55 protein-coding genes (1 of these 55 running past the window's edge) are annotated in these 57,671 nt (G+C 28.8%); 22 read left to right on the top strand and 33 right to left on the bottom strand.

Annotated elements, in window-relative coordinates; all coding sequences use genetic code 11:
• From R3X25_RS00275 to R3X25_RS00265, 3 genes are all read right to left on the bottom strand, one after another.
• A protein-coding gene (locus tag R3X25_RS00275) for a LamG-like jellyroll fold domain-containing protein (protein WP_317670666.1) crosses the window boundary here: on the bottom strand, positions 1–1,070 show its 5' portion. Its footprint begins 1,375 nt before the window's first position; the window shows 1,070 of its 2,445 coding nt (coding positions 1–1,070); the start codon lies at positions 1,068–1,070; its stop codon lies beyond the left edge, outside the window.
• A 144-nt stretch (positions 1,071–1,214) separates the two neighbouring features.
• The gene (gene htpG / locus R3X25_RS00270) at positions 1,215–3,104 is read right to left on the bottom strand and encodes a molecular chaperone HtpG (protein WP_317670664.1); all 1,890 of its coding nucleotides are present in this window, start codon (positions 3,102–3,104) and stop codon (positions 1,215–1,217) included.
• Between the two features lie 266 nt (positions 3,105–3,370).
• Positions 3,371–4,999, bottom strand: a complete 1,629-nt coding sequence (locus R3X25_RS00265; protein ID WP_317670662.1) for an acyl-CoA carboxylase subunit beta — start codon at positions 4,997–4,999, stop codon at positions 3,371–3,373.
• Between the two features lie 277 nt (positions 5,000–5,276).
• Between R3X25_RS00265 and R3X25_RS00260 the strand changes: the two genes are divergently transcribed.
• On the top strand, positions 5,277–5,453 hold the full coding sequence (locus R3X25_RS00260) for a CAL67264 family membrane protein (protein WP_317670660.1): 177 nt from the start codon (positions 5,277–5,279) through the stop codon (positions 5,451–5,453).
• Between the two features lie 21 nt (positions 5,454–5,474).
• On the top strand, positions 5,475–7,166 hold the full coding sequence (gene ettA, locus R3X25_RS00255) for an energy-dependent translational throttle protein EttA (protein ID WP_317670658.1): 1,692 nt from the start codon (positions 5,475–5,477) through the stop codon (positions 7,164–7,166).
• A 115-nt stretch (positions 7,167–7,281) separates the two neighbouring features.
• On the opposite strand, the gene R3X25_RS00250 is transcribed toward ettA, so the two are convergent.
• The 17 genes from R3X25_RS00250 to R3X25_RS00170 form a co-directional block, all read right to left on the bottom strand.
• Entirely contained in the window at positions 7,282–7,578 is a 297-nt protein-coding gene (locus tag R3X25_RS00250; protein WP_317670656.1) for a Bor/Iss family lipoprotein, read from the bottom strand.
• A gap of 112 nt (positions 7,579–7,690) precedes the next feature.
• The gene (locus R3X25_RS00245; RefSeq protein ID WP_317670654.1) at positions 7,691–8,464 is read right to left on the bottom strand and encodes a hypothetical protein; all 774 of its coding nucleotides are present in this window, start codon (positions 8,462–8,464) and stop codon (positions 7,691–7,693) included.
• A gap of 18 nt (positions 8,465–8,482) precedes the next feature.
• Entirely contained in the window at positions 8,483–8,860 is a 378-nt protein-coding gene (locus R3X25_RS00240; protein WP_317670652.1) for a protease inhibitor I42 family protein, read from the bottom strand.
• Between the two features lie 123 nt (positions 8,861–8,983).
• Entirely contained in the window at positions 8,984–9,499 is a 516-nt protein-coding gene (locus tag R3X25_RS00235) for a hypothetical protein (protein WP_317670650.1), read from the bottom strand.
• 172 nt (positions 9,500–9,671) lie between these two features.
• Complete coding sequence (locus R3X25_RS00230) at positions 9,672–10,514, bottom strand: LytTR family DNA-binding domain-containing protein (protein ID WP_317670648.1); 843 nt, start codon at positions 10,512–10,514, stop codon at positions 9,672–9,674.
• Positions 10,514–12,910, bottom strand: a complete 2,397-nt coding sequence (locus R3X25_RS00225; RefSeq protein WP_317670646.1) for a hypothetical protein — start codon at positions 12,908–12,910, stop codon at positions 10,514–10,516. The genes R3X25_RS00230 and R3X25_RS00225 overlap by 1 nt, the downstream gene beginning before the upstream one ends.
• A gap of 73 nt (positions 12,911–12,983) precedes the next feature.
• The gene (locus tag R3X25_RS00220; RefSeq protein WP_317670644.1) at positions 12,984–13,391 is read right to left on the bottom strand and encodes a DUF4878 domain-containing protein; all 408 of its coding nucleotides are present in this window, start codon (positions 13,389–13,391) and stop codon (positions 12,984–12,986) included.
• Positions 13,392–13,411: 20 nt separating this feature from the next.
• Complete coding sequence (locus R3X25_RS00215) at positions 13,412–14,014, bottom strand: YiiX/YebB-like N1pC/P60 family cysteine hydrolase (RefSeq protein ID WP_317670642.1); 603 nt, start codon at positions 14,012–14,014, stop codon at positions 13,412–13,414.
• Between the two features lie 116 nt (positions 14,015–14,130).
• Positions 14,131–14,445 (bottom strand): DUF6122 family protein, encoded by a 315-nt coding sequence (locus R3X25_RS00210; RefSeq protein WP_317670640.1) that lies wholly within the window; start codon positions 14,443–14,445, stop codon positions 14,131–14,133.
• Positions 14,445–15,059: a WbqC family protein gene (locus R3X25_RS00205; protein WP_317670638.1), complete on the bottom strand. Its 615-nt coding sequence runs from the start codon at positions 15,057–15,059 to the stop codon at positions 14,445–14,447. The genes R3X25_RS00210 and R3X25_RS00205 overlap by 1 nt, the downstream gene beginning before the upstream one ends.
• 3 nt (positions 15,060–15,062) lie before the next feature.
• A complete protein-coding gene (gene lepB / locus R3X25_RS00200; RefSeq protein ID WP_317670636.1) occupies positions 15,063–16,640 on the bottom strand; it encodes a signal peptidase I in 1,578 nt (525 codons plus the stop codon).
• Between the two features lie 16 nt (positions 16,641–16,656).
• Positions 16,657–17,361, bottom strand: coding sequence for a 4-hydroxy-tetrahydrodipicolinate reductase (dapB, locus tag R3X25_RS00195; protein ID WP_317670634.1), 705 nt, complete (start codon positions 17,359–17,361; stop codon positions 16,657–16,659).
• Positions 17,362–17,364: 3 nt separating this feature from the next.
• Positions 17,365–17,946, bottom strand: coding sequence for a DUF5683 domain-containing protein (locus R3X25_RS00190; protein WP_317670632.1), 582 nt, complete (start codon positions 17,944–17,946; stop codon positions 17,365–17,367).
• Positions 17,939–18,850 carry a ParB/RepB/Spo0J family partition protein gene (locus R3X25_RS00185; RefSeq protein WP_317670630.1) on the bottom strand — a complete coding sequence of 304 codons (912 nt, stop codon included), beginning with the start codon at positions 18,848–18,850 and terminating at the stop codon, positions 17,939–17,941. Before R3X25_RS00185 ends, R3X25_RS00190 begins: the two co-directional genes overlap by 8 nt.
• A gap of 3 nt (positions 18,851–18,853) precedes the next feature.
• Positions 18,854–19,615: an AAA family ATPase gene (locus R3X25_RS00180; protein WP_317670628.1), complete on the bottom strand. Its 762-nt coding sequence runs from the start codon at positions 19,613–19,615 to the stop codon at positions 18,854–18,856.
• A gap of 123 nt (positions 19,616–19,738) precedes the next feature.
• Positions 19,739–21,196, bottom strand: a complete 1,458-nt coding sequence (locus R3X25_RS00175; RefSeq protein WP_317670626.1) for an aminoacyl-histidine dipeptidase — start codon at positions 21,194–21,196, stop codon at positions 19,739–19,741.
• A 23-nt stretch (positions 21,197–21,219) separates the two neighbouring features.
• On the bottom strand, positions 21,220–21,852 hold the full coding sequence (locus R3X25_RS00170) for an NAD(P)H-dependent oxidoreductase (protein WP_317670624.1): 633 nt from the start codon (positions 21,850–21,852) through the stop codon (positions 21,220–21,222).
• A 111-nt stretch (positions 21,853–21,963) separates the two neighbouring features.
• Here R3X25_RS00170 and R3X25_RS00165 point away from each other — a divergent pair, with 111 nt between their 5' ends.
• The gene (locus R3X25_RS00165; protein ID WP_317670622.1) at positions 21,964–23,232 is read left to right on the top strand and encodes a DUF2851 family protein; all 1,269 of its coding nucleotides are present in this window, start codon (positions 21,964–21,966) and stop codon (positions 23,230–23,232) included.
• On the opposite strand, the gene R3X25_RS00160 is transcribed toward R3X25_RS00165, so the two are convergent.
• The 7 genes from R3X25_RS00160 to R3X25_RS00130 all read right to left on the bottom strand — a co-directional run bounded on the left by R3X25_RS00160 (position 23,222) and on the right by R3X25_RS00130 (position 31,032).
• Positions 23,222–23,995 (bottom strand): MBL fold metallo-hydrolase, encoded by a 774-nt coding sequence (locus R3X25_RS00160; RefSeq protein WP_317670620.1) that lies wholly within the window; start codon positions 23,993–23,995, stop codon positions 23,222–23,224. The genes R3X25_RS00165 and R3X25_RS00160 overlap by 11 nt on opposite strands.
• Positions 23,996–24,069: 74 nt before the next feature.
• Entirely contained in the window at positions 24,070–24,474 is a 405-nt protein-coding gene (locus R3X25_RS00155) for a hypothetical protein (protein WP_317670618.1), read from the bottom strand.
• A 186-nt stretch (positions 24,475–24,660) separates the two neighbouring features.
• The gene (locus R3X25_RS00150; protein ID WP_317670616.1) at positions 24,661–26,454 is read right to left on the bottom strand and encodes an acyl-CoA dehydrogenase family protein; all 1,794 of its coding nucleotides are present in this window, start codon (positions 26,452–26,454) and stop codon (positions 24,661–24,663) included.
• Positions 26,455–26,503: 49 nt separating this feature from the next.
• Positions 26,504–26,872: a four helix bundle protein gene (locus tag R3X25_RS00145; protein WP_317670614.1), complete on the bottom strand. Its 369-nt coding sequence runs from the start codon at positions 26,870–26,872 to the stop codon at positions 26,504–26,506.
• A 36-nt stretch (positions 26,873–26,908) separates the two neighbouring features.
• The gene (locus R3X25_RS00140) at positions 26,909–28,093 is read right to left on the bottom strand and encodes an acetyl-CoA C-acyltransferase (protein ID WP_317670612.1); all 1,185 of its coding nucleotides are present in this window, start codon (positions 28,091–28,093) and stop codon (positions 26,909–26,911) included.
• Between the two features lie 73 nt (positions 28,094–28,166).
• Entirely contained in the window at positions 28,167–30,566 is a 2,400-nt protein-coding gene (locus R3X25_RS00135) for a 3-hydroxyacyl-CoA dehydrogenase/enoyl-CoA hydratase family protein (RefSeq protein WP_317670610.1), read from the bottom strand.
• Positions 30,567–30,579: 13 nt separating this feature from the next.
• Positions 30,580–31,032 (bottom strand): MarR family winged helix-turn-helix transcriptional regulator, encoded by a 453-nt coding sequence (locus R3X25_RS00130; RefSeq protein ID WP_317673368.1) that lies wholly within the window; start codon positions 31,030–31,032, stop codon positions 30,580–30,582.
• 126 nt (positions 31,033–31,158) lie between these two features.
• Here R3X25_RS00130 and R3X25_RS00125 point away from each other — a divergent pair, with 126 nt between their 5' ends.
• The 8 genes from R3X25_RS00125 to R3X25_RS00090 all read left to right on the top strand — a co-directional run bounded on the left by R3X25_RS00125 (position 31,159) and on the right by R3X25_RS00090 (position 40,650).
• Positions 31,159–31,851 (top strand): hypothetical protein, encoded by a 693-nt coding sequence (locus tag R3X25_RS00125; protein ID WP_317670608.1) that lies wholly within the window; start codon positions 31,159–31,161, stop codon positions 31,849–31,851.
• A 71-nt stretch (positions 31,852–31,922) separates the two neighbouring features.
• Positions 31,923–32,849 carry an ABC transporter ATP-binding protein gene (locus tag R3X25_RS00120; protein ID WP_317670606.1) on the top strand — a complete coding sequence of 309 codons (927 nt, stop codon included), beginning with the start codon at positions 31,923–31,925 and terminating at the stop codon, positions 32,847–32,849.
• The gene (locus tag R3X25_RS00115) at positions 32,842–34,158 is read left to right on the top strand and encodes an ABC transporter permease (RefSeq protein WP_317670604.1); all 1,317 of its coding nucleotides are present in this window, start codon (positions 32,842–32,844) and stop codon (positions 34,156–34,158) included. Before R3X25_RS00120 ends, R3X25_RS00115 begins: the two co-directional genes overlap by 8 nt.
• 25 nt (positions 34,159–34,183) lie before the next feature.
• The gene (locus R3X25_RS00110; protein ID WP_317670601.1) at positions 34,184–35,347 is read left to right on the top strand and encodes a sigma-54 dependent transcriptional regulator; all 1,164 of its coding nucleotides are present in this window, start codon (positions 34,184–34,186) and stop codon (positions 35,345–35,347) included.
• A gap of 73 nt (positions 35,348–35,420) precedes the next feature.
• Positions 35,421–36,266: a PPK2 family polyphosphate kinase gene (locus R3X25_RS00105; RefSeq protein ID WP_317670599.1), complete on the top strand. Its 846-nt coding sequence runs from the start codon at positions 35,421–35,423 to the stop codon at positions 36,264–36,266.
• Between the two features lie 104 nt (positions 36,267–36,370).
• Positions 36,371–37,147 (top strand): exonuclease domain-containing protein, encoded by a 777-nt coding sequence (locus R3X25_RS00100; RefSeq protein ID WP_317670597.1) that lies wholly within the window; start codon positions 36,371–36,373, stop codon positions 37,145–37,147.
• Between the two features lie 3 nt (positions 37,148–37,150).
• On the top strand, positions 37,151–37,639 hold the full coding sequence (locus R3X25_RS00095) for an ABC transporter ATPase (RefSeq protein WP_317670596.1): 489 nt from the start codon (positions 37,151–37,153) through the stop codon (positions 37,637–37,639).
• 32 nt (positions 37,640–37,671) lie between these two features.
• The gene (locus R3X25_RS00090) at positions 37,672–40,650 is read left to right on the top strand and encodes a glycoside hydrolase family 3 N-terminal domain-containing protein (RefSeq protein ID WP_317670594.1); all 2,979 of its coding nucleotides are present in this window, start codon (positions 37,672–37,674) and stop codon (positions 40,648–40,650) included.
• 104 nt (positions 40,651–40,754) lie between these two features.
• Here the strand turns inward: R3X25_RS00090 and R3X25_RS00085 are convergent, their stop codons facing one another.
• Genes R3X25_RS00085 through R3X25_RS00060 form a run of 6 tightly spaced genes read right to left on the bottom strand, consistent with a single transcriptional unit; the run spans position 40,755 to position 46,158 of the window.
• The gene (locus R3X25_RS00085; RefSeq protein WP_317670592.1) at positions 40,755–41,810 is read right to left on the bottom strand and encodes a lysophospholipid acyltransferase family protein; all 1,056 of its coding nucleotides are present in this window, start codon (positions 41,808–41,810) and stop codon (positions 40,755–40,757) included.
• Between the two features lie 5 nt (positions 41,811–41,815).
• Positions 41,816–42,709, bottom strand: a complete 894-nt coding sequence (locus R3X25_RS00080; protein WP_317670590.1) for a bile acid:sodium symporter family protein — start codon at positions 42,707–42,709, stop codon at positions 41,816–41,818.
• A gap of 1 nt (position 42,710) precedes the next feature.
• A complete protein-coding gene (locus R3X25_RS00075; protein ID WP_317670588.1) occupies positions 42,711–43,373 on the bottom strand; it encodes a DUF4159 domain-containing protein in 663 nt (220 codons plus the stop codon).
• A 4-nt stretch (positions 43,374–43,377) separates the two neighbouring features.
• Positions 43,378–44,085 (bottom strand): 16S rRNA (uracil(1498)-N(3))-methyltransferase, encoded by a 708-nt coding sequence (locus tag R3X25_RS00070; RefSeq protein WP_317670586.1) that lies wholly within the window; start codon positions 44,083–44,085, stop codon positions 43,378–43,380.
• Entirely contained in the window at positions 44,086–45,204 is a 1,119-nt protein-coding gene (locus tag R3X25_RS00065; protein ID WP_317670584.1) for a GTP cyclohydrolase, read from the bottom strand. It lies immediately after the preceding gene.
• A 3-nt stretch (positions 45,205–45,207) separates the two neighbouring features.
• Positions 45,208–46,158, bottom strand: coding sequence for a transporter (locus R3X25_RS00060; RefSeq protein WP_317670582.1), 951 nt, complete (start codon positions 46,156–46,158; stop codon positions 45,208–45,210).
• A 208-nt stretch (positions 46,159–46,366) separates the two neighbouring features.
• Between R3X25_RS00060 and R3X25_RS00055 the strand changes: the two genes are divergently transcribed.
• The 11 genes from R3X25_RS00055 to R3X25_RS00005 all read left to right on the top strand — a co-directional run.
• Positions 46,367–46,522 (top strand): hypothetical protein, encoded by a 156-nt coding sequence (locus R3X25_RS00055; protein WP_317670580.1) that lies wholly within the window; start codon positions 46,367–46,369, stop codon positions 46,520–46,522.
• A 5-nt stretch (positions 46,523–46,527) separates the two neighbouring features.
• On the top strand, positions 46,528–48,963 hold the full coding sequence (locus R3X25_RS00050) for a YfhO family protein (protein ID WP_317670578.1): 2,436 nt from the start codon (positions 46,528–46,530) through the stop codon (positions 48,961–48,963).
• Between the two features lie 264 nt (positions 48,964–49,227).
• Positions 49,228–50,418, top strand: a complete 1,191-nt coding sequence (locus tag R3X25_RS00045; RefSeq protein WP_317670576.1) for a glycosyltransferase family 4 protein — start codon at positions 49,228–49,230, stop codon at positions 50,416–50,418.
• Entirely contained in the window at positions 50,415–51,692 is a 1,278-nt protein-coding gene (locus R3X25_RS00040; RefSeq protein WP_317670574.1) for a glycosyltransferase, read from the top strand. The genes R3X25_RS00045 and R3X25_RS00040 overlap by 4 nt, the downstream gene beginning before the upstream one ends.
• The gene (gene wecB / locus R3X25_RS00035) at positions 51,689–52,768 is read left to right on the top strand and encodes a non-hydrolyzing UDP-N-acetylglucosamine 2-epimerase (RefSeq protein ID WP_317670572.1); all 1,080 of its coding nucleotides are present in this window, start codon (positions 51,689–51,691) and stop codon (positions 52,766–52,768) included. Before R3X25_RS00040 ends, wecB begins: the two co-directional genes overlap by 4 nt.
• Entirely contained in the window at positions 52,768–54,225 is a 1,458-nt protein-coding gene (locus tag R3X25_RS00030) for an oligosaccharide flippase family protein (RefSeq protein WP_317670570.1), read from the top strand. Before wecB ends, R3X25_RS00030 begins: the two co-directional genes overlap by 1 nt.
• 137 nt (positions 54,226–54,362) lie before the next feature.
• On the top strand, positions 54,363–54,977 hold the full coding sequence (locus tag R3X25_RS00025) for a LysE family translocator (protein WP_317670569.1): 615 nt from the start codon (positions 54,363–54,365) through the stop codon (positions 54,975–54,977).
• 37 nt (positions 54,978–55,014) lie between these two features.
• Complete coding sequence (locus R3X25_RS00020; protein ID WP_317670567.1) at positions 55,015–55,500, top strand: DinB family protein; 486 nt, start codon at positions 55,015–55,017, stop codon at positions 55,498–55,500.
• Positions 55,501–55,675: 175 nt separating this feature from the next.
• Positions 55,676–56,620: a hypothetical protein gene (locus tag R3X25_RS00015; protein WP_317670565.1), complete on the top strand. Its 945-nt coding sequence runs from the start codon at positions 55,676–55,678 to the stop codon at positions 56,618–56,620.
• 62 nt (positions 56,621–56,682) lie between these two features.
• Positions 56,683–57,309, top strand: a complete 627-nt coding sequence (locus tag R3X25_RS00010) for a hypothetical protein (protein WP_317670563.1) — start codon at positions 56,683–56,685, stop codon at positions 57,307–57,309.
• Positions 57,310–57,333: 24 nt separating this feature from the next.
• The coding region (locus R3X25_RS00005) for a hypothetical protein (protein ID WP_317670561.1) at positions 57,334–57,671 on the top strand (338 nt) is incomplete at its 3' end.

The following is a 57,671-nucleotide window of genomic DNA, read 5'->3' as shown; positions in this document are numbered from 1 at the left end:
CCTGTAAAAGATGTAGGTTTAGTAAATCTTGGATAATTTTCACCGTAAATAACACCATTATTGTTAGTTGATATCCCAATATTAATTGCAGTTGTGGCAATATCTTGGATACAATTATTTTCAACCAAGTGAGCTGTACTAGATACGACGTGTGTAGATTGATAGGTAGAATTTCCCCAAATTAGACCATTAAAAGTACTACCATATGAACCAAAATGAATTCCATTACCACCATTATTAACAATAGTACAGTTATTAAGGTATCCTTCAGCAAGATAAGCTCCAGCGCCATAATACTCACATTCATTGTTTGCAATTACACAGTTTATTGCTTTTGGAGCAGAATTAATTCCTGTAATTTTTATTCCACCACCAAAGTTTACGCTTTTATTATTTACTATATATGAATTGTAAATTCTTCCATTTGTACTAATAGAAATACCACCACCATTATTATTGGATTGATTAGAATATATTTTGCAATTATATATTTCTGCTCTTTTTGAAACGTAAATTCCACCTCCTTCACCAGATGCATAATTATCACGTATAATACAGTTTCTAATATAGGCATTAGAATCACCATAATCTACAGTGGAAATTAAAATACCACCACCATTACTTTCGTTAGTTTCGGTGCCATTCGCATATCCTTTTTCAATAATAAAGCCATCAATTTCAGTACTTGAGACTGTATTAAGAAAATAGACTACATGGTATGAGTTATCTGTATTATCATCAATAACTCCAATATCACCACTTAAAATTGTAGGATGTAATTCCGAATCTCTAGTTCCTCCATTGGTAGGAAAACCTCCATATATTTTAACACCATTTGGAATGTTAAAATAAATACTTCTATCAGAAGTAGTAGTTGGGTAGTATGTACCTTGTGCTACATTTATAGAGGTGTTTGAACCAATATTAGTAATGGCAGTTTGTAAATTAGTATAGGCATTTGCCCAATCAATTCCATTGTTGGAGCCTGTTGCATTTTGATCTACATAAATTGTTTGGGCATTTAAGCTATAGGAAATAAGTAGGATAGCAAATAGTAATTTTTTCATCATAATTTAATTTTTAGAATTCATAAATTATGGGGTATCTATTAAATATAATCACATTTAATCACAATATTGTTGATAAAAATCATAGAACAAAAAAAAACCACTGCAATTGCAGTGGTTTTCTGTAAATTTATACGATTTGGTGATTTATTTTACCATTTGAAAACTACGTTTTATAAAAGTAGTTAGTTCTTCACCTTTTAAAAGTCCTTGAGATAGTTTTGCTAAATCAAAAGCTTGTTGAATTAATCGTTCTTGTTTTTTCTTTGTTTTGGTATTTAAAATTTCTCCAACCAACTCGTTATTTGTATTAATAATTAAGTTGTACATTTCTGGAAAATTACCCATTCCCATCATTCCGCCACCACCAGTAGCTTGCATTTCTTTCATTCTACGCATAAATTCTGGTTGCGTAATAATAAAAGGGTTTGCGTTAGAATCCATAGCTTCCAATTGAACGGTGTAAGTTTCTTTTGGAATTGCTTCTTCAATAATAGGTTTTAAAGTTTCTTTTTCTTCATCAGAAAGTTTGCTAATAACATCTTCATCTTTTTTAATTAAGTTGTCGATATGATCAGAATCTACTCTTACAAATTGAATATTTTCTTTACTTCCTTCTAATTTTTGAATAAAGTGAGAAACAATTGGAGAGTCTAATAATAAAACTTCGTATCCTTTATCTTTAGCAGCTTCAATATAACTGTGTTGTGCATGTTCATCTGAAGCATATAAAATCACCAACTTATCATCTTTATCTGTTTGTGTTGGTTTAATTTTTTCTTCTAATTCAGAAAAAGTAAAATATTTTTTGTCAACTGTTGGGAACAATGCAAATTTGTCAGATTTTTCGAAGAATTTTTCTTCTGATAGCATTCCGTATTCAATAATAACTTTAATATCGTCCCATTTAGCTTCAAAACCTTCTCTGTCGTTTTTAAATAAGCTCACTAATTTGTCTGCTACTTTACGTGTAATGTAGTTCGATATTTTTTTAACAGCACCATCAGCTTGTAAATAAGATCTAGAAACGTTTAAAGGAATGTCTGGTGAATCAATAACACCGCGTAACATTTGTAAAAAGTCTGGTACAATGCCTTCTACATTATCGGTAACAAATACTTGATTTTGGTATAGTTGAATTCTGTCTTTAGAAGGGTCTATATTTTTTTGAAGTTTTGGAAAATATAAAATACCCGTTAAGTTAAAAGGATAATCTACATTTAAGTGAATATTAAATAAAGGCTCTTCAAATTGCATTGGATACAATTCTTTGTAAAAAGTTTTATAATCTTCATCTTTTAATTCACTAGGAGCTTTTGTCCATGCTGGGTTTGGATTATTTACAATATTATCTACTGTAATTTTTTCTGGCTCTGCACCTTCTTCTGCACCTTCTGGTAAAGGCAACGTTTCTTCTTTTGTTCCAAATTTAATTGGAATAGGCATAAACTTGTTATACTTTGTTAAAAGTTCTGTTATTTTACCATCTTCTAAAAACTCTAAAGAATCGTTGTCAATATGTAAAACAATTTCAGTTCCTCTTTCTGTTCTGTCAGTTTCTTCTAGAGTATATTGTGGACTTCCATCACATTCCCAACGTACAGCTTTTGAATCTTCAGCATATGATTTTGTGAAAATCTCTACACGTTCTGCTACCATAAATGAAGAGTAGAAACCTAAACCAAAATGTCCAATAATTCCTGAATCTTCAACTTTGTCTTTGTATTTTTCTACAAATTCTTCAGCTCCAGAAAAGGCTACTTGGTTGATGTATTTTTTAACTTCTTCACCAGTCATACCAATACCTTGGTCAATAATTCTGATTTCTTTTTTATCCTTATCTACTTTAATTTCAAGAATAGGATTTCCAATATCTCCTTTAATTTCACCTAAAGTTGATAAATGTTTTAATTTTAAAGTTGCATCCGTTGCATTCGAAATTAACTCACGTAAAAATATTTCGTGATCCGAATACAAGAATTTCTTTATAATAGGAAAAATATTTTCAGCCGTTACATTAATATTTCCAGTTGCCATATTTTTTAGTTTTTTTAATTTAATTTAACGAGTAGAACTTGTCAAAAAAAATACCAAACTTTTTTCGGTGACAAACTGACAGTTTATTTATGAATTACGAATTGTTATTCTCTGCACATAGTGAAGAGTTTTTAGGTGTTAATAATCGATTTTTAGGTAAATATGAATTCGAAGACTCACAAATTTTATTTTATAAAATATTAAAATTGATGTGTAAAAAAGCCAACCTAATTTAAGTTGGCATAGGTTTACTATAGTTATACTTTTTAAACTTGGAGTATTCCTAAATTAAATTGTTTTTCAATAGGAGCGTGGTTAGCGGCTTCAATTCCCATACTAATCCATTTTCTGGTGTCTAATGGTTTTATTACTGCGTCTGTCCATAAACGTGCAGCGGCATAATATGGTGAAGTTTGAGCATCATATTTTGCTTGAATAGATGCTAATATTTCTTTTTCTTTTTCTTTAGAAATTACTTCTCCTTGTTTTTTTAATGAAGCTTTTTCTATTTGAAGTAATACTTTTGCAGCTTGTGAACCACCCATAACCGCTAATCTTGCACTTGGCCATGCAACAATTAATCTAGGATCATAGGCTTTACCACACATAGCATAATTTCCTGCGCCATAAGAATTGCCTATAATTACAGTGAATTTTGGGACAACGGAATTACTGACTGCATTTACCATTTTAGCTCCATCTTTTATAATTCCTCCATGTTCACTTTTGCTTCCTACCATAAAACCCGTAACGTCTTGTAGAAAAACAAGAGGAATTTTTTTCTGATTACAGTTTGCTATAAATCGAGTTGCTTTATCTGCGCTATCTGAATAAATTACACCGCCAAATTGCATTTCTTTTTTACCGTTTTTTACAACCTTTCGTTGGTTTGCAATAATTCCAACAGCCCAACCATCAATCCTTGCATATGCACAAACTATGGTTTTACCATAATCTTTTTTATATTCTTCAAATTCAGAGTTGTCGACCAAGCGTTCAATAATACTTCTAACTTCGTATTGATCGGTTCTTAATTTAGGAAGTATTCCGTATATATCTTCTTCATTTTCCAAAGGTTTTCTGGAATCAATTCTATTAAAGCCAGCTTTAGTATAATCTCCAATTTTACCAACAATATTTCTAATTTTAGTTAAAGCATCTTCATCATCTAAAGCTTTATAGTCAGTAACTCCACTAATTTCGCAATGTGTAGTTGCTCCGCCTAAAGTTTCATTATCAACACTTTCACCAATGGCAGCTTTCACCAAATAACTTCCGGCTAAAAAAATACTTCCAGTTTTATCAACTATCATAGCTTCATCACTCATAATAGGTAAGTACGCGCCTCCAGCAACACAACTTCCCATTACGGCAGAAATCTGGGTAATTCCCATGCTACTCATTATAGCATTGTTTCTAAAAATGCGTCCAAAATGTTCTTTGTCAGGAAAAATTTCATCTTGCATTGGCAAATACACGCCAGCACTATCTACTAAATAGATAATAGGCAATTTATTTTCAATGGCTATTTCTTGAGCTCTTAAATTCTTTTTTCCAGTAATAGGGAACCAGGCACCAGCTTTAACTGTGGCATCATTAGCTACAACTATACATTGTTTTTCTTCTATATACCCAATTTTAACAACAACTCCAGCAGAAGGGCAACCACCATGTTCTTTATACATTTCATCACCTGCAAGTGCTCCAATTTCAATACTTTCTGAATTTTTATCAAATAGGAAATCAATACGTTCTCTAGCTGTAAGTTTACCTTTAGCTTTGTGTTTTTCAATTTTCGAATCACCTCCGCCTTTATATACTTTTAAAAGTTTCTTTTTTAAATCTGAAAGTTGAAGCTTATTATAATCTTCGTTTTTATTGAAGTTAATATCCATTGAAGTAATTCGTTTAATTGTTGCTAAAGTACAAAAGTAAATAATCTATATAAAGGTGTAAGTAATTTTAATTTAATAATTGTGTATAGAAAATTAGATTCTGTAAAAATTAAAGAGAATAATTACTTTTAAATAAATTTTAGATAGTTTAAAATTAAACAGTTTAAATTTTATTTAAAATGCTTTTGTAATAAAGTAAATTTCTATGGAAATCAGTTAAATTTTACGATATTTGTATTTCTACAAATTATTCCTAAATAATTAATAACAAAATAAAATGAATAAAAATAAAATATTGGCGTGGGCCACTTTTTTAATGATTGCAATGGGGTTTATTTTAATAGGACTTGGAGCATTTAGATATGATGATATTGCAGGATGGGGATTTGCTACAGTTGGATTTGGGTTTTTCTGTATAGCATGGGTTTTTAATGCATTAAAAGGAAGAGTTTAATAAATTATATTTTAATAAATTATGAGCGACGATAAAAAAGTAATTTTTTCAATGTCTGGAGTTAGTAAAACGTTTCCAAATGCTAACAAACCAGTTTTAAAAAATATTTATTTAAGTTTTTTCTATGGTGCCAAAATTGGTATTTTAGGTTTAAACGGTTCTGGTAAATCAACATTGCTAAAAATAATAGCTGGATTAGACAAAAACTATCAAGGTGATGTTGTTTTTTCTCCAAATTATACAGTTGGTCATTTATCTCAAGAACCACAATTAGATGAAGATAAAACAGTTATTGATATTGTAAAAGAAGGTGTAGCTGAAACTGTTGCTATTTTAGATGAATACAACAAAATAAACGATATGTTTGGTTTGGAAGAGGTGTATTCAGATCCGGATAAAATGGAAAAATTAATGGCACAACAAGCTGAACTTCAGGATAAAATTGATGCTTCAAATGCTTGGGAATTAGATACAAAATTGGAAATTGCCATGGATGCCTTACGTACTCCAGAAGGTGATACTCCAATTAAAAATTTATCTGGAGGTGAAAGAAGAAGAGTAGCGTTGTGTAGATTATTATTACAAGAGCCAGATGTATTATTGTTAGATGAGCCAACAAACCATTTAGATGCAGAATCTGTACATTGGTTAGAGCATCACTTACAACAATATAAAGGAACTGTAATTGCTGTAACCCATGATAGATACTTTTTAGATAACGTTGCAGGTTGGATTTTAGAGTTAGATAGAGGTGAGGGTATTCCTTGGAAAGGTAATTACTCGTCTTGGTTAGAGCAAAAATCGCAACGTTTAGCGCAAGAATCTAAACAAGCATCAAAACGTCAGAAAACATTAGAACGAGAATTGGAATGGGTGAAAATGGCTCCAAAAGGGCGACATGCAAAATCTAAAGCTCGTTTATCTAACTATGATAAATTAATGAATCAAGATCAGAAAAAGTTAGATGAAAAATTAGAAATTTACATTCCAAATGGTCCGCGTTTGGGAACCAATGTTATTGAAGCTTCTGGGGTTTCAAAAGCTTATGGAGATAAATTACTATATGAAAATTTAGAGTTTAACCTTCCGCAGGCAGGAATTGTTGGAATTATTGGACCAAATGGTGCTGGTAAAACAACTATTTTTAGAATGATTATGGGTGAAGAATCTCCAGATAAAGGAGAATTCAAGGTTGGAGAAACTGCTAAAATTGCTTATGTAGATCAAAGCCATTCTAATATTGATCCTGAAAAAACTATTTGGCAAAACTTTTCTGATGAGCAAGAATTAGTAATGATGGGAGGAAAGCAAGTGAATTCAAGAGCTTACTTAAGTCGTTTTAATTTCTCTGGTAGTGAACAGAATAAAAAGGTAAATATGCTTTCTGGTGGTGAACGTAACCGTTTACATTTAGCTATGACTTTGAAAGAAGAAGGAAATGTACTATTATTAGATGAGCCAACAAACGATTTAGATGTAAATACATTACGAGCATTAGAAGAAGGTTTAGGAAATTTTGCAGGATGTGCAGTTGTAATTAGTCACGACCGTTGGTTTTTAGATAGAATTTGTACACATATTTTAGCTTTTGAAGGCGAATCTCAAGTGTATTTCTTTGAAGGTTCTTTCTCTGATTATGAAGAAAATAAGAAAAAACGTTTAGGTGGTGATTTAATGCCAAAACGTATAAAGTATAAAAAATTGATTAGATAATATTTTAATAAAAAAGCCTGCAATTGCAGGCTTTTTTTTGTTGATAATCAATTCTGTAATCATTATGTAGTATATTGAAATCAAAGTACCTGATTATAAGTGTTTTAGATTAGTTCTACTTGGTTACAGTAGTAGTAGTAGGAGTATATAATCCTCCAGTTAAACTGCCAATTAGAAGATTAATAAATGAATGTCTTATATGAACAGTATAATCCTCTGCTCCATCAGCCATTTGTTTTGAGTTAGAAACGCCAACAGGAGCTAATCCTGCAATTACATAATGATTCCATTGAGTAGTTTTATTATTTCCTTGAGCTCCTTCACCCACTACACATGTATAAGTATAGCATGATGATAATAACATTGATGATGCGAATAAAATAGCCATCATTCTAAATAATTTTTTTTTCATAATATTAAGTTTTAATTAAACATCTATATATTTTCTTCTTGATTCATTCTAATTTATATCAACTCTATACCTCAATTAAAAGGTATAAGTAGGTTTATAATTATTACAGTTTTTATAACTTCTTATTTACTTTTTTTACTAATCTTGGTAGCTTTCTGTTTAAATCTTTCAAAACCTTGTCTGAAGCGCTTTGACATAAAGGCAATAATTGAAGAGGTTCCAATGCAATACCACTATAAAAACTAATTTTTTGAGATGACATTCCATATTCAGTTATGCGTAATACCTTTTTTCCTTCTTTATTAAGCAGTACAATATTTACAGTTGCTTTAACACGATAGAATTTCACCAAATTTATTCCGCTATCATTTGTAAATGAATAAGACATATCAACAAACATTATCCCATCAGCTTCATCAAACATGCGCAATAGCTTTATTTCATTGCGATTCTTTTTTTTAAAGGCGCCACCTTCATAAATTCGTTTGTATCCTGGTGGAGTTAAAAAAGTCCACCAAAATTTATTTTCAGACATATGTCTGTTTTCTCTGTTTGGGCTTTCAAATGAAATATATTCTGGGTTTTGTAACACTGATTCCTCTGGCAATAACTCAAATGGAAATTTTGACATATAGCTAGAATAAAAAGTCTTGTGAAATTTATTTAAGGTTGGTTGTAGATCGAATAAAGAATCCTGCCTTATTTTTTTAATGTCTGTTATTAGGCCAAAAAGCCCTTTTACTTCAGAACAATCAATATCTTTATTAACCGAAAAAGAAACTAATGCTACTTTCTTATTAGCACTAACGGGTTGAGCACTTGATGGCAAATTGTGTAACAGAAATATTGTTAAAAAAGATAAGATTAAAATTTTATTAGTATACATGATACAATTATTTAGAAATTATTTAACCTCCACAACTATTGTTTTTGAATCGATTGTTGAATCTGGAGTCCAAGACTGATTATATTCCATCTTAATAGTATCTAATCCTTTTTTAACACCTTTAAATATCCATATTTCTTTTCCGCCACTACCTGATAATTCAGGATTATCAATAATATAACTCTTGTCAGTATTCTCAACAATGTCTATTTTATTACTATTTGTCCATTCCCAACTATATCCAGTTGTGTGATTTGCTATCAATTCAACATTAAACTCTTCATCTATTGAAATAGCATAATCTGTATTGACGTTTTCATTTTCGGTTGTATCATCCTTCTCGCAACTTGAGAAAAAGGTTAACAACAATATCAAAGCAAAAAATGATGATTTCATTTTATATATTTTTTAAGTTATTATTATTTTTACTGTAATTTTACTATTATTAATTTTTATAGATTTTCAATTAAGCTTAAGAAATTAATAGATTTTATTAATTGAGAAACATTTGATAGAATATTAGTCCTGATAAGTAACTTGTAATTCCATTGTAATTCCATCACCTGATATAATTATTGGATTAGATCTTCCATTTACTGTGCTAAATGGGGCAACTGAAACTTGTCCCATTAAATCATCTTCTGTAGCTCCATCTTCATCATACAACCTAAATAAGTGTTTTATTTTAGGTTCTGTTATTACTAAATTACTTATTGAGAAACTATAGTTTTCACCTGTAGATACATTCTCAATAGCTTCATTAACAAGATCTAAAATAGTAGTACTTTCATATTTTATAACAGGGTAAATATCTGGTCTTATACAATTTAAACCTACACAAATATCCCATGTTGAAATTCCATCGTTACTAGGCCAATTTGTGACTGTAATTTTTTGTATAGTAACACTACTTGGTGCTTGGGTATTTGTGAAATCATCATCACCATTACCACAACATGCAGTAAACATAAAAGCAATAAACACATATAGGGCGATTAATAAACTTATTAATTGATTATTAGTTTTTGTTTTCATAACATTATGTTTTATACATATATATTCAGTTTATACTTTTCTATATTAAGGTATTACTTATATGTATAGTTAAAAAATGTAAGGGGTAAACACAGTTATAAATGTGGTAAATAGTAAAATAAAAGGTATAGTTGCCAAATATTCAACTTGAGTGGTACTCGCCACAAATGGTTTATAAAGCGTCTTTTACTTTATAAAAATACTGTCGAGAAACAGGTATTGGCTCCAAAAATTCTTTTAGAAAAAGTTCATGGTGATTGCAATTGCCATTAAGTTTTTCTATGTAATCGGAATTAACAATATATCTTCTGTGGCAGCGTACAAAATTTTGGTAAGCTTTTAATTGTAATCTAATATTTTTTAGTGTATTTCGTAAAAGTTTCTTTTTAATTATTTCACCTTCTTTGTAATGTATTTCTATATAGTTATCGGCAGAATTTATTAAAAGAATATCTGTAATTAAAAGGCTTATTTTTTCATTATTATTAATAGAATTGAAATCTATAATAATATTATTATGCTCTTTGTTAAACTTATTAACTTGTTTTTGGCATTTATTTTTTTCTAAAAGTAGTGATGCATTTTGTAATAGCAATTCCATTTTTCTATCATAAAACATCAAAATAAGAGGAGGAACAAGACAAATTAAGGCAACTTTAAATACAAGAAAAGTAGTTAAATATACTGATCCAGGGTACATAAGATATATAGAGAATAATCCAGAGCTTAAAAGCCATATTATAAAACCTTTATTATATGAAGATAGTATAGGTCTCTTTATGTTATGAGCAAGATTATAAATCAAACCAGGATACAAAATCCGGACAACTAAAATTGTAAAAAAAATAATTATTCCAAAACCGATAATAAATAAAATTCTATTATCATAATTAATATGGTCTAGCGGAAAAGGTTTAAAAATTAGAACAAAAAAAGCTACGCTACTACTAATGGCTAGAAAAAGGCCTAGTGAATTATTTAATAGATCGAGTATGTTATCCAGTCTTTTATTCATTAATTAATTTTGGTAGCTTTTGCATTTGATAAATAAAAATTAAGCGTTTTTATATCTTTTTCAAAATCTTTTATTCGTAGAGTAGTTTTTACTATTCCTTCATTTCTAATTTTATTGTTAATTATTAGAGCGTATTGTAAGGGTTTATCTGAACCATCTTCAAAAGAAAATGAAAATTGAGATAAATCTTGATGGAATTTTAAAGTTCTATTAAATTGTTTAACAGTTTTTATGGTTCTTTTTGGAGTGAAGAATATTTCCATTTCAAGGCTTGGTCCTCCATATTTACCCCATTTAAATCCCATAATTTCAGCTCCTGAAATAGTATAATAATCTCCATCAGGATCTGTTTTTTTAGTTTGGTATGTAATTGTTCTTTTTTCTGCTATTTTTTTTACTTTTTCTGCGCATGCTGTTTTTATTGGTTCAATACTGTTTTCTATGTTTTTAATATCAACAGCAATCTTTTGATAATTAGTTTCATTAGCAACTTTCTGAAGTTCCTTTATTTTAGTTTCTTTAGCTTCAATTTTTAATAAAGCTTCATGTACTAATATTATTATTTGTCTTTTTTCTTCTATTCCGCTCCAATTAGCCATACACGGAGCAATTTTAACAAACGATCTAAACTCACCAGCTTCACTTCCTGTATAAGGAGATCCATCTTCTTTCCATAATTTACGAATCATATTTAACTTATTAGAATTCAACCGTATAGATGGATCTGTTAATACAGAGCCTCCTACAACATGTTCTTTTAAAATGGCTTCAATAATTTTAGGTTCATTAGCCAAAATAATATCATTTTTAGGTAGGTTTTCAATACAGTCATCTTGTTGATTCAAACATTTTTCAGCTTCATCATCATTAATTATTTTTGTATCGTAGAGTTCTCCGCAATCTGGCCAAGGGAAATAATAATAATTTGGATTTATAATAGTTACTTTCTTTTTAAAAGTGATTGTCTTTTCATCAATTATTTGTTTTACTTCTATGTAGTTATTATCTGATTTAGTTTCTTTTGCTCTATAAATAGCTCCACTATATTCTTCTTTGTAATTTTCATCACCTTTTTTTATATAAGAATATAAATCTAAATTATCTGATAGACTATTCCATTCTATTTGTGTTTCAGAATAATTTGATTTTGCATAAAGTGTAAGCTTTTCATCGCCAAACTCTCCAAAACTCCCAGCATTTATGGTTGCTAATCCGGTAATAATCAATTCTCCTTCAGGAAATAAAGTGTTGTATAAGTTTGTTGAGCCTTCTACAACGTAGTTCATTCCATCAATTAGCGTTCCTATATTTGCTACAGTTTGTAATGGATTGTTGAATGGAATTAAACCAAAAACTTTGTCTATAACAACTAATTCATCATAATAAAAAGCTTCTTCATCACTTAAGCGTTGCATTACATCTAATAATAAAGCTGTGCATGGCACTAATGCGCCTACTACTGTTGTTAAACTAGCAGCACACGTAACTGCTTTTATGGCTGTTGCGGCATAACCTAATGCTGTTGAAATTGGTTCTGACACTTCTGTTTGATGGTTTATTTCAAATATTGAAGGTCCGTTTTGAGTTTTATTAGCATGAAGTGTAGTTGAAAATGTTTCAAAATTATCTAATAATGTTGTTGAAGTTTTTATTAAATCTCCATTGGTTTTATAAATTGATATTTCTGCTTCAGTATTATTTAAAGCTTTAATATTTAAGATAAATTGATTGGTAATAATTGATTTAGGATATCCTTTTTCATCAAATAGCATTGTTGTTTTTTCACTATCTGCAGTTTGTTGAAATACTAATGAATTTAGAGATGTATTGTTATTGTTTAAACCGATACCTAGAATATTTCCATTTTTATGAAATGAAAGAAGTTGTAAATCGTTATTTTTAGTTTTTGAAATAGCAAAATCTTTATAAACTCCTTTATGGTTATCTGTTGTTGTATTATTTTTTGTAGCTATATTATTATGTGAATAATTTTTATCTGCTAGAAGTTTTAAAATATGTTGTTTTATAGGTAGAAGTAGTTTTGAAGTTTGTTTTTTTGAAATAGGAAGTAGATTATCAACCCAAGTAGATTTAGATAAATATTGTCTATCTACAATAGAAATTGTAAGTATAGAATTACTGTAGGTTATTTTATATTTAGCTCTATTTTTGGCAAGCATTGTAGCATAGTGGAAAAAATTGGTTTTTCCTTCTCCTAGTTGCTTGTTAATAAAAGGATATTTAAGATTCAAATCTTTAAATGTTTTATAAACTATTGTCCAAACTTCATTTTCAGGAATATTTTCAACAGTTATAGATTTATTGGTTTGAGCATATGTACTTATTGATATAAAAAGTAAAATAAGTGCAATAATAGTAGTATTAACTGTTCTCATAATCTTAAATATTTATATATTGAGTTAAGCCAAAAAAATCCCGCATTTGCGGGATTTTTTACTCAAATAGTTGTTAGTTCATAGAAAAAACCATAAACCACTTTCCATCTACTTTTTTTAATTTTGCGTTTTCTTTGTTTGTATTACCATTGCCATATTCAATAGTGTATTTTACTCTTGCACTTAACCCATCTTCAGCTATTTTTTCTTCATCGATAGTAATTTTTTTAACGCCATCTTTTTTTTCATTTTCGGTATTTCCCATTCCTAATAAACCTTCAATTTTTTTAGCTTCATCTTCAGAAAGTTTTTCACCGTTATCCTTAACATATAGTTCAGAAACAGCTTTAAAATCTTTTGCTTTCATAAGCTTAAAAGATTTTTGTACAACATCTCCAGGTGTTGAACCTCCAGAACAGGCTACAAATGTTAGTGCTGATACAGCTAAAATTAGAATAGTTAAAATTTTAAAATTTTTCATAATGTTTATTATTTTGATTATTAATTGATATTTACTTTTTTAAATGGGAATTTGGTAAATTCAGAAGGAAAAATAATTTGATGTTTTCCTACTAAAAAATTTAACTCTTTAGTTTTTAAATCTAATTGAATATTTGCTTTTTTATAAGTTTTTAAAATAAGTTCAGTACAATACATTTCATTGTTTGTATCTAGATTGTAGTGATTATCAAAAATTATTTTTTTATTGAAAAAATTGAGTGCTTCTGAAGTAATTAGATGTTGTTTTTCGGGAGATAGGTTACTTCTATAAATAGCATATTTTGATGCGTTTTTAGGTTTTAAAAACTCTTGTATGGTCTCTTTTTTTAATACATGGTTTTTATGAGGAACGGCATGTATAACAAAAGGCTTTGTATTTTCAAATACTATTAATCCAATATGGGTAAATTCTGCATTTTTATCGGCTGTATATACAGCGAAACTTTCAGTAGATTTTCCACAGCGTAAGATTAAATCGCCATTTTTAAGATTTGAAGTATTAAATGTTATTGAATTTGTAGGCTTAAAATAGAATAATGAATAAGCTACAATAAATAATATTGCAATTAAAAATGTACTAATAAGTAAAAATTTCTTAACCATAGCTTAAAAATAGTTTTAGCATGATTAATGTAGTAAGTAGTTAGCAAGATTAAAGTTAGATATTATTTATGATGTTACGGTTACCAAATCGTAAAATTAATGTTTAAATCGTAAAATTAAATCCAAAAACAATCAATAAAATCAGTTAGCATATGGAAAAGTAAGCCAATAGCTACAATTCTGGTTTTATTAAAGAAAATTAATACTGTGTAAAATCCAATTGCGATATAAGAATGTAGAGGATGAAAATTTATACTACACCTATTAGCATCAAACAAAGGTGTTGCTATTAAATGGTCTAAATCTACTAACATTGTTGCCATAAATATTAACCAAACTATTTTCCAATTCTTTCTAAAAAATAGGTAAGCAATAATACCAGGAACTAAAAAATGCATTCCATAATGAATAATAAATCGTAGAATTTCCACTAATTAATTTTTAATGTCTGATTTTCTAAATAATTTAAAGCATTTGGACCTTCCATAAAAATTAAGTCTAGCATGCTTAAATTTGGTATAAATCCATGTGAAGTTTCAAATACTTGAATATAACGTTCAAAATTGAATTGAGTTTTAGTTTTTGCAATTGCTAAATTTCTAAAATCGTTTTCAATTTTTTCAGTTTCAAATGCAGTAGAAAAATTAAAAGGAATTTCTAATTGCAATGCTTCCATAATAAATAGGTGAGAAGCAATATTTAAGTCGATTAAAAATTCATGTTTTTTTTCAATAATTGGAAGTAAATCATCTATATAAAACTCAAAAAATGGAGAAGAGCTATATGCAGATTGTAATGCTTTTAAATGTAGTTTATTCCAATTTTCTTTATAATCAATTTTTACATCTTTGGTTTTTTGCTTACTTCCTTTGGTATGTTGAATAGGAATATTTAAGCTTTGTTTTCCATTTGCAGTATAGATGTAACAACGATTTCTATACGTTTGTTTTTGAAAATTGTCTTCAACTTCAAATGTAAAATGGTTGCTTTTTATTAACTCAACATATTGAGCAATAGGTGGGAAATATGTTGGATGAAAAAGCATTTATTAAGCTTCTTTCTTTTTACGTTTTCTATAACTACTATATCCAAACCAAAGTGCTAAGGCACCTAAAAAGTGATACAAATACGAGACAGGTTCTCCATCTCCATGTACGGTAGTAAATACTCTTTCCCAGCGAATTTTATTTTGAATTCCTTCGGCATTACTATCCCAACTCATCCAAATAAACACGGGTTTTCCAACTACATGATCAAATGGAACATAGCCCCAAAAACGTGCATCTTCAGAGTTTTGTCTATTATCTCCCATTAACCAATAATAGTTTTGTTTAAACGTGTACGTTGTGGCTAACTCACCATTAATATAAATTTCGTTTCCATTAACCATTAAATTATTATGCTCGTAATCTTCAATAATTCTTTTATAAAAAGGTAATGTTTGAGAATTAATTTCAACTGTTTTTCCTTCTTCAGGTATGTAAATAGGACCATAGTTATCTTCACTCCAAGCATATTCTGTAGAGTGAGGGAAAACTCTTTTATCGTAATTACCTTTAGGTTTTAATTGTTTTTCTACACTTTTAATCATTGGGTTTTTACGCAGTTTTTGAGCTAATTCATCTGTTAAATTTAGAATGTAGTAGTCTCCCATATTTCCACCTTCGGTAATATTAAAGCGTTTAAAAAAGCTTCCAGATAATTGCCCATTTGCAACAACCTTATGCATGTATTGAGGTTTAGCTCTATCTGGTAGAACTGTTTGTTTTCCATTTATAAATATGTAACCATCTTTAATTTCTAATGAATCTCCAGGTACACCAACACAACGTTTTACATAGTTCGATTTTTTGTCTATTGGTTTATATTTATGAATTCCAGATTTGTCGAAAAACTTTTGAACTGTATCAACTGGCCAACTAAAAACTACAATTTCATTTCGTTTAATATCTTGTAAACCAGGTAATCTAAAATATGGAAGTTGTAGTTTATTTTTCCATGAAGTTTCTTTTTTACTTACATCATCATCAAACAAATACGATTTTATTTTTAGCAACGGAATGGTGTCATGTACCATTGGCGCAGCAACTGTTGTCATTGGTGTTCTTGCTCCATAATGGAATTTACTTACAAAAAGAAAATCACCAACTAATAACGATTTTTCTAACGATGAAGTAGGTATAGTGTAAGGTTGCATAAAATAAGTGTGAACTAGAGTAGCTGCAATAATTGCAAAAACAATAGAACTTACCCATTCACCTAATTCAGTTCTAGATTTTAAGCTCCTATCTTCAACATATTTAACGTCTTCAATATAATTTAAATAAAAATTATAAAACCCTAAAGATAAAACTGCTAAAAACGAACTTGCTGTTGAATATTTACCAAAACTACGAACCGTTTCAACCCAAACTACGGGGAACATTAACAAATTAATAATTGGAATAAATAATAGAATTATCCACCAAGATGGTCGTTTTATTATTTTCATTAATACAATTGCGTTGTAAATAGGTACTAATGCTTCCCAAGCTTTTCTTCCTGCTTTTACATATAATTTCCAAGTTCCTAAAAAGTGAATTACTTGTACTATTAGAAATAAAATTAACCAACCTGTCATTGTCATAAATTAATGTTTTTATTTATTCAAGACCTAAAACGTCTTTCATTGTAAATATTCCTGTTTTGTCTACCAACCATTCAGCTGCAACTACTGCACCTAAAGCAAAGCCTTGTCTGTTATGTGCTGTATGTTTAATATCTATACTATCAACTTCAGACTCATATTTTACAGAATGCGTTCCTGGAACTTCAGGAATTCTTTTTGCTACTATAGGTAGCTCATTTTCAGATGTTGTTACATCTAAAGCCCATTTATTTTTTGAAGTATGTTTTATAATATCTTCAGCTAACGTAATTGCCGTTCCGCTTGGTGCGTCTAATTTTTTAGTATGATGAATTTCTTCCATTGAGATATTATATTGGTCTAAATTTTTCATCATTTTAGCCAAATAATCATTCAATTCAAAAAAGATGTTTACACCTAAACTAAAGTTTGAAGCATATATAAAAGCGCCTTTATTTTTGTTGCAGATATCAATAGCTTCATCAAATTTATCTAACCATCCTGTTGTTCCACAAACTACAGGCACCTTGTTTTTAAAACAATTTGTAATATTATTAAAAGCAACCGTTGGAATACTAAAGTCAATAGCTACATCAGCATCTGAAATGTTATAATCACCAGTGTTTTCGTCAACTTTTAATACTATTTTGTGTCCGCGTTGTAAAGCAATTTGTTCAATTGTTTTACCCATTCTACCATATCCTAAAAGGGCAATTTTCATAAGTTAAAAATTGAAATTTATAGATGCTCCAACTACTTGTTTGTTGGAGAAATCATTATTAATTATTGTGGGTTTAAAAGATATATTATCGTCTACATTGTGTTGTAATAAATGTGCGTTAGTACTAGCTTCTAAAATTTGTAAAACATACAAACCAACAGTAACTAGCAGCGATAAATCTCTATCTTCTTTATAGCTTTTTTGAGCTGAAATTAAAGCATCTTCAGAAAGTAAGATATGATCACCAACTCCATCAAATTCATGAGGTTTATCATCTTGCATTAATTTAAAAGCTGTTCTAGCTCGTTTAAAATTTGTGTTATTTCTACTGTATAAGTAAACTCCTGAACCTAGTGCTCCGTATATTATTGGGATTTTCCAATATTTTTTATTGTACGCCTGACCTAAACCAGGTAAAATAGCAGAATAAAATGCAGCTTTTGAAGGTGATAATGGGTTAAAATCATCAGTTATAAAAACGGTATCTTTCACTTTAATAGTTACATCCTCATTTTTTTGAGCGTAGCTATTAAAAATTCCAATAGTTAAAAGAACTATGTAAAATATGACTTGTTTTTTAATCAATGTTTTTTTCTAATAATTTTTTAATTCTATTGAAGTCTTCTTCAGAGTGAAAAGGAATCATAATTTTTCCTTTATCTGAACCTGAAAGTTTAACGTCAATTTTATGCCCAAAGTATTCACTAAATGTTTTTAACCCTTTATTAACAAATTTAGGGATATCTGTTTTTGATTTTGTTGAAGTTTTTACTTCAGGAGTAGCTCCTTTTAGAGTTTTTACTAATTGTTCTGTTTGACGAACAGATAGTTTATCTTGAAGTATTTTTTCATAAATATTTAATTGATCTTCAGAGTTTTCAACGTTAATTAAGGCTCTACCGTGTCCCATAGATAAAAAACCATCACGCATTCCAGTTTGTATAATTGGATCTAATTTTAATAAACGTAAGTAGTTTGTTATAGTAGATCTTTTTTTACCAACTCGCTGACTCATTTCTTCTTGTGTTAAGTCAATTTCATCAATTAAGCGTTGGTATGAAAGTGCAACTTCTATAGGATCTAAATCTTTACGTTGAATATTTTCAACCAAAGCCATTTCCAGCATTTCTTGGTCATTAGCAATTCTAATGTATGCAGGAATTGTTGTACTTCCAATTAATTTTGAAGCTCTAAATCTTCGTTCTCCAGAAACTAATTGAAATTTATTACCTTCTAATTTTCTAACAGTAATTGGTTGAATAACACCAAGTTCTTTAATTGAACTGGCTAATTCACGTAAGGCTTCTTCGTTAAAATAACTTCTTGGTTGAAATGGGTTTACGTCAATAGCATTAATTTCTATTTCTACAATACTTCCTACTACTTTATCAGCATTTTTATCTTGTGCTGAATTTATATCAGCGTTAGATTCTTTTAATAAAGCTGACAATCCTCTACCTAAAGCTTGTTTTTTTGTTGCCTTTGCCATACGTTATTGTTTTTTTAATATTTCGTGGGCTAAATTAATATAATTAACCGCACCACGACTTGTAGCATCATATGCAATTATACTTTCACCATAACTTGGAGCTTCACTTAATCTAACATTACGTTGAATTATAGTTTTAAAAACCATATCACTAAAATGTTTTTTTACTTCTTCAACTACTTGGTTAGACAATCTTAAGCGAGAATCGTACATGGTAAGTAGTAACCCTTCTATATCTAAATCTGGATTATGTATTTTTTGAACACTTTTTATAGTGTTTAATAATTTACCTAAACCTTCTAAAGCAAAATATTCACATTGAATAGGTATAATTACTGAATCTGCAGCTACTAAAGCATTTAGAGTTATTAGACCTAAAGATGGTGCACAATCTATTAAAATATAATCGTAATCATCTTTAATTTCTTGAAGTGATTGTTTTAACATATATTCTCTATGATCTTTATCAACCAATTCAATTTCAATAGCAACTAAATCTATATGAGCTGGAATTACAGAAACGTTTGGAGAATTAGATGAAACAATAGCATCTTTTGCAGAAATTGCATGTTCTAATAAGTGGTATGTACCACCTTCAACTTCTTCAACATTAATACCTAGACCAGAAGACGCATTTGCTTGTGGATCAGCATCAATCAATAATACTTTTTTCTCAAGCACACCTAATGATGCTGCTAAATTAACAGTTGTTGTTGTTTTACCAACTCCACCTTTTTGGTTGGCTATTGCAATAATTTTACCCATAAAAATGTTAGAATTATTAAGTGCTGTAAAAATACAATTATTTATGGTTTATAAAAGAAGATATTGTTAACAAACACCTAAAAAATAAAAGAGGTTGAATTTCAACCTCTTTTATTATAAAAATTATTTTTTAGCTGGAATATTTTCTAATGTAGTTAATAGAAATTTCCAGAATTTTTTGGCAGATTTTATGTTAGCTCTTTCATCTGGTGAATGTGCTCCTTGTATGGTTGGTCCAAACGAAATCATATCCATTTCTGGGTAGTTTGTTCCTAATATTCCACATTCTAAACCAGCATGACAAGCAACTACGTGAGGTTTGCTGTTAAACAACTCTTCGTAAGTTTTAGTCATTGTTTTTAAAATTGGAGAATCTACGTTAGGTTTCCATCCAGGGTAAGAACCAGATAAATTAACAGCATAACCAGCTAATTCAAAAGTAGATTTTAAAGAGTTTGCTAAATCAACTTTAGAAGATTCTACAGATGAACGTGTTAAGCACATAATTTCAATTTTTTCATCTTTAACTAAAACTCTTGCTACGTTGTTTGATGTTTCTACAAGGTTTTCCATATCTGGACTCATAGTATAAACGCCATTGTATGCTGAATAAACGGTATTTAATAAAGTAATTTGGCTAATAGTAGTCATTACTTTTTTAATATCATCAATTCTTTCGTAAGAGATTTCTAAATTAGGTTCTGTTGTTTTAAATTCTTTTTGAATTTCTTTTGCAATTTTTTTAAAAGTTCTTTCAAATAGCGTTTTGTTAGAATTGTAAACAGTTACTTTTGAAAAACTCTCACGAGGTATAGCATTACGTAAACCACCTCCATTAATTTCTGAAATGCGAATGTATTCTTGATTTGCATATAAAATACGGTTCATTATTTTATTTGCATTTCCAAGACCTTTATCAATATCCATTCCTGAATGTCCTCCATTTAGCCCTGTTACAGCTATTTTTAAAGAAACACTGTTTGAAGGAGCATTTACTTCGTTGTACGAGTTTAATGCAGAAACATCAACACCACCAGCGCAACCTATATCAATCTCGTCATCTTCTTCGGTATCTAAATTTAGTAAAATTTCCCCATCTAAATAACCAGCTTGTAACCCCATAGCTCCAGTCATTCCAGTTTCTTCGTCAATAGTAAATAAAGCTTCAATAGCTGGGTGTTTAATTTCAGAAGATGCTAAAACACTCATAATAGCGGCAACTCCTAAACCATTGTCAGCACCTAAAGTTGTTCCGTCAGCTTTTACCCAATCACCATCAATTACCATTTTAATTCCTTCAGTGTCAAAATCAAAATTTGTATCTGAATTTTTTTGATGAACCATATCTAAATGCGATTGCATTACAACCGTTTTTAAATTTTCCATTCCTTTGGATGCTGGTTTTTTAATAATTACATTTCCAACAGGATCTACTACTGTTTTAAGGTTTAATTTGTTTCCAAAATCAACCATAAACTGTATAACCTTTTCTTCTTTTTTTGAACCTCTTGGTACCGCATTTAAATCAGCAAAATTGTTCCAAAGTTCTTTTGGTTCAAGATTTCTTACTTCTTTACTCATATTTAATTATTTTATTAGGTGTTTTATTTAATATCTATAATAACTTCATTTAGTTGTTTTCTCACTTTTTTTTGTCCGTTCATTAAATCATCTTCAGCTCTGTAACCTACTGGTAACATTAAAATAGATTGTAAATTTAATTCTTTTAAATTTAGAATTTCATCAATTTTACTAGGTATAAAACCTTCCATTGGGCAATTGTCAATTTGTTCAACTGCACAAACGGTTATTAAATTTCCAAGTGCAATATACGCTTGGTATTTTGCAGAAAGCTGACGTTTTTCTAATCCCCAACTTTTATACATTTCAAGTAGTTGTTTTCTAAAAGCACCAACTGTATCTTCTGAAATATTTCTGGTTTTTTTTTCTAAATCAAAATATGTATTAATGTCTTCAGAAGTTGTATCGTTTTCAATACAAATTACTAACAAGTGAGAGCAATCTGCAACCTGACGTTGGTTAAAAGAAGGTTCTACAAATTTTTCTTGAAGTTTTTTATTCTCAATTACTACAAGTTTAATTGGTTGTAATCCAAAGGAAGTTGCTGTTAAATTGAAAGCTTTTTTTAAAATATCAATTTGTTGTGAAGTTAGTTTTTTTGAAGCATCAAATTTTTTTGTTGCATATCGCCATTCTAAACTACTTATTATATTCATACTATAAAATTTCTATCACAAAAATACTTTAAAAAAGTAGAAATATACGTACGTTTTTAATTCAATTTTTATAATTAAAAGTTAATTTTTACATTTATAAAAAACTGTGCTATGAGAGAAGATTTTCTTCATTTTATATGGAAATTGCAATTATTTTCAAAAGTTGATTTAATTTCTACTAGAAATGAATCTATTGAAATTGTGAAACAAGGACTTTTAAATTTTAATTCTGGGCCTGATTTTTTAAATGCAAAAGTTAGAATAAATGGACAACTATGGGCTGGAAATGTAGAGATTCATTTAAAAGCTTCGGATTGGTATGTGCATCAACACGAAAAAGATTTAAATTATAATACTGTGATTTTACATGTGGTTTGGGATAATGATATTGAGGTTTTTAATAAGTATAATGAAGCAATACCAACAATTGAACTAAAAAGTTATATTTCAAAAGATTTGTTGAGTAACTATAAATCACATTTTAATTCACCTAAAAAATGGATAAACTGTGAAAATAACATTAGTACCATTTCTAAATTTAAACTTTCACATTTTTTTGAGCAATTGTATTTTAATCGTTTAGAGCAAAAATCGATTTTAATTGAAAGTGAGTTGCTAAAAACAAATAAGGATTGGGAAGCTATTTTATTTAGATTATTATTGAAAAATTTTGGATTAAAAGTAAATGGCGAGGCTTTTTTAAATTTGGGAAATTCTATAAATTTTTCTGTTATTAGAAAAGTTAGTCAAAATCCATTTCAAATGGAAGCTTTATTATTTGGACAAGCAGGTATATTAGAAGAAACAAAAGAATCGGTTTATTTTGAAAAACTTCAAAAAGAATACAAATATTTGCAATCAAAATTTAAATTAAAGCCTTTAAATAATGGTCAAATTCAGTTTTTTAGATTGCGACCAAATAATTTTCCAACTATTAGATTGTCTCAAATTGCACAATTATATTTTAAATATAAGAATTTATTTTCTAAAATTATGGAGATGAATTCTCTTCAGAATTATTACGAATTGTTTAAAATTGAAACATCAGAATTTTGGGAAACACATTATACTTTTGAGAAAGAATCTAAAAAACGAGTTAAAAAATTATCAGAAGCGTTTATTGATTTACTGTTAATAAACACAATTATTCCTATAAAGTTTAAATATTATATTCAACAAGGTACATCTATCGATTCAATTTTAGATTTAATTCAAGAAATAAAGCCAGAAAAAAACACCATAATATCAAAATTTAATGAATTAAAAATAGCATCTGATTCCGCATTTGAAACACAAGCATTATTACAATTAAAAAATGAATATTGTAATAAATTAAAATGTTTAGATTGTACAATAGGTAAGGATTTGCTTACTCGTTAATTTGTTTTTCAGGATACCATTTACGCAATCGAACGTCAATTTCAACGTTTTTTAAATTTACTAATTCTTTAAATTTAGCAACGTCACTAAAACCATTTTTTCCTCTATAATGAAAAGGATATACAATTTTTGGTTGAAATTCTAATACAGCATCAGCCGCCTGATTTATATCCATAGTGTAAGGTAAATTCATACAAACAAAAGCAATATCTATATTTTGTAACGTTCGCATTTCAAAAATATCTTCAGTATCTCCAGAAATATAAATACGTTTATTGTCAATATTTAAAATATATCCATTTCCTCGTCCTTTTGGATGTCTAGAAGTAATAGTTTCGGGTAAATTATACATGGCAACTGCTTGAATAAAAAAATCTAATCTGTGAATGCCTTGACCGTTATTAAGAATTGTAGTTTTATTAAGATATTTTTCAGGTAATTGCATTGAAACTTCCAGCGGAACAATAAACAGTGTTTTTGAAGTATCAATAGTTTCTAAAGTTTTTAAATCTAAATGATCACCGTGAATATCTGTAATTAATATAATATCTGGTGAAGGTTGATTTTTATATAAATTTGCTCCTCCGTAAGGATCAATATATATGGTTTTTGAATTATAGGTTAAAATGATACTAGAATGAAGTATAGGCTGAATTTCAATAGTACCATTTTGAGTTTTAACAATATCTTTTTCAGCAATTTGTGACCATGAGTTAATTGATATTAAACCAATTAACACTAAAAATATTTTTTTTAAATTCATTTTAAAATAAGGTGTTAATGTATAGATGTTATTAATCTATAACCAATAACGTGCCAAAAATAGGATTTTAAAATTTAATTAAAATAATCTTTAACCCAAGCAACTTTTTGATTTTCAGTTAATGTTTCAGAGTTAAAAGTACCTTTGAGTTTTTTAGAAAGTAAAATGTTATTGTTTATTTCTCTCTCTAATAGTTTTTTCATTTTTGAAGGTCCAAAAAGCACAATATTGTCAACAGTACCAATTTCTTTTAGTAAATGTTTAAAAAAATTATTTGTTTGTAATATTTTCTTATTCTCTCTGTTTTTCTCATAAGTTAAATACTGACCTCCAAATCTTCCAAACTTTTTACCTTCTCCTTCAACTCTTTCGCGAGTTTCAATGTTTGATTTAATTTTTTTTAGAGAATGCCCGTTGTTTGACAGTTTAATAATAATTGCTTGTTTAGTATCAATCCAAATTCCAATATTTTTTTTCATAATTGTGAAGTTTTTTAATGATGAAATTATTGGGGTATACATTTGTTTGGAATGTATAGTATAAATTTACGAAAAAATATAATTGATTTCTAGTTGATTATGAATTTTTAGATAAATTTATGATTCTATAAAAAAAAAGCCTTCATTAATAATGAAGGCTTTCTATTTTAAAAATATTTCTATTTACTAGAAACAATATTTATTTTCAGCTATTAATTTATCAGCAATAATTTTTCTTAATTTAATAGGATTTGGGTTGTTAGAGTATTTAGTAAAACGCTTTAATCCCATTAACATCATGCGTTGTTCATCGCCTTCTGCAAAATATAAAATGGCTTCTTTTCCAAAACTATTTGAAGTTTCAACTGCATTAAATAAATTTAATTTAGCCATTGCAATTTGTACTTCAGCTTCTTTTTCAGAAGTAGATTTGGCTAGTTTTTCAGCTTTTAAAATGGCAGATTCGGCCATATAAACTTCAATCATTATTTCTGCCGCAGCTAAAATTAGTTGTTGATGCTTTTCTAATTCCATACCAAAAGTTTGAACGGCTTTACCAGCTACCATTAAAAATGCTTTTTTCAATTTGGCAACCATTTCTTTTTCTTCAGAAAGTACTTCAGAATAATCAGGAGTGTCGAATGATGGTATTCCCATTAAACTATTTCCAACTTCTGTAGCAGGTGTAATTACATCAATTTCACCTTTCATTGCTTTTTTAAGCAACATTCCAACAGTTAAAAGTCTATTTATTTCATTAGTTCCTTCATAAATTCTTGTAATTCTAGCATCTCTCCAACCACTTTCCATTGGTGTATCTTTTGAGAATCCCATTCCTCCAAAAATTTGAATACCTTCATCAGAAACAAATTGTGAAACTTCTGAAGCGTATACTTTTATAATGGCACATTCAATAGCATATTCTTGGAAAGCTGCTAATTCGGCATCTTGGTGCGATTTCCCTTCAGCTAAACCTGCATCAATCATATTTTGAATATCTTTAGCAGCTCTATAGCAAGCTGCATCTATGGTAAATGTTTTAGCACACATTTCACCATATTTTTTTTGAATAGCACCAAAATTAGAAATTGCTGTATTAAATTGTTTACGTTCATTTCCATACTGAACGGCAAGTGAAATAATTCTTCTGCTTGCATCTAAACAAGCCGCACCTAGTTTAATACGACCAACATTTAAAGAATTCATTGCTATTTTAAAACCTTTTGCTCTTTCTGAAAGCATATTTTCTACAGGAATCAAAGTATCGTTAAAAAATACTTGTCGAGTAGAAGAGGAGGTAATACCTAACTTATGTTCTTCTTCACCTAAAGTAACTCCGTTTGGGTTTTCTTTATCGAATTCTAGTATAAAAGCAGTGATTTTTTTGTCGTCTTCAATACGAGCAAATACAATAAATATTTCGGCAAAACCTGCGTTTGAAATCCACATTTTTTGTCCGTTAATTTTATAGTGTTTTCCGTCTGCCGTTAATTCAGCAGTTGTTTTACCAGAATTTGCATCACTACCAGCACCAGGTTCGGTTAAACAATAGGCTCCAAATTTTTCTCCTGAAGTTAATAAAGGTAAATATTTATTCTTTTGATCTTCAGTTCCGTACAAGAAAATTGGCATAGTTCCAATTCCCGTATGTGCACCAAAAGCAGTACCTACAGACCCTGTTGCTGATGAAATATAATCTGTTACCAACATTGTTGAAACAAATCCCATTCCAATTCCTCCATATTTTTCAGGAATTGATACTCCTAAAAAGCCCATTTCTCCAGCTTTGCGCATCACTTCTTCGGTAAGCGCATAATCTTTATTTTCAAAACGTTCTTTATGAGGCCAAACTTCACGGTCAATAAATTCTATAACCGCTTCTTTCATCATTTTTTGTTCTTCGTTGAACTCTTCAGATATAAAAATATCTTGAGCTTTTATTTCTTTTATTAGGAATTCTCCTCCTTTAATTGTTGCCATAATTTTTTTTAAGATTTTAGAAAATAGATTTTAGAAAAAAGACTTTATATTATTCAGTTTTCAAACTGTTTTGAAAGCCCATAGTCATTCTTTGAAACTCTTCTAATTTACTTTCTATATTAGTTAATATTGGTTTAGTTATATAATCTCTATGTTGAGCCACGAGTAATTGGGTGCCCAACTCAAAAGAAGATCCAAGAGAAATATCCAAGAAATGAGAAAAGGATTTATTTGTTCGTGACGATCCTTCAGCTATATTACTTGGTATTGAGATAGAACATCTACTTAATTGTGAACTTAAACCATAAATTTCTTGTTTTGGAAATTCTATTAAGATATCTGAAATATCATTTGAAATTTCTAATCCTAATTGCCATATTTTCAGATTTTTATAATTATGTCTAGTTCGTTGACTCATTCTATCTATATTCTTTTCTCTTTTATCTAAACTCTTTTATTTCAATAATTCAAAAATACTTGCAGCTCCTTGTCCTGTACCAACACACATAGTAACAATACCATATTTGTTTTTACGTCTGCGCATTTCGTTAAAAAGCTGGACAGATAATTTTGCTCCAGTACAACCCAATGGATGACCTAATGCAATGGCTCCTCCATTTACATTTACAATGTCTTGGTTTACATCTAATTCTCTCATAACAGCTAAAGATTGAGAAGCAAAAGCTTCATTTAGCTCAATTAATTCAATATCATTTAGTGTTAAGTTAGCTTGTTTTAAAGCTTTTGGAACAGCTTTTACAGGTCCCATTCCCATAATACGTGGTTCAACGCCTACGGCTGCAAAAGAAACCATACGAGCAATAGGTTCAATATTTAATTCTTTTACCATTTCTTCGCTCATAACTAATAAAAATGCAGCTCCATCACTCATTTGAGAGGAATTTCCGGCAGTTACACTTCCACCTTGTGCAAATACAGGGCGCAATTTTGCTAATGCTTCTTTTGAAGTTCCTTTACGAGGTCCTTCATCAGCAGAAACAGTGTAGTTTTTAGTTTGCTTTTTACCATTTTCATCTAAAAAAATATTTTCAACAGTAATTGGAACAATATCATCATTAAAAGTTCCATTGGCTTGTGCTTCCAAAGCTTTCATATGAGATTTAAATGAAAACTCATCTTGGTCTTCTCTAGAAACTTTGAATTGTTGAGCAACAGCTTCTGCAGTTAATCCCATTCCCCAATAATAATCTTCATTACCTTCTTTTGCCGATTTGTAATTTGGAACTGGGCGATAGCCTCCCATTGGAATATAACTCATACTTTCTACACCACCGGCAACAATACAATCGGCCATTCCAGATTGAATTTTAGCTACGGCAATACTTACAGTTTCTAATCCTGAAGCGCAATATCTGTTTACTGTCATTCCTGGAACATCTTCAATTTTTAATCCCATTAAAGAGATTAAACGTCCCATGTTTAAACCTTGTTCGGCTTCTGGCATTGCATTTCCAACAATTACATCATCAATTCTATGTTTATCTAATTGAGGGAAATCTTTTAATAAATGTTCAATTGTTTCAGCAGCTAATTCGTCAGGTCTTTTAAACCTAAAAACTCCACGAGGAGCTTTTCCAACTGCTGTTCTATATCCTTGTACTATATATGCTGTTTTCATTTTTAATTTGGCTTTTGGCTATTAGCTTTTGGCAATGAGCTATTGGCTCCCTGCGAACTGCTAAAAGCAATTTTTAATTACGTAACGGTTTACCTGTTTTTAACATGTGCTCAATACGCTCTAATGTTTTACGTTCCGTACATAAACTCATAAAAGCTTCACGTTCAAGGTCTAGCAAGTATTGTTCTGAAACCATTGTTGTTTCAGATAAATCTCCACCAGCCATAACATAACCTAACTTATTAGCTATTTTTTTGTCATGTTCAGAAGCGTAATGTCCTTTTTCTAAACTATCTGTACCAACTAAAAACATACCCAATGCTTGTTGTCCATAAACTTGAACTTTTTTAGGTACAGGTTGCGTATAACCATCTTCCAACATTTGAATTGCGTGTCGTTTAGCTGTAGCTATTTGTCGATCTTTATTAACTACAACAATATCTTTATGTTCTTTAAAAAAGCCTAAATCATAAGCTTCGTGAGCTGAAGTTGCCACTTTAGCCATAGCTACATTAATAAAGTAATCACGTAGTTTATTTAATTTCACATCATCTTTTAAAACGCCTTCAGAAGCTCTTAAAGCCATTTCTTTAGAACCAGCTCCTCCAGGAATAATACCAACGCCAAATTCAACCAAACCAATGTAAGTTTCGGCTGCGGCAATAACTCTATCTGCATGCATGCTTAATTCACAACCACCACCAAAAGTGTAGCCATGAGGTGTAATTAAGGTTGGACAAGAGGAGTAGCGTAACCTCATTACAGTATCTTGAAAATACTTTACAGAGAAATTTAGTTCGTCATATTCTTGCTCAACAGCCATCATAAATACCATTGCTAAATTTGCTCCAACAGTAAAGTTTGCTGCTTGATTTCCAAGAATTACAGCATCGTATTCAGTTTCGGCTAAATCAATTCCTTTATTAATAGCTTGTAAAACCTCGCCTCCCAGCGTATTCATTTTAGATTGAAATTCTACATTTAAAACTCCGTTTCCTAAATGTTGAATAGATGCTCCAGAATTAGACCAAATAGTTTTTGCTTCTCTAATATTATCTAGAATAATAAAACTGTCTTGACCAGGTATTTTTTCTTGAGATTTTGAAGGAATTGCATAATAATATTTAGCTCCATCGCAAACTGTGTAGAACGATTTGTTTCCACTTGCAACCATTTCAGTTACCCAATTTGCAACAGGAATGTTTTCGGCTTGCATAAGCTCAATCCCTTTTTCAACACCAATAGCATCCCAAATTTGGAAAGGACCGTGTTCCCAACCAAAACCAGCTTTCATAGCATCGTCTAGTCTGTATAATTCATCTGAAATTTCAGGTATTCTATTTTGAACATATCCAAACATGGCTGCAAAATTCTTACGGTAAAATTCACCAGCTTTATCTTTTCCTGAAACTAAAACTTTAAAACGATCAATAACTTTATCAATAGTTTTAGTTAGTTCAAGAGTAGCAAATTTTGCTTTTTTACTTGGTCTATATTTTAGAGTGTCTAAATCTAAAGCTTGAATTGATTTTTTACCGTTTTCAACAACTTTTTTGTAAAAACCTTGATTGGTTTTACTTCCAAGCCATTTATTTTCCATCATAGTATTTATGAAAGAAGGTAGTTTAAACAATTCATGAGCTTCATCATTTGGGCAGTTTTCATAAATTCCATTTGCCACATGAACTAACGTATCTAATCCAACTACGTCAACGGTTCTAAAAGTTGCAGATTTAGGGCGTCCAATAACTGGGCCAGTTAATTTATCTACTTCTTCAACGGTTAAGTCTAATTCTTTTACTTGGTGGAAAAGACTCATAATTCCAAAAATTCCAATTCTATTTCCAATAAATGCAGGTGTATCTTTTGCTAAAACAGAAGTTTTTCCCAAGAATTTTTCTCCATACATTATTAAAAAATCTGTAACTTCTTGAGAACAATTTGGTCCTGGAACTACTTCAAATAATTTTAAGTATCGTGGTGGATTGAAAAAGTGAGTTACTGCAAAATGTTTTTGGAAATCTTCACTTCTTCCTTTATTCATATAACTTATAGGAATTCCAGAGGTGTTAGAAGTTATTAAAGTTCCTGGTTTACGGTGTTTTTCAATTTTATCAAAAACCTGTTGTTTAATATCTAAACGTTCTACAACAACTTCAATAATCCAGTCAACATCCTTTATTTTGTGAATGTCGTCTTCTAAATTTCCTGTGCTAATTCTTTCAGCAAACTTTTGATTGTAAATAGGTGATGGTTTCGATTTTAAAGCTTTTTTAAGGCTATCGTTTACCATTCTATTTCTAACTACTTTGTCTTTAAGTGTAAGTCCTTTTGCTTTTTCCGTATCGTTTAGGTCGAAAGGAATAATATCAAGCAATAAAACTTCTACACCTATATTGGCAAAATGACAAGCAATACCAGATCCCATAATACCGGATCCGATAACAGCTATTTTTTTAATTGGTTTTTTCATGGTGTGATTTTTTTTACCTAGATGTTTTTTTGTTAAAAATTTTTTTATTGTTAATTAAGGTGTTAATAGTTTGGGTTACTTCAAAAAAGTGATTTATTTTTTCTTCTGGGATATTTTCTAATATGGTGTTGTTGAATTGAATAACATGTTCTCTTGAAATTTTACGTTTTTGTAATCCAAATTCTGTTAGTTTTATTAAAACTCCTCTACCATCATCAGGGTTTTTTTCTCTGTAAATAGCTCCTTTTTCTTCCATACTTTTTAAAATACGGGAGAGACTTGTGGGCTCCATTCCCATTTGTGGACCTAAAGATGTTGATGGTGTTCCGTTTTCTTTATCTATATTTAGAAGCACAAATGCCATTGCCATTGTGCTATCATATTTACTTGCCTGTTCGTTATACATTTTAGCAACAGCTTGCCAAGTTGCTCGTAATGCGTGATCTATGGATAATTCTTTATGCATTTTCCAAATATATAAAAAAATGTTATGCATGCATAATAAATTTAATAAATTTACTAAATGAAACATTTCTATTTGGTTTTATAAAAAAAAAAGAATAAGTTTAATAACACTTAAAAAATTAAAATTATGGTTACAAAAGAATTATTAGGAAAGGTTATTATACAAGAAAATATAGATACTGTTAATGCAAATAATATTGCAAAAACATTTGTTATAAATGTACCAGATCCTTATAAATCTTATTACAGTAGGTTTACGGATGTTGAAAAACCAACGTCCATAATTTTTGTTACTAAACAACCAAATTCATTTGAAAAAATTCTTCGTGTTACTCAAAAAATAAATAAGGATAATAATATTGCAATAGAAGGTGCAAAATGTGAAGTTAAAATAGGTTCTAGAAAATTACCTGGAATTCGTGTAAAAGGTATTAGTAGATATCCTGAAATTCAAACTATTCAACAATATTATAAAAATGCTGGTTTTGAGTTTGCTAAAGATGAAACTTTTAAAAATACGGATTCATTAATAAGAATTAATAGGTTTTTTAATGTAGAGGAATTAGAACTGGGAATTTATAAATCTAATTCAGAAGATAATGTTTATTATACTGAAATTCCAAAATTTATAACTTGGGATGAATTTAGAGAGTTTACCTTTGATATTAAAAATAACGTTAAAGATAGAAGTTACGATATAGCAAAAGGAATTTTTTATACAAATAATGGAATTGTTGAAATGCTTCGTATTGTAAAACCAAAAGCTACTATTGACTTTTTAAAAACAATTCAGAACAAATATATTGAGAAACTACAATAACTTTTATAATTACATTAACGGTATTTTCATAAATTAAAACTATTTTCGTTTGTTGATTTTAAATTTCTTCAATGAAACATATTTTAAAAGTTGAAAATGTTAGTAAAAATTACGGAAAATTTACAGCATTAAACAACGTTTCTATTTCGGTTCCAAAAGGGAGTGTATTTGGATTGTTAGGTCCGAATGGTGCTGGGAAAACCTCACTAATTCGTATTATTAATCAAATTACTTTACCAGATACTGGTAAAATTTATTTAGATGATGAAGCGTTAATACCAGAACATGTTCACCAAATAGGATATTTACCAGAAGAACGTGGATTGTATAAAAGTATGAAAGTAGGAGAGCAAGCTTTATACTTGGCGCAATTAAAGGGTTTGTCTAAATCTGAAGCCAAAAAACGATTAAAAATTTGGTTTGAAAAATTTGATATTTCAGATTGGTGGGATAAAAAAATACAAGAACTTTCTAAAGGTATGGCGCAAAAAGTACAGTTTATTGTTACTGTTTTACACCAACCAAAATTATTGATTTTTGACGAACCATTTAGTGGTTTTGATCCCATTAACGCCAATTTAATAAAAGATGAAATTTTGAAATTGCGAGATGAAGGCGCAAGTATTATTTTTTCAACACATAGAATGGAATCGGTTGAAGAAATGTGTGAGCATATTGCCTTAATTAACAAATCTAATAAAATCTTAGATGGAAAATTAAGTGATATTAAATCGGAATTTAAAGAGAATAAATTTTCAGTTGGATTACAATGCGAGAATTCTGAAGGCTTGTATAATGAAATTAGAGAGAAATTTACAGTGGAAAAATCTGAAAACTTCAACAATTCAAATTTAGGAATTACCATTAAACTACCTCAAAACGAAACTTCAACAAATTTAATTAAGTTTTTAAATGGGAAATCTCAAATCACTCATTTTACCGAGATTATACCAAATGCAAACGATATATTTTTAAAAGCAGTTGCCAATAATGAATAAGTTGAAACTAATTATAAAAAGAGAATTTTTAGCAAAAGTTAAAAATAAATCATTCATAATACTAACATTATTAAGTCCAGTTTTAATGGTTGGATTAATAATGCTAATTGTTTTTTTAAATCAAAAAAACAGTGAAGAAGTTAGAACTATAGCTTATATAGATGAAAGCGGGCAATTAGCTTCGGTTTTAAAAGATTCTGAACATACAAAATATTTAGACTTAAAAGCATTAGGTTTAGAAGAAGCTAAAAATAAAACCAACCAGTTTTATTATGGTTTAATTTATATACCTAAAGTAGATAGCCTTAAAAATTTAGCAAGTGAAATCTCTTTTTATTCTAAAGAATCTCCTAGTTTAAGCTTGGTTAGTAGTATAGAAGGTAAACTTGAAAAGAAAATTCAAAACTTACGATTAGAAGCATTGAACTTTGATTTAGAAAAACTGAAATCTACCGAAACTAATGTTAGTTTTATTACAGAAAATTTTGAAGGTGAAAAATCTTCAAAAATAGGTAGTGTATTAAAAATGGCAGCAGGCGGAGGATTTGGTTATCTAATTTTTATGTTCATAATAATTTATGGAACATCAGTAATGCGAAGCGTAATTGAAGAAAAAACAAGTAGAATTATAGAAGTAATAATTTCTTCTGTAAAGCCATTTCAATTAATGTTAGGTAAAATATTTGGTAATGCTTTAGCAGGTGTTTTACAATTTATTATTTGGATGATTTCCGCTGGATTTTTACTATTTATTGTAACGTTAATATTTGGCCCAGACGCTACAAATATGTCAGGAGTACAAGGTGTTGGTGTTACATCTGAAATGGCAAATCAAGTACAGCAATCTTCAAGTAGCGATATACAATTGGTATTAGCTGAAATAAAAAATTTACCAGTAATGACACTGTTTTTCTCCTTCATAATATATTTTATTGGAGGTTATTTAATTTACAGTTCAATATATGCCGCAATTGGAGCTGCAGTTGATAGCGAAACCGATACACAGCAATTTATGATGCCTGTTTTAATGCCTTTAATGATAGCTATTTACGTTGGTTTTTCAGTAATTGAAAACCCACATGGTCCAATAGCAGTAGGGTTTTCTATATTTCCATTAACCTCTCCAATTGTAATGTTAATGCGTATTCCTTTTGGAGTTCCAGCCTGGCAATTAATAGTATCTATGGCATTATTATTGGTAACTTTTGTTGGCATGGTTTGGTTTGCGGCAAAAATTTATCGTGTAGGTATTTTAATGTATGGTAAAAAACCAAGTTACAAAGAGCTGTGGAAATGGCTAAAATATTAGAACAATCAAGAATAAAAATAAAATGATGAGTAAAATACTAATTATTGAAGATGAAGCTGCAATTCGAAGAGTATTAAAAAAAATAATTTCTGAAGAAAATGAATCATACCACGTTGAAGAAGCAGAAGATGGTTTAGTAGGTATTGAAATGATTGCAAAAACAGATTACGATTTAGTTTTATGTGATATTAAAATGCCAAAAATGGATGGAGTTGAGGTTTTGGAAAAAGTAAAAAAACTAAAACCAGAAATTCCTATTGTTATGATTTCTGGACATGGAGATTTAGATACCGCAGTTAATACTATGCGTTTAGGAGCATTTGATTATATTTCTAAACCGCCAGATCTAAATAGATTGTTAAACACAGTTCGAAATGCTGTAGATAGAAAAGAATTGGTTGTTGAAAATAAAAAACTTAAAAAAAGAATAAGTAAAAAATATGAGATGATAGGTGAAAGTGAAGCTATTTCTCATATAAAAAATATGATTGAAAAGGTTGCACCAACCGATGCTCGAGTTTTAATTACTGGTCCAAATGGAACAGGGAAAGAATTGGTTGCACATTGGTTACATGAAAAAAGTGAACGCGTTAAAGCACCTATGGTTGAAGTAAATTGTGCCGCAATACCTTCAGAATTAATTGAAAGTGAGTTGTTTGGGCATGTGAAAGGTAGTTTTACAGGTGCAAATAAAGATAGGGCTGGAAAATTTGAAGCTGCCAATGGAGGAACCATTTTTTTGGATGAAATTGGAGACATGAGTCTTTCGGCTCAAGCAAAAGTATTAAGAGCATTACAAGAAAATAAAATATCTAGAGTTGGTAGTGATAAGGATATTAAAGTAGATGTTAGAGTAGTAGCAGCAACAAATAAAAATCTAAAAAAAGAAATTGCTGAAGGTAGATTTAGAGAAGATTTATACCATCGTTTAGCGGTGATTTTAGTGAAAGTTCCTGCATTAAATGAGCGTAGAGAAGATATTCCTTTACTAATAAACTTTTTTGCAGAACAGATTGCAAAAGATCAAGGAGTACCAACAAAAATATTTTCAGATCTAGCTATAAAAAAGCTTCAAGATTACGATTGGACAGGTAATATTCGAGAATTACGTAATGTAGTGGAACGATTAATAATATTAGGTGAACATGAGGTTTCTGAATCTGACGTAAAATTGTTTGCAAGTAAGTAGTTGTTTTAAAAAATACATTTAAAAACCTCTTTTTAAAGAGGTTTTTTTGTTTAAATTCGAAAAAAAAATAAAAATGGATTATAAGGTAATATCTGAAATAAAGTTAGAAAAATTAAATTCAAAGCAAGTAATTAATAATGCAGATAAAAAATTAAAAAAGGTTAGAAAAAAATTAAGTAAGCTACAAGATACTATGTATGCTGAAGGAAAGTATGCCGCATTAATTTGTTTGCAAGGCATGGATACTTCTGGAAAAGACAGTTTAATTAGAGAAGTTTTTAAAGAAGTAAATGCTCGTGGAGTTGTAGTACATAGTTTTAAAGTACCTACAGAACTAGAAAAGAGTCATAATTATTTATGGAGACATTATATTGCTTTACCAGCAAAAGGTAAAATTGGAGTTTTTAATAGAACACATTATGAAAACGTTTTGGTTACAAGAGTACACCCAGAATACGTATTTGGAGAAAATATTCCAACTGTAAAAAGTCTAGACGATTTAAACGATGATTTTTACAACAAAAGAATGGAAGAAATCAACAACTTTGAGAAGCAGTTGTCAGATAACGGAACTATTATTTTAAAATTCTTTTTAAATCTTTCTAAAGAAGAGCAAAAAAATAGATTGTTGCGTAGATTAAGATTAAAACAAAAAAATTGGAAATTTTCTCCTAGTGATTTAAAAGAACGTAAATTATGGGATAAATATCAATTTTGTTATCAAGAGTTGTTGAATAAAACATCTAAAGAAAACGCACCATGGTATGTTGTACCTGCTGATGATAAAGATTCTGCAAGGTTAATTGTTGCTAAAACAATTTTAGAAACTCTAGAAAAATATAATTTTGAAGAACCAGAATTACCAGCAAAATACCAAGCAGAAATTGAGAATTACAAAAAGCAATTAGAAAACGAATAATACATATAAACATATTGTTAAAATTACCCATAAAATTAAGTGAAAAACAACAATCATTAAATTCAAGTTGTATATTTACTTTTTATAAAAAATAGCTAATCCAAATGGAATTAAATTTAAAAAAACCAATCATATTTTTTGATTTAGAAACAACAGGTATTAACATTGCCAAAGATAGAATTGTAGAAATTTCAATATTAAAAGTATTCCCGAATGGGAATAAAGAAAGTAAAACTTGGTTAGTAAATCCAGAAATGAAAATACCAAAAGAAGCATCTGATATACACGGAATTACAAACGAAAGAGTTGTAACAGAACCAACCTTTAAAGAGCTAGCCTCGCAAGTAAGTGATTTAATTAAAGGTTGTGATTTAGCTGGTTTTAATTCCAACAGATTTGATATACCATTATTGGCAGAAGAAATGCTTCGTGCTGAAATTGATTTTGATATGAAAAATAGAGTAGCGGTAGATGTACAAGTTATATTTCATAAAAAAGAACAAAGAACTTTAAGTGCAGCTTACAAATTTTATTGTGATAAAAATTTAGACAATGCCCACTCTGCTGAAGCTGATACCAACGCAACATATGAGATTTTAAAAGCACAATTAGATACGTACGAAGATTTAGAAAATGATATTAAGTTTTTAAATGAATATTCTACACATTCTAAACGAGCAGATTTTGCAGGTTTTATTATGTTTGATGAAGATGAAGATGAAATTTTTACGTTCGGAAAATACAAGGGTAAAAAAGTATTAGAAGTGTTAGAAAAAGATAAAGGTTATTTTTCGTGGATTCAAAATGCAGATTTCCCACTGTACACAAAAAAAGTATTGACAGCTATAAAATTAAGAAGTTTTAATAACAAATTAGGATAGTATATGTATGTAGGTTATAATGAAATGCCATTAAACTCTAGAGTTTGGATTTACCAAGCGAATAGAGAATTAAAGCAAAATGAAGTGGAAAGTATAAGTGAAAATTTAATTGATTTTTTAAATACATGGCAGCGTCATGGAGACGATTTAAAAGCTTCATTTTTAATAAAATACAATCAGTTTGTTATTGTTGTTGTAGATGAAAACTTCACCAATGTTTCTGGCTGTTCCATTGATGCTTCCGTAAAACTATTTCAGCAATTTGAAAATGATTTTAAGGTAGATTTTACCAATAAAATGAATATTTCATTTAAAACAAATGAAACAATAAATGTTGTTAAATTAGCTGATTTTCAGCAATATGCTAAAGAAAATAAAATTACTTCAGAAACCATAGTTTTTAACAATATGGTTGCTTCTAAAGAAGATTTTGAAAATAAATGGGAAGTTGAAGCTCAAAACAGTTGGCATAAAAGATTTTTGGCATTATAATTTCATTACAACTTTTAATTATTACTACTTAAATGATTAAAAAAATACTACTTTCAGTTGCGCTATTGTGTTGCCTTTTATTAAAAGCGCAATCTGTTAATCCTTTGCAAACTATAGATTCATTAGCACAAGTTAAATGGGTTGATACTTTGATGAGTAAAATGACTGTTGAAGAAAAAATAGGTCAATTATTTATGGTTGCTGCCTATTCTAATAAAGATGAGAAGCACAAACAGTTTATAACTAATTTAATAGAACAGTACCATATTGGAGCACTTATTTTTTTTCAAGATGATCCGGTAAAACAAGCTCAATTAACAAATTATTATCAGTCTATTTCAAAAGTTCCAATGCTAATTGGTATAGATGGAGAATGGGGATTAAATATGAGGTTGAAAAACACCTATCGTTATCCTTGGAATATGACTTTAGGTGCCATTAGAGATGATAAATTAATAGAAGAGTTTGGTAAAAGTGTTGGTGAGCATTGTAATAGATTAGGAATTCATATGAATTTTGCACCAGTTGTAGATGTAAATACAAATCCAGATAATCCAATAATAGGAAATCGTTCTTTTGGTGAAAATCATATAAATGTAGCAAACAAATCTGTAGCATTTACAAAAGGTTTACAAAGTAAAAGTGTATTGGCAAGTGCAAAGCATTTTCCTGGTCACGGTGATACAGCAACAGATTCTCATCATACATTACCAACTGTAGATTTTTCTGAAGAAAGGTTAAATGAAGTTGAGCTCTATCCATATAAAAAGAATTTTGAAGCAGGTTTAGCAGGTGTTATGGTAGCACATTTAAGCGTGCCTAGTTTAGAACCAACAAGTGATTTACCTTCATCATTATCAAAAAAAATTGTTACAGGTTTATTAAAAGAAAAACTAGGTTTTAAAGGCTTAATAATTACTGATGCTATGAATATGAAAGCATCGGCAAATTTTGCATCGCCACAAGAAATAAATTTAGCAGCTATATTAGCTGGGAATGATTTGTTAGATGTGCCTTTAAATATTCCAGAAACTGTTGCTAAATTTAAAGAAGCTCTAGAGTCTGGAGAGTTAACAGAAGAGCGTTTAGATGAATCTGTACGTAAAATTTTACAAACTAAATATTGGTCTGGTTTAAACAATTATAAACCAATTGAGTTAACCAATTTAAAAAATGATTTAAACAAAATTGAAAACGAACTTTTACATAGAAAATTAGTTGAAAATTCAATTACGTTGGTTAAAAATAAAGATTTAGTTTTTCCAATTCAAAATTTAGATAAAAAGAAAATTGCTTATGTAAAATTAGGTGATGATTATGGTGGAGATTTTTTAAAAACACTTCAAAAATATACAAGAGTAGATTATATTACTTCTAAAAATCTAGATGAATTACTTATAAAATTAGAGAGTTATAATTTAGTAATTGTTGGTTACCATAAATCTAATGTTAACCCCTGGAAAAGTTATAAGTTTAAAAATGAAGAATTGGTTTGGTTGCAAGAAATTGCACGTGAAAAAACTGTTATTTTAGATGCATTTGCAAGCCCTTATAGTTTGTTACAAATAAAAACATTTGAAAACATTGAAGGACTTGTAATGTCTTATCAAAACAGTAAGCTATCAAAAGAAATTTCAGCTCAAATGATTTTTGGAGCCATAGAAACTAAAGGGAAACTACCAGTTGCCATAAGAAATGTGTTTTCTGAAGGTCACGGTTTAATGTCAACTTCATTAAAAAGATTGGCTTATTCAATTCCAGAAGAAGTAGGATTAGATAGTAAAGGGTTAGTAAGAATAGATAGTATAGCAAAAGTTGTTTTAAAAAAGAAAATGGCTCCAGGAATGCAAGTTTTAGTTGCCAGAAAAGGTAAAGTAATTTACAATAAAAGTTTTGGTTATTTTACTGATGAAAAGAAGCATAAAGTAGATAATTCTAAACTATACGATGTAGCTTCAATGACCAAAATTTTAGCAACACTACCTTTAATAATGGAGCTAGAGGAAAAGGGAGAATTAAGTTTAGAATCTACTTTAGGAGAACTTTTACCAAACCTAAAAAACTCAAATAAAGATACATTAACAGTGAAAGAATCGCTTTCTCATGTAGCAAGAATAAAAGCTTGGATTCCATTTTATTTTAAAACATTAGACAGTATAACTAAAAAGCCTTCAGAAGAGTATTATAGCAATAAAAAATCTAAAGATTTCAAAATAAAAGTAGCTGATAATTTGTATTTAAGAAGTGATTATAAAGATTCTATTTTTGATATTATAAAAGAAGCTGATCAACGTATAAGACCAGGATATAAATACAGTGATTTGCCATATTATATATTTAAAAAATACCTTGAAAATTACTATAATGAAGATTTAAATGAATTAACTCAAGAACATTTTTATAAATCTTTGGGAGCTGATAGAACAAGTTATTTACCATTAAATAGATTTTATAAATCTAGCATTGTTCCTACTGAAAAAGATGATTATTACCGTTTTCAATTAGTGCAAGGTTATGTACATGATATGGGTGCTGCAATGCAAGGTGGAGTAGGTGGTCATGCAGGTTTATTTTCAAATGCCAATGATGTTGCTAAAATAATGCAAATGTATTTGCAAGGTGGTTATTATGGAGGTAAACACTATTTTCAATCTACAACTATAGATACATTTAATCATAGGTATTTTGCTCAAGACAGTGTTAGAAGAGGTGTAGGTTTTGACAAACCACAATTAATAGAAAAAGAAAAAGCAACTTGTGGTTGTGTTTCAGATAAAAGTTTTGGACACAGTGGTTTTACAGGAACGTATATGTGGGCAGATCCTGAAACTGAAATTGTATACGTTTTCTTATCAAATAGAGTGTATCCAACAATGGATAATAAAGGTTTGGTTAAATATAATATTAGAACTGAAATTCAAAAAATTATACAAGATGCTATACTTCCTTTAGCGCCTGTAAAAATGTTAAAAGGTACAGCAAACGTAGAGCTTGAGGTATTGAAAAACTAAATTTTTTCTGTAAAGTATAGTTATTTCGAAACTAAAAAAAGGTTAAGTAATCTACTTGTTTTAGGTTAAGATTTTTTCGTTTTTCTAGCGATAATGTACTTTTTCTAACTTCTACTAACCTCCATTGTTTTTGTGGTAATTACTCCTAGTAAAATTGTAATTAATAAATATACATATGCAATTGTGCTATTGAAAAAGTAGTTAATTATTCCTGCTTGAATTAAATAAAAAATAGGGAATAATGTAGCAATTACAGCAAATCTAAATGTACTAGTAAAAATAACATCTTTAATTCCGCCTTTTAGTTTTTTCCAAATTAATAGAGGAATAATACTATTAAGTTTTGCTAAAAAATGAAATGGTAAAAACCAATTAATTTTTGATTTTCTATTTTTAATTTTATGTTTTCTTTTTCTTATTAGTTCTAGTATTTTATATGCTTTTTTAGGCTCTAAATAATCAACTCCAGCAGCATCTAATTTTTCAATAATTTCATCGTGATTTTCATCTTCAATATGCAAAGTAACTTCTTTTAAAGCATTTGAAACGGCTTTTAAAATTTCAGAAAAAGTTAAATCAGGATTTTTAATATCGAAATATTGATTTGCATTTATTGGTTTTCCATAGTATAAATAACAGCTAGAAGGAAACTTTAAATGCGAATCGTAATTAAGTCCAACAGGAATAATTTGAATATCTAAATCGGGGTGTTGCTCCAACGTTGCTAATAAAATTCTAGCAAATCCTTTTTTTAGTGGAATAATTTTACGTTCTAAATGATGTTCTCCTTCAGCAAAAATTTCAACAGCTTCTTTTTTATGAAGAATTTTTACACACTTTTTAAATACATCTAAATTTTTATTCATGTTACGTAAACCATCTCTTAATCTATAAGCAGGATGCATGTTTAGCGTAGCTAATATTTTAGAAGCAAACTTATTTTTAAATGCTCCAGCACGTGCTAAAAAATGAGTTTTTCTACTATTTGTAGTTGGAATTAAAAGTGCATCAATTAAAGCGTTTTGATGATTTCCAATAAATATAACAGCTCCTTTTTTTGGAATATTTTCTTTTCCAAAAACTTTTACTTTTTTAAGTGTAAAAAAAAGTACAATTTTCACATAGCCTTGAATAATATAATACCAAATGTGTTTAATCATTCTATTTATTTTTTAGACCAATATGTTGCTAATGCTAATCCTGAAAAAATATCCCAAATAGCCCATGCAGCAACAAGCAAAGCCATTCCTCCTAAACCGTGAAAAAAACTAAATATTAATAATAATCCTAGTCCAGAGTTTTGAATTCCAGTTTCAATGGCTAAAGTTTTTTGATTTCTTCTGGATAATTTCATAATTTTCGCAGCGTAAAAACCTGTTAATAAAGCTAATATATTGTGCGCTATAACTAATATTAAAACATAATGAATATAGTTAATAAAAATATCAAAATTATCGTAAAAAGCAATAATTATAAATAGCATAAATATAATTAATGAAACTGGTTTTAGAATTTTTGAAAGTTTATTTGCCCAGATAGGTTTTCGTTGTCGAACCCACATTCCTAAAATTAATGGAATCCCTAAAATTAAGGAAACCAATTTTACTAAAGTCCACGGATTTAATTCAACTCTTTGTAAAATTTCTGCTGTTGGAGCGTATAAGTTTCCATAAAATTGCAGGTTAAAAGGAGTCATAACTAAACTAACCAATGTTGCAAAAGCAGTTAAGCTAACTGAAAGTGCCGCATTTCCTTTAGCCATTTGAGTCATAAAATTAGAGATGTTTCCTCCTGGACAAGCAGCAACCATCATCATTCCTAAAGCAATACTAGGCATTGGATTTACTAATTTTATAAAAATAAATGTGACTAGCGGAAGTAAAATAAATTGTGAAGTAATACCTGTTAATAATATTTTAGGTTTTTGAAATAGCCTTTTAAAATCTTCAATTTTTATACCTAAAGCAACACCAAACATAATAATTGCCAATGTAATATTCAGCACCCAAAGTCCTTCAGTATCAAAGTTTATTTCTAACGAATCTAAATTTTCAATCATATTAATTTTTAAAGGCGTATTCAACAATGTTGCTTCCCATTTTTAAAGCTTTTTCTCTGGTTTCAAGGCTATTGTTATGCACTTCTTCATCTTCCCAGCCATCGCTTAAATCGCTCTCATAATCGTAAAAACAAACCAATCTTCCTTCATAAAAAATACCAAATCCTTGAGGTGGTTTATTATCGTGTTCATGAATTTTTGGAACACCTTTTTCAAAATTAAATGTTTGATGAAATATTGGGTGATTGTATGGAATTTCTTGAAATTCGGCTTCAGGAAATACTTTTTTTAATTCTCTGCGTATAAATTTATCCAAGCCATAATTATCTGAAATATGTAAAAATCCTCCAGAAATTAAATAGTTTCTTAAGTTTTCAGCTTCATCATCAGAAAATAAAACATTACCATGACCTGTAACAAAAATAATTGGATAATTGTAAATATCTATACTTCCAACTTCTACTGTTTCTGGATTTGGTTTTATAGTTGTTTGAATTGAATTGTTGCTGAATTCTATTAAATTTGGAACAGCTGTAGGGTTTGCATACCAATCTCCACCACCGTTGTATTTTAAAATTGCAACTTGTTGCGAAAATATGTTTAAATGTATAAGGCAAAGTATAATTACAACTGCTTTAAATTTTTGATTAAAAGTAAATTTCATTTATTTATTGGTTAACAAAAGCTACGCTATGTGTTGCTATAATTCCAGCTGTTTCTGTACGTAAGCGGCTTTCTCCCAAAGATACAGGAATAAACGTATGTTCCAAACTTTGAGTAATTTCTTTGAGTGAAAAGTCACCTTCAGGTCCAATTAAAACAGTGGTTTTAGTGTTAGGTTTTAATTCGGTTTTTAATAATTTTTTTTCTGTTTCTTCACAATGTGCAATAAAAAGTTGGCCTTCAATTTTTTGATTTATGAATTCAGAAAATTTTATAGGTTTGTTTAGTTTTGGAAAATGAAATTTTAACGATTGTTTTGCTGCAGAATTAATAATTTTCTCCATTCGTTCTAACTTTAAAATTTTACGTTCAGAATGGTCGCAGATTATTGGAGTAATTTCATCAATACCAATTTCTGTTGCTTTTTCTAAAAACCACTCAAATCTATCGTTTAATTTGGTTGGTGCAATTGCTATGTGTAAATAGTAGTTCCAGGGTTTTATTTTTTTTTCTGAAGAACTAATTGAAACCACACATTTTTTATCGTTTGGAATAATAACTTCAGATGTAAATAATTCTCCTAAACCATTGGTAATAAAAATAGTATCACCTTCTTTTTTTCGAAGTACACGAACAATATGTCTGCTTTCAATTTTATCGAACGTAAATTGTTTTGTTGATGAATTTATTTCAGGATTAAAAAATAATTGCATTTAAATATCTTTTTTATAAGTACATCTTCTTTTAAATGTAACAGGTTCAAAGTTTTTCCACACTGCGGCAATGGCTTTATTGCTTGCTAATTCAGGAGTTCTAATACAAGTTTCTATTCCAATTTTTTCAAATGATTTCTGATATTCATTAAAAATAATTGCATGAATTCCTTTTCCTTGAATTTTTGGGTGAACTCCAATTAAGTAAAAAATGGCATCCTTACTATTTTTTTTAGCTTTTAATAAATGGAACAATCCAAATGGTAATAATTTTCCATTTGCTTTTTGTAAAGCTTTTGAAAATGAAGGCATTGTAATTGCAAAGGCAACCATTTTATTATTTTTATCAATTACAAATTTTATATATTCAGGATTGATAAATGAGAGATATTTCTTTTTAAAATATTCAATTTCCACTGATGAAATAGGTACAAAAGATGGTAATGAGGCATAACTTGTATTAAACAAATCGAACATTTGGTCTACATAAGGCATTATGTCTTTTGTTTTTGTAAAGTTTAAAGGCGTTAATTCATATCTTTTTTCAAGTACATTACAAACTCTTTGTAAAGGTTCAGATTTTACATTTTTAAACGGAAATTTATTTTCTAAATATTCTTTTTCAACTTTAAATCCTAACTTTTCATAGTGCTTTTTGTAGTATGGATAGTTGTACCACGTAACCATAGTTCCAATATGGTCAAAACCTTCAGTTAAAACTCCAACTTTATCTAAATTAGAAAAACCAACGGGACCTTCCATAAACTCTAATTTGTTTTGATGCCCAATTTCTTCAACTTTGCTCAACAACATTTTAGAAACTTCTAAATCGTCAATAAAATCGAACCAGCCAAAACGCATTTTGTTTAGTTTCTGTTCATTAATTTCAGTATAATTTATAATAGCTGCAACTCTACCAACTATTTCATTATTTTTCAAAGCAATAAAATAACGTGCGGTTGCATGTTGAAAAACAGGATTTTTGTTTTTATCAAACGATTCAAGTTCATCATTAATAATTGGTGGAACCCAATATTTATTGTTTTTATAGAGTTTGAAAGGAAATTTTACAAACTGTTTTAGTTCCTTTTGAGTGGTTAATTCTTTAAGGGTAATCATTAATTAGTTTTTCTTTTTAAAAATTCTTGAAAATATATTTCCTCTTTTTTTACGACTATATTTTTTTGAATAAAGTGGTTTTGCAACAGAGCTCTTTCTTATAACTTCATCAGAATGTTTATCTAATCGCCATGAAGCTCCAATAGATGAATATGTATAAGAGTAATCTGCGAAAAAGTTGGTTCTTATAGATGCATCTAGTTGTAAATTTTTATTAAATAAATACGCTAAACCAGCTCCATTATTTACTTTTGGTTTATGTGATTTTTGATAACGTGTTTGGTTTTCAATAAAAAAAGACCATTTATTACTTATGGCATATGTAGCTGTAATAATATATTTATAGTAATTATTATCAGAAGTAATATTATCTGCAATTAAATTAGTTAAAACCACAAATCTATCCGTTAAATCATTTTGAAGTAAAATTGCACCTTTAAAACTAATACCATCCGGATCTTCGTAATCATTTCCTAAAAAATTTGTGTTCACACCTGCATACACACCAACACTTGGAATTAAGCGTTTTTTATCAAAGGAAAATTTACGTTTCCAACTTCTAATTTCTTTAGATTTATCTATGTATTCTTGTTGATAGATTAAATATTTTGCTCCAATGGTAAGTTCACTTATTCCACTACCTTTATAAGGTAGGTTAAAAGAGTTTTGAACTTTGTCTCTCTGATAGGCTATTTTAGCATTAAATTCTAATTTTTCTAAAAATTTACCATATCTAAAAAATAACTCACCACCAATTGTTTTTGAACTAACATCTAGTTGGTTTTTGTTTTGATCTCTATAATAAAGCCCTGTTTCAAATTGCATAACATCTGTTCCAACACTATATGGGCTTTCTGAAAAACCTGGACGTTTGGAATTTATAATTTCAGTGTACTGTGCATTCATTAAAAATGAAGTGAAAACAAGGAAAATTGATACTAAAACTTTTTTCATAGTTGTATAAAATAGATTTTCAAATATAAGATTTTAAATAATTAAACGTTTTGGTTAATCTCAAATTGTTATTTTTGAAAATATTTAAAATGAAAGGCTTATGATAGGGTTATTAAAAACCATAGCAATACTTATTATAATATACTATATATTTAAATTTTTTAGCAGATATATTGCACCTATTTTTTTGAAGAAAGTAGTGAACAATATGGAAGAAAAAATTAGGAAGCAACAAGAACAGCAACAATCTAGTAACACACAAGGTGAAGTAGGTGAAACAGTAATAGCTAAAAAAGCACCAACTTCAAAAGAAAGTAATAAAAGTGTTGGAGATTATGTTGATTACGAAGAAATAAACGATTAATTTTTATGAAAATTTCATTAAATAAGTTGTTACCTTATAGTGTAGCAATTATTGTATTTGTTTTAGTTTCAGTTATTTATTTTTCTCCAGTTTTAGAAGGAAAAAAAATTCAACAAAGCGATATTACTCAATTTATTGGTTCGTCTAAAGAAATTGTTGATTATAGAAAAGCAAATAACCAAGAACCTTATTGGACAAATGCAACTTTTGGTGGAATGCCTTCGTATGTAGTGAGCGCTTATTACCCGAATGATTATATAAAGAAATTAGATAAATTAATTCGTTTTTTACCGCGTCCAGCAGATTATTTGTTTTTATATTTTTTAAGCTTTTTTGTGCTTTTAATGGTTTTAAAAGTAGAGTGGAAGTTGGCAATAGTTGGATCGTTAGGTTTTGGTCTTTCCACCTATTTAATCATAATTTTAGGAGTAGGACACAATGCAAAAGCACATGCAATAGCGTATATGCCGTTAGTTTTGTCTGGAATATTACTTGTTTTTCAGCGTAAATATTTGGTAGGTTTTGTATTAACAGCTTTGGCAATGGCTTTGGAAATAGGAGCAAGTCATATTCAAATGACGTACTATTTACTGTTTTTAGTCCTAATTTTTGGTGTTGTTCAATTAATTGAAACGTATAAAAAGAAAGAATTTCCACATTTTATAAAAAGCATTTCAGTATTAATTGTAGCCGTAATTTTAGGCGTTGGTGTAAATGCCACTAGTTTAATGGCTACACAAGAATATGCAAAACAAAGTATTAGAGGTAAAAGTGAGTTAACCATAACACCAGATGGTAAAGAAAAAGTACCTGCTGAAGGGTTATCTAAAGATTATATTACAGAATATAGTTATGGAAAATTAGAAACATTTAACTTGTTTATTCCTCGTTTTATGGGAGGAACACGCTATGAAGAAATAAAAGATAGTGAGTTGCAAAGTTTTTTACAACAATCAGTAAATAAAGGTCTACAACCAAACGATGCAAATTATATTATGCAAATTTCTTCTATGTATTGGGGTGAACAACCAATTGTTGCTGCACCAGCTTATATAGGAGCTTTATTTATATTTTTATTTGTATTAGCTATATTTCTTGTAAAAGGAAAATTAAAATATTGGTTAGTTGGTGCAACTACTTTCTCTATTTTAATGAGTTGGGGACATAATTTAGAATGGTTAACTAACTTTTTTATAGAATATATTCCATTATATAACAAGTTTAGAGCTGTTTCTTCAATACAAGTAATAGCAGAAGTTACCATTCCTTTATTAGCAATTTTAGGTTTAAATGAATTATTAAAGAAAGAAATTTCTAATGAAGTTAAATTAAAAGCGCTTAAAAACACTGTTTATATTGTTGGTGGTTTAGCATTGTTGTTTGTAATTGGCGGTAGCAGTTTCTTTGCTTTTGAAACACCTTTAGATAATCAAATTAATGAACAATTACCGGGTTATTTAGACGCGATTACTACTGATAGAAAAAGCTTATTTTTTGAGGATAGTTTACGAACGTTAATTATTGTTTTAGTTGCAGCTGGAAGTGTTTTCTTTTATATAAAAGGAAAATTAAAACCTATTCTACTAATTGGAATTATTGGAGCAACTATTTTATTTGATTTAGTTGATGTTGATAAACGTTATGTAAATGATAGCAATTTTGTTTCAGCTAGAAAAGTTGATAAGCCATTTGTAGCTTCAGCAATTGATAAAGAAATATTAAAAGATAAAAGTTATTATCGTGTTGCAGATTTAACAAAAGATTTAATGGCAGATGGAACAACATCTTACTTTCATAAATCGTTAGGAGGTTATCATGCAGCAAAACCAAGAAGATATCAAGAACTTTATAATTTTCATTTAGCAAAAGGTAATCCAGAAGTATTTAATATGTTAAATACTAAATATATTATTTCTTCAAACGAAAAAGGAGAAAAAACGTATGATTTAAATACTTCAGCAAATGGAAATGTATGGTTTGTAGAAGAACTTAAGTTAGTTTCTAATGCTAACCAAGAAATAAAAGCTTTAGATAGTACTAATACAAAAAAAGTTGCAATAATTAATTCAAATTCAATTTCTAGTAACATTGCTAAAAATTATGAATTGGATTCTACTGCTGTAATAAAGTTAACAAATTATAGTGCAAATAAATTGACTTATAAAAGTGCAGCTTCTAAAAAACAGTTTGCAGTTTTTTCTGATATTTATTATAAAAATGGTTGGAATGCATATATAGATGGAGAATTAAAGCCACATTATCAAGTAAATTATGTGTTGAGAGGTATGGAAATTCCAAAAGGCAATCATACTATAGAATTTAAGTTTGAACCAACAGTTATAAGCACAGGAAATACAATAACATTAATTTCGTATGCTCTTTTCTTAATTATTCCGTTTGGTTGGTTTTTTATTAAAAAGAAGAAAAAAACAAACCTATAAGTTCAGTACCAAAAGTAGTACGTTTATAAAAAAATGTAATGTCTTTATTGTATTGACTTGTTGATATTATATTTTTTTTTACCTTTATACTCGGTTTGTTAAACTTACCGAGGGAAATTACTGAAAAAGTTAAAGAAGGCGCATTTAAGCGTCTTTTTTATGTACCTTAATTCAGAATTTATCAATATATTGCTTTAGAATTTAGAGTTATATAACCTTTTGTAATTCAGTAGGTTTAAGATTTAATTTGCAATTAGTTTTTGTATGAGAAAAATAGGAATGATTTTAGATAAAACATTTCCTCCTGATCCTAGAGTTGAAAATGAAGCAATTTCTTTGGTTAACAATGGATTTGACGTTTATTTATTCTGTTTAACATATAAAAACCAACCTTTAGAAGAAAACTATAAAGGTATTAATGTTGTTAGATATAAATCCAACAAATTAAATTACAAGCTTTCCGCACTTGTTTATTCGTTTCCTTTTTATTCTTTTATTATGAAGCGAAAAATTCAGCATTTTCTTAAAAATAAACATATAGAATTTATTCATATTCACGATATTCAAATTGCTGAAGCAGCCATAAAAGCCAATAAATTTAATTTACCAATGGTATTAGATTTACACGATAATATGCCCGAAATTATAAAATATTATCCGCATTTGCAGAAATTTCCAGGAAAACAGTTAATTTCTCCAAAAAAATGGAAGCAGAAAGAAGAGGAATTCATAAAAAAAGTAAATAAAGTAATTACGGTTTCACAAGAATTTGTAGAGGAAGTAATTGAAAGGACAAAAATAGCAAGAGATAAAATTGTGTTAGTTCCAAACACCATTCATAAATCGTTTTATAATGAAGCTAAATTTGAAAGTTCAATTATAAATAAATTCGAGAATAGTTTTGTAATTCTATATGTAGGAGATACAGGTTTAAGAAGAGGTTTATTAACCGTAATTAGAGCAATTCCATATTTAAAAGATGAAATAGAGAATTTAAAATTAGTGATTGTTGGAAAAAATTCAGACGATTCTATTTTAAAAAATGAAGTCAAAAAATTAAATATTGAAAAATATGTAGATTTTGAAGGTTGGCAAAATGTAAGCTTATTTCCATCATATATAAAAGCAAGTTCTATTTGTATTTCTCCGTTAAACAGAAATATACAACACGATGTTGCGTATGCTAACAAGTTGTTTCAATATATGAGTTTAAAAAAACCATTATTGGTTAGTAATGCAACAGCTCAAAAAAATCTAGTTAAAAAAATCAAAGCAGGTTTGGTTCATAGAGCAGAAGACGAAAAAGATTTTGCAGTTAAAATTATTGAAATGTACCAAAATAAACAGCTTTGTAAACAAATGGGAGCAAATGGAAAAAGATTTGTAAACGAAGATTTTTATTGGGAAAAAACTTCAGAAAAATTGATAGAATTATATTGTAATTTAGCTACATGAAAAAAGTGCTAATACTCACATATTATTGGCCGCCAGCTGGTGGTTCTGGAGTTCAACGTTGGTTGAAATTTGTAAAGTACTTTCGTAATTTTGGAATAGAGCCAGTTATTTATACAGTTCAAAATCCAAGTTATCCAATAGTTGATAATTCATTAGAGAAAGACATTCCTAAAGAAATTGAAGTTTTAAAGCAACCTATATTTGAGCCTAATAATGTATTAAATTTTTTTGGTAAAAAGAAAACAGAAAGCGCTGGTTTTTTGAATTCGAATCCTACTTTTTTTGGAAGAATTATACAATACATTCGCGCAAATTATTTTATACCTGATGCTCGAAAATTTTGGATACACCCTTCAGTAAAATATTTAAAAAAATATCTTTTAGTAAACAAAATAGATACAATAATTACTACCGGTCCTCCACACAGTGTTCATTTAATTGGATTAAAATTAAAAAAAGAATTGAATTGTAAATGGATTGCAGATTTTAGAGATCCATGGACAGAGATAGATTATTTTCATCAATTGCCACTCACTAAAAAAGCTAAAGAAAAACATTTTTTGTTAGAAACGGAAGTGTTGAAAAAAGCAGATAAAGTTTTAGTTGTTGGAGACACAATGAAAATTAATTTCAGTAAAATAAATAATAATGTTGTAACTATAACTAATGGTTATGATTCTGAATTTGAAGATGAAAAAGTAGCATTAGATTCAAATTTTACGCTTACGCATATTGGATTAATGAATGCTGATAGAAATCCTAAAATGTTATGGGAAGCTATTTCGGAATTGGTAACAGAAAACAGGGGTTTTGCTAAAGATTTTAAACTAAAACTTATTGGAAAAGTTGATGTAACAGTTATTGCTGGAATTGATAAATTTGAACTTCAAGAAAATGTAGAATTAATCAATTATGTTTCACACAACAAGGTTATTGAATATCAAAAAAAATCTCAAGCTTTGTTGTTGATAGTTAACAATGTTCCAAGCGCAAAGGGAATTATTACAGGTAAAATATTTGAATATTTAATTGCTAAAAGACCAATTTTAGCTATTGCACCAACCAATGGAGATTTAGCTTCAATTTTACGTAAAACAAATGCCGGTACTGTTATAGCTTTTGAAGATAAAGTTATGTTGAAGCAAAAAATACTAGATTTGTATAGTCAATATAAAAAAAGAGAATTAAAAGTGAATTCGAAAAATATTGAACAATACCATAGAAAACAATTAACTAAAAAAGTTTCTGAACTAATTTATCAGTTATCTGAATGAAAAAAATAGTTACCATTTTAGGCGCAAGACCTCAATTTGTAAAAGCTGCTGTTTTAAGTAGAGTTATAAAAAAACATGCAGAAATAGAAGAGGTTATAATTCATACGGGTCAACATTATGATGCCAATATGAGTACTGTTTTTTTTGAAGAAATGGAAATTCCAAAACCTAAATATAATTTAAATATTAATGGTTTAAGTCATGGTGCTATGACTGGGCAAATGTTGGAGAAAATAGAAGAAGTATTAGTAATAGAAAAACCGAATGTAGTTGTAGTTTTTGGAGATACTAATTCAACTTTAGCTGGTGCTTTGGCTGCAAAAAAACTGCATATAAAGGTTGCTCATGTAGAGGCAGGTTTAAGGTCGTTTAACACAAAAATGCCTGAAGAAATTAATAGGATTTTAACCGATAGAATTTCAGATGTATTACTCTGTCCTACAAGTGTTGCTGTTGAAAATTTAAAAAATGAAGGTTTTAAAAATTTCAATGCTAAAATTGTGCAATGTGGTGATATTATGAAAGATGCTGTTGAGTTTTATAGTAAAACTTCAAAAGAGAAATCTACTATTATTTCAGATTTAGATTTAACCAAAAACGAATTTGTTTTAGCAACCATTCATCGTCAAGAAAATACGGATGATATTGAGAAACTAACTTCAATTTTTAAAGGTTTAGAACAAATTTCAAAAGAGAAAAAAGTAGTACTTCCTTTACACCCAAGAACCAAAGCTATATTGAAAAAAAATAAATTAAATTTCAATATAAAAACAATAGATCCGGTTGGTTATTTTGATATGTTAGAATTGTTAAAAAATTGTAATTTGGTTGTTACCGATAGTGGAGGTTTACAAAAAGAAGCTTTTTTTAATAAAAAACATTGCATTATTGCGCGTGATGAAACAGAATGGGTAGAATTAGTGGAAAATGGTTTTGCTAAAATTATAAAGAGCAATCAAATTGAAATGTTAAAAGCTTTTAGAGAGTTTACTCAATCTTCTAAAAAATTCAACATAAAACTTTATGGTGAAAATGTAGGAGAGGAAGTATATTTAGAACTGCTAAATATTTGCTAATGGGAGTTGTATTAAAGCAGTCGTTTTTAAATACCTTAATCCTTTTTCTAGGTTTTTTTATTGGCGGTATAAATGTTCTGTTTTTATACACTCATTTTTTACATGAAGATTATTTTGGCTTAATCACATTTTTATTGTCAACAGCAAATATTTTATTGCCATTATTGGTGTTTGGTATGCAACATACAGTTGTAAAGTTTTATTCATCATATAAAACTAAATCAGAAAAAGATAGTTTTTTGTTGTCTACAGCAATAATTCCTTTAATAGTAATTATTCCATTGGCTATAATTGGGGTTTTTACTTATGAGCAAATTTCAGCGTGGCTCTCAAGAGAGAATATTTTAATTGAAAAATATACATGGTTAATATTTTTTGTTGCAATTTTTATGGGTTATTTTGAAGTGTTTTACGCATGGACAAAAGTTCAATTTCAATCAGTTTTTGGAAACTTTGTAAAAGAAGTTTTTGCACGTATTTGTGTTACATTTTTGTTAATAGCCGTTTACCTAAAATGGTTAACTAATGAGGAGTTTATTTATGCAGTAGTTCTGGTATATGCTTTAAGAACCATTATTATGAAGTTGTACGCATTTTATGTTTATATGCCTAAAATAGCATTTAAAATTCCGTCAAACATTAAAGAAATAATTTCGTTTTCATTCTATATAATTATTGCAGGTTCAGCAGGAGGAATTTTATTAGAAATAGACAAATTTATGATTCCTCAAATGGAGCAAATTGCTCAAGTAGCCTATTATTCTGTTGGAGTTTATATTGCTAGTGTAGTTGGAATACCAAATAGAGCTATGCAGCAAATTACAACGCCAATAACAGCAAAAGATATGAATGAAAATAATATTGGTGAAGTTGAAAAATTATACAAGCAATCTTCAATAAATTTATTAATAGTTGGAGGCTTATTTTTTTTACTAATAAATTTAAATATTTCAGAGTTGTATGCAATAATAAATAAAGCTCAATTTACACAAGGTGTATTGGTTGTATTAATTATTTCAGCAGCTAAACTAATGGAATTAGCTATGGGAACGGGAAATGCAATATTAGTAAACTCAAAGTATTATAAAATCTTTTTTTATGTATCAATAGCAATGGCAGTTAGTGTTATTTTACTAAACCATTGGCTTATAAAATTTATAGGAATTAACGGAGCAGCTTTAGCTACTTTAATTGTAGTGTTTGCATTTAGTATTGTAAAAATAGTATATGTAAATTCAAAATTAAAAATTCAACCATTTACAATAGAAACTCTAAAATTGATTGGTATAATAGGATTATTATATTTAGCTTTTAATTTTCTAGATTTTACTACAAATCCTTACATAAGTATTATAGTTAAAAGTGTTTTGTTAATTGTAATTTATTTGTTTTTAGTAAAAAGTTTAAAGCTTTCAGAAGATTTAGGTATTTTATTTTCAAAATATTTGAAAAAATAAAATAAGTATTTTACAGTAAAATAATTTTTAATTTTTGTGTAGTACTACAATACTTTAATTGTAAATGTAATTTAAGTTACAACAATACGTCTTAAGTTGTTAGTAAAATAATTTATTTTAGGCAAAAATTTATATTAATGATTTATTTATTACATGTTTTTTACGGTATACTAATGTCTTATATTGGTTTTATTTCACCTGGAATGATTAATATGGCATCGTTAAAAATAAGCTTAAATAAAGGTAGAAAACAAGGATTGTTATTTGCTTTTGGAGCATCATTAATTGTTTTTATTCAATCAGGCATTGCATTGTTTTTTGCTGATTATTTTGTTCAAAACCCTCAAATTGTTTCTTATTTAAAAATAGCAGGAGTAGTTGTTTTCTTTTTGTTAGCTATTGTTTTCTTTGTTCAGGCTAAAAGAAAAATTAATTCGTTAAAAGAAAAAGATAAGAATCGTTATTTTTTGAAGGGAATTGGTATGTCACTTATAAATATGTTAGCTATACCATTTTATTTGGCAGTAAGTATTTTTTTAGCTTCTGAAGGGAAAATAATAATAGAGCAACCGTATATACTTTTGTTTGTTTTTGGAGCAAGTTTAGGTGCTTTTTTATTATTCTCAACCTATATTGCATTTGCAAATTTTATATCAACAAGAATAGCATTTATAGCCAAAAATATTAACTACATTTTAAGTGGACTTTTTCTAGTTTTAGGAATATCAACATTGTATAAATTATTGGTTTAAAAATATATATATTTACATTTCAAAAAATTACTTTAGAATGCTTCAGGCTATTGAAAAAAACTTAACTCGTGGAATTAAATTATTAGAAAATATTTCTGATGAAGAATATAGTAATACTACAATAGCACCTTATTACTCTAGTATTGGTGGTCATACTCGCCATATTTTAGATGTTTTTGATTGTATTTTTGAAGGTTTACAAGCTTCTAACGTAAATCTAATAAAAAGAAAAAGAAATACGTTGGTTGAAAATAAAACAGCTGAAGGAATTCAATATTTTAAATCAATTATATCTAAATTAGAAAGTATTGAAAATCATGATTTGAATGAAATTATACAAGTAACTGATGATTTAGGAGAAGGCGTTGTAACTGCAAATTATACAATAGCTTCTGTTTTAATTCAAGCACATAGCCATGCTATTCACCATTTTGCTAGTGTTGGTTATGTAATTTCACAATTAGGAATTGATTTGCCAGATGAAGATTTTGGTTTTAATCCAACTACACCTAAAAAAAATTAAAGTGACCTTTTAATTTTTAATGTGTCTAAATTTTGTAAGCCGATTATACATGTCGTTTATCGGCAATTGTTTACCATTCGTCTATAGTAAATTTATACTTGAACGAAAATTAAAGAAGCAGAACAATTAGTTAGATTACATTTGCATTAATATTTAGAATTATAAAATAAAAGAATTGAAGTATTTAGTATTTTTATTATTATCCGTTATTAGTTTAACTGCCTTTGCTCAAGTAAAGGTAGGTGATAATCCATCTCAAATAGATTCTAATTCTTTATTAGAGTTAGAGAGTTCTGATAAAGTATTAGTATTAAGTAGGCTTACTAATGTTGAGATGGAAGCAATTCAGCCATTGTATGGAGCTTTAGTTTACAATATAGATGAGAAGTGCATATTTATGTTTGAAGGTACTATGTGGAAAAGTTTATGTAGTGAAGGAACTAAAGTAACAACTTCAACTACATCACCACTAACTAATAATGTTGGAGATATATGGGTAAACACGTCAAACTCTAGAGATATTACAAGTGTTTGGGATGGAAATAATTGGATACCATTAAATTCAAACCCTAAAAGTGGTTCAGGTGATCCTAGTTCTCAAATAAATTTAAATCCAGATGCTGGAGATATTTATGTAGATGAAAGTAATGGAGATATTTATACATTTAATGGTACAGATTGGATTAATAATACAGCAAATACTACCATTTCAGTGGTAAATGGATTAACAAAAACAGTTGAAAACACTATAGAACTTGGAGGAGTATTAACCAAGGAGACAGTAATAGAAACAAGTGCTACAAATACACTAGCTATTACGGGATTAGAAACTACTACTGAAACTGAAAATAATGAAATTGTAGTAGTGGATAAGGTAACAGGAGTTTTAAAAAAAATAGAACCTTCAAATTTAATTAGAGAAGAAGAAATTATAATTATTGCGTCTGAAGGTCAGATTCAATTCACACCACCTTTTCCAATTACAAATCCAAAACATATTGATGTTTATAGAAATGGAGTGAGAATTAAATTTACAACAATTGATACAAGTACTATTGAGCTAGAACCTCAAGCTATTTGTTATAAAGACGATGAAATTAGAATAGTACAGTTTTATTAAAAATATAATATTAAATACAAACAATAAAAATAAAGTTTAAAAACAGGTTAAAACAATTAAAAATGAAAAAAAGTATTTTAAAACTAGGAGTTTTCGCTCTATTTATGTTAGCATTTAACGTAGTTAGTGCACAATCTACGGCAGATGTTGCTAAAACAGCAGAAGCAGTAAGAGTTATTGATAACAAAGGAACAATTAAGTATTTTCAATCTAATAATGGAATCACTCAAATTGTAAATACAACAAATGATGTTACAACAACAACATGGCAATTAGGAGGTACCTTAACGGATAATACATATATTGATGCTTCTGGTGCAGAATTTGGAATTACTGGAATTGAAGAAACAACTTTAGATGCTGCAACTATTGTGGATGGTACAGGTACTGGTTATACACTTTTAGTAACAAATGAAGAAACAGGAGAAATTCAAAAATTGTTAGCTACTGATTTAATATCAAGCGGACAAGAAACTTTAGACGCAGCAGGGACAGAAACAACAATTACAGCAACAGGAATGCCAGCAAATGCTAGTCAAGTTTGGGTTTACAGAAATGGAGCTAAATTAGTTGCAGGTTTAGATTATACTGTTACTGCAGAATTAGTTACTTTAGTTCCTCAAACTACAGCTAACAGAGACTGGACAATAATGGCTGGTGATTTTTTTGAAGTACACTGGATAAAATAATAATTCAATATCTAATTCATTTTTATGATTAATATATTAAATAAAAAAAATACTACTTTAATAATACTTGTTATTTGTGCAATGGTTTTTAGTTTAAAAACCAATGCACAACAAGTAACTGTTATTAATCATAAAGGAACAAAGGTTGATGTAAATAATAATAATGTATATACAGCAACTGTAGCTCCAGTTAATCCATTAGAAAATGATGTTTGGTTTGATACAGCAAATAATTTAACTAAAATTTTTGACGGTACAAATTGGATACCAATGGGAGGTGTAAATTCAACTTTTGAAGTAGTTGGAAATGATCTTCAAATTACAGATTCAAATGGAACACTTTCAGTACCTATTTCTTCATT

Source organism: Lutibacter sp. TH_r2 (genome assembly GCF_033101135.1).
Classification (GTDB): domain Bacteria; phylum Bacteroidota; class Bacteroidia; order Flavobacteriales; family Flavobacteriaceae; genus Lutibacter.
Note: the sequence above shows the minus strand (reverse complement) of the source record. Positions and strands in the feature narration are given on the sequence as shown.

What these genes read in the sequence shown, in the direction of transcription:
- htpG (WP_317670664.1), bottom strand. Translation starts at nt 3,104, where the DNA reads ATGGCAACTGGAAATATTAATGTAACGGCTGAAAATATTTTTCCTATT.
- R3X25_RS00265 (WP_317670662.1), bottom strand. Translation starts at nt 4,999, where the DNA reads ATGGATATTAACTTCAATAAAAACGAAGATTATAATAAGCTTCAACTT.
- R3X25_RS00260 (WP_317670660.1), top strand. Translation starts at nt 5,277, where the DNA reads ATGAATAAAAATAAAATATTGGCGTGGGCCACTTTTTTAATGATTGCA.
- ettA (WP_317670658.1), top strand. Translation starts at nt 5,475, where the DNA reads ATGAGCGACGATAAAAAAGTAATTTTTTCAATGTCTGGAGTTAGTAAA.
- R3X25_RS00250 (WP_317670656.1), bottom strand. Translation starts at nt 7,578, where the DNA reads ATGAAAAAAAAATTATTTAGAATGATGGCTATTTTATTCGCATCATCA.
- R3X25_RS00245 (WP_317670654.1), bottom strand. Translation starts at nt 8,464, where the DNA reads ATGTATACTAATAAAATTTTAATCTTATCTTTTTTAACAATATTTCTG.
- R3X25_RS00240 (WP_317670652.1), bottom strand. Translation starts at nt 8,860, where the DNA reads ATGAAATCATCATTTTTTGCTTTGATATTGTTGTTAACCTTTTTCTCA.
- R3X25_RS00235 (WP_317670650.1), bottom strand. Translation starts at nt 9,499, where the DNA reads ATGAAAACAAAAACTAATAATCAATTAATAAGTTTATTAATCGCCCTA.
- R3X25_RS00230 (WP_317670648.1), bottom strand. Translation starts at nt 10,514, where the DNA reads ATGAATAAAAGACTGGATAACATACTCGATCTATTAAATAATTCACTA.
- R3X25_RS00225 (WP_317670646.1), bottom strand. Translation starts at nt 12,910, where the DNA reads ATGAGAACAGTTAATACTACTATTATTGCACTTATTTTACTTTTTATA.
- R3X25_RS00220 (WP_317670644.1), bottom strand. Translation starts at nt 13,391, where the DNA reads ATGAAAAATTTTAAAATTTTAACTATTCTAATTTTAGCTGTATCAGCA.
- R3X25_RS00215 (WP_317670642.1), bottom strand. Translation starts at nt 14,014, where the DNA reads ATGGTTAAGAAATTTTTACTTATTAGTACATTTTTAATTGCAATATTA.
- R3X25_RS00205 (WP_317670638.1), bottom strand. Translation starts at nt 15,059, where the DNA reads ATGCTTTTTCATCCAACATATTTCCCACCTATTGCTCAATATGTTGAG.
- lepB (WP_317670636.1), bottom strand. Translation starts at nt 16,640, where the DNA reads ATGACAATGACAGGTTGGTTAATTTTATTTCTAATAGTACAAGTAATT.
- dapB (WP_317670634.1), bottom strand. Translation starts at nt 17,361, where the DNA reads ATGAAAATTGCCCTTTTAGGATATGGTAGAATGGGTAAAACAATTGAA.
- R3X25_RS00185 (WP_317670630.1), bottom strand. Translation starts at nt 18,850, where the DNA reads ATGGCAAAGGCAACAAAAAAACAAGCTTTAGGTAGAGGATTGTCAGCT.
- R3X25_RS00180 (WP_317670628.1), bottom strand. Translation starts at nt 19,615, where the DNA reads ATGGGTAAAATTATTGCAATAGCCAACCAAAAAGGTGGAGTTGGTAAA.
- R3X25_RS00175 (WP_317670626.1), bottom strand. Translation starts at nt 21,196, where the DNA reads ATGAGTAAAGAAGTAAGAAATCTTGAACCAAAAGAACTTTGGAACAAT.
- R3X25_RS00170 (WP_317670624.1), bottom strand. Translation starts at nt 21,852, where the DNA reads ATGAATATAATAAGTAGTTTAGAATGGCGATATGCAACAAAAAAATTT.
- R3X25_RS00165 (WP_317670622.1), top strand. Translation starts at nt 21,964, where the DNA reads ATGAGAGAAGATTTTCTTCATTTTATATGGAAATTGCAATTATTTTCA.
- R3X25_RS00160 (WP_317670620.1), bottom strand. Translation starts at nt 23,995, where the DNA reads ATGAATTTAAAAAAAATATTTTTAGTGTTAATTGGTTTAATATCAATT.
- R3X25_RS00155 (WP_317670618.1), bottom strand. Translation starts at nt 24,474, where the DNA reads ATGAAAAAAAATATTGGAATTTGGATTGATACTAAACAAGCAATTATT.
- R3X25_RS00150 (WP_317670616.1), bottom strand. Translation starts at nt 26,454, where the DNA reads ATGGCAACAATTAAAGGAGGAGAATTCCTAATAAAAGAAATAAAAGCT.
- R3X25_RS00145 (WP_317670614.1), bottom strand. Translation starts at nt 26,872, where the DNA reads ATGAGTCAACGAACTAGACATAATTATAAAAATCTGAAAATATGGCAA.
- R3X25_RS00140 (WP_317670612.1), bottom strand. Translation starts at nt 28,093, where the DNA reads ATGAAAACAGCATATATAGTACAAGGATATAGAACAGCAGTTGGAAAA.
- R3X25_RS00135 (WP_317670610.1), bottom strand. Translation starts at nt 30,566, where the DNA reads ATGAAAAAACCAATTAAAAAAATAGCTGTTATCGGATCCGGTATTATG.
- R3X25_RS00130 (WP_317673368.1), bottom strand. Translation starts at nt 31,032, where the DNA reads ATGCATAAAGAATTATCCATAGATCACGCATTACGAGCAACTTGGCAA.
- R3X25_RS00125 (WP_317670608.1), top strand. Translation starts at nt 31,159, where the DNA reads ATGGTTACAAAAGAATTATTAGGAAAGGTTATTATACAAGAAAATATA.
- R3X25_RS00120 (WP_317670606.1), top strand. Translation starts at nt 31,923, where the DNA reads ATGAAACATATTTTAAAAGTTGAAAATGTTAGTAAAAATTACGGAAAA.
- R3X25_RS00115 (WP_317670604.1), top strand. Translation starts at nt 32,842, where the DNA reads ATGAATAAGTTGAAACTAATTATAAAAAGAGAATTTTTAGCAAAAGTT.
- R3X25_RS00110 (WP_317670601.1), top strand. Translation starts at nt 34,184, where the DNA reads ATGAGTAAAATACTAATTATTGAAGATGAAGCTGCAATTCGAAGAGTA.
- R3X25_RS00105 (WP_317670599.1), top strand. Translation starts at nt 35,421, where the DNA reads ATGGATTATAAGGTAATATCTGAAATAAAGTTAGAAAAATTAAATTCA.
- R3X25_RS00100 (WP_317670597.1), top strand. Translation starts at nt 36,371, where the DNA reads ATGGAATTAAATTTAAAAAAACCAATCATATTTTTTGATTTAGAAACA.
- R3X25_RS00095 (WP_317670596.1), top strand. Translation starts at nt 37,151, where the DNA reads ATGTATGTAGGTTATAATGAAATGCCATTAAACTCTAGAGTTTGGATT.
- R3X25_RS00090 (WP_317670594.1), top strand. Translation starts at nt 37,672, where the DNA reads ATGATTAAAAAAATACTACTTTCAGTTGCGCTATTGTGTTGCCTTTTA.
- R3X25_RS00085 (WP_317670592.1), bottom strand. Translation starts at nt 41,810, where the DNA reads ATGATTAAACACATTTGGTATTATATTATTCAAGGCTATGTGAAAATT.
- R3X25_RS00080 (WP_317670590.1), bottom strand. Translation starts at nt 42,709, where the DNA reads ATGATTGAAAATTTAGATTCGTTAGAAATAAACTTTGATACTGAAGGA.
- R3X25_RS00075 (WP_317670588.1), bottom strand. Translation starts at nt 43,373, where the DNA reads ATGAAATTTACTTTTAATCAAAAATTTAAAGCAGTTGTAATTATACTT.
- R3X25_RS00070 (WP_317670586.1), bottom strand. Translation starts at nt 44,085, where the DNA reads ATGCAATTATTTTTTAATCCTGAAATAAATTCATCAACAAAACAATTT.
- R3X25_RS00065 (WP_317670584.1), bottom strand. Translation starts at nt 45,204, where the DNA reads ATGATTACCCTTAAAGAATTAACCACTCAAAAGGAACTAAAACAGTTT.
- R3X25_RS00060 (WP_317670582.1), bottom strand. Translation starts at nt 46,158, where the DNA reads ATGAAAAAAGTTTTAGTATCAATTTTCCTTGTTTTCACTTCATTTTTA.
- R3X25_RS00055 (WP_317670580.1), top strand. Translation starts at nt 46,367, where the DNA reads ATGGAAGAAAAAATTAGGAAGCAACAAGAACAGCAACAATCTAGTAAC.
- R3X25_RS00050 (WP_317670578.1), top strand. Translation starts at nt 46,528, where the DNA reads ATGAAAATTTCATTAAATAAGTTGTTACCTTATAGTGTAGCAATTATT.
- R3X25_RS00045 (WP_317670576.1), top strand. Translation starts at nt 49,228, where the DNA reads ATGAGAAAAATAGGAATGATTTTAGATAAAACATTTCCTCCTGATCCT.
- R3X25_RS00040 (WP_317670574.1), top strand. Translation starts at nt 50,415, where the DNA reads ATGAAAAAAGTGCTAATACTCACATATTATTGGCCGCCAGCTGGTGGT.
- wecB (WP_317670572.1), top strand. Translation starts at nt 51,689, where the DNA reads ATGAAAAAAATAGTTACCATTTTAGGCGCAAGACCTCAATTTGTAAAA.
- R3X25_RS00030 (WP_317670570.1), top strand. Translation starts at nt 52,768, where the DNA reads ATGGGAGTTGTATTAAAGCAGTCGTTTTTAAATACCTTAATCCTTTTT.
- R3X25_RS00025 (WP_317670569.1), top strand. Translation starts at nt 54,363, where the DNA reads ATGATTTATTTATTACATGTTTTTTACGGTATACTAATGTCTTATATT.
- R3X25_RS00020 (WP_317670567.1), top strand. Translation starts at nt 55,015, where the DNA reads ATGCTTCAGGCTATTGAAAAAAACTTAACTCGTGGAATTAAATTATTA.
- R3X25_RS00010 (WP_317670563.1), top strand. Translation starts at nt 56,683, where the DNA reads ATGAAAAAAAGTATTTTAAAACTAGGAGTTTTCGCTCTATTTATGTTA.